Raw genomic sequence first — 41,773 nt, forward strand, 5'->3', positions numbered from 1 at the left:
CCTTGTAACAGTTGGGAGAGATCGGCACTAGAAAATTGATCGCCGTTTTCGAGTCCGGCAGAGCGAATTAGTGCGACTGCCTCTTCCAAGCTGTCCGCCTTCTGGAGTTTCTGCTGCAGAGTCGTATTGCTCAGGGATGATTTGAGTTGGTTTAGCATGATTATGTTTCCTGATACTTAATGGGTTTTCAGCATTAGAGTTTCGATAAGATGAATACAAACACCTACACAAACTCATTACATACAAAGAACTCTATAAGTGCTTAGATTTCAGAAAGTTTTGAGTTCTTATGCTCTTTGCGCCAGCTTTGCCAGAGTGTCTCTAAAATTTCTTCTCGGATAAAGTCCTTAAACTCAATGGGAAACCATTTTTCGATGCGGAAAATTCGATAACCAAATGTGGTTTGAATGGGCGCAATAATCGTTCCCACAGGCTGATTAATAATGGCTTTCTGTACTTCTGACGCTAGCTGAGACAGATAAATTATGCCAAGAAAACCGCCATTAGCATATGTTTGTTTATCTTTAGAATGCTCTAAGGCTAATGTGCAGAAAGATTTTGTGCCTGCTAAGAGCGACTGCTTAATATCTAACGCTGTGTCATAGTCAAAGACTAAGATTTGAGATAAGGCAACTTTTTGGTACTCCTGACGGTGACTTATATAATGGGCATCAACACTAGCACCAAACAAATGCTCTTTTAACTTTTGTTCCAATAGTTTTAGCTTGATTCCCTCTGACCAGTCTGAGAGAGTAATTCGCTGTTCTTTTAGCCATTGAATCGTTGCCGACACTTCCAACAAATTATGTTCCAGACGAAAACGATCGCCGACAACTTGACATTCCTCATCACTAACGTCGATACGATAATGTTGGCACAGTTTAACAACCAAATCTGCTGCTTCTGCTAAAGCGGTTAGCTCACTAAACCTATATGAATACCGTAAATATTCCACCAATTTTTGATCGGTGACAGTAGAGAGTTGGGATAATGTTACCTGGGTATCGGTTTGCTGTTTAATTGTACTGTGAGTCATAACCATAAAATCCAAATTTGGGTCCATAGGGTATACCTTGACCCTATCCAAAGCTCTATTTTTACTTAAGAAAAATGGTTTTCAAATTGAATGAAGCTCAGGAATGGTAAATCAGCCGATGACGGGGAATTTCTTCTTTTTTCAAACGTTGGCGGTGTAAATCGCCATAAAGGTCAAAGTAATCTAGCTCTTCTGGGGTGAGTGGGCCTTTTTCAATACCAGCAATGGCTTCATCAATGTGCTTCCGTTCGGTCCATCCTGCTAGAGCAATATCGACATTATTTTGACTAAGGGAATAGCGATATAAGTCAGGACAGGAGGGAATCCAACAACTCGCAGGTAATACTGGAGGGGCCTCCCAAAGGTAACTACCCATTCCACAGGTTTTAAATGTGACAATGCCAGGTCTTTGAGGATCTTGAGAGTCAAGTTTGGCAAAAACTTTGGTTTGTGCGGTGCGATGGGCCACGTTATGACGCACCATGATCACATCCAATAAGGGACTATTGAGCCATTGGTGTGCAAGGTCGAGACTATGAAAAGATGCACCAATATAGCGAACTATGCCCATTTTCTTCATTCGCTCAGATGTCTCAAACATTCTTTCGATTGTTCGCTGGTAAACGGAATTAGGACCGCGAAGATCGTTGGATGCACTCAGGCAGTTCTTAAAAGCAGCCTCATTTCCTGTGTCAATCCAGCCCCAGAAGAAGACATCAATATAGTCCATCTTTAAATCAATAAACTGATCTAACAAAGATGCCACTATTGCTTCTGGAGATTTTACCATATAGGTAACTGTTGCTAGAACAACTTTTTCTCTAGAGGATGAACCTCGTCCACAGAGTTTGCGTAATGCATCCCCCATCGAGCTATAGAGATGGTGGTGCAAGTCGCTGGAGTAGAAAAAATAGTTGATCCCGCGATCAAATGCATAAAGCGTATCTTCACTGGAGATCCGTTTACCACCCCCTAATCCTAAACAACTAACCATTAAGTCCGTCCGTCCCAATTTTCGATAAAACGAAAAATCTGATGCTGATGGTTGTTTTTTAGGTACATCAACGGTTTGTTCGATCTTGTTGGGGATTAGGGGGTTGAGATCGATCAATTTCATGGTTTTAAGGACATAAGGTTATTTATCGTGATCAACAACTTGGTTGGGTGCAATGAGTTAATGCTGTCATTGCCTTTACTCCAATTCCTCCGGCTATAGAAAGCAGCTCTGCTTCACTCAGTAAGTCTGCTTGCATTTGGAGTAATTGGGAGAGGCTATCGTTAGATAACTGATATCCCTGCGAGATCGCAGCAGTCTTAACCAATGAGATTGCCTCTTCTGGGTTAGCAGCCTGCTGAATTTTTTGGCACAGTTGTTTATCTTGCAAGAGGGTTTTGATTTGATCCTGGACCTCTGGATTGGGAGCATCTTGGGTGACTGAAGTGCCTGGCATCGTGCCTGGGCTCATGGCTGGTGTGGTAACTAATGTCTGAAGTTTGAGTTTCATAATTAATGTGCTCTTCTGCTTTTTAGAGTTTTTCGATGGATTGAAAATCGTTTTATCCAGTTAACTGTTGTTGATTTCGGGTTTTCTAGTCTCAACCCAGATGGATAAAATGGTTGTTTTAGAGCTTGCACTTGGCGATCAAGCGTCAGCCCGCCCTGGACTCAAATTCGCAAGGCTAACTGAATCAAAACCCACTAACGCATTAGCGTTCTCGAAGAGTAGGGATTAAAGCGTCCCTGACATCCTATATTTAGGCCTTACAGCCAACTTGTCCCTTTAGTGGACAGCCCTCAATTAGCGTTGGGTTTTGAACCCAATGTGGGTTTGCGCCTCACCATCGACTTAGCGCAAGATATGAATTAGCAACCACACCAAGTGACTGCTTGGGTAGGACCGCACCCAACTATCGTTGGCCGGCCCCCTGATACGTTTAGCAGTTCTGTTTCACTCAGTTTTATAGGATTCAGCAGACCTTGGAACAGTTGGGAGAGATCGGCACTAGAAAATTGATCGCCGTTTTTAGGTCCAGCAGTTCGGATGAGTGTGACTGATTCTTCCAGGCTGGTTGCCTTCCGAAGTTTCTGCTGTAGGGTTGCATCACTCAGGGAGGTTTTGAGTTGGTTCAACATGGTTGTGTTTTCTTATGAGTAGTTAGTTTTCAAGATCAAAATTTCGACAAGATGGATATGCCCCACTGACGTAAATTAGCAACCACACCAAGTGACTGCTTGAGTAGCACCGCATCCAAGGATCGTTGGTGAGCCTCCTGATATGTTTAGCAGTTCTGTTTCACTCAGTTTTATGGGGTTCAGCAGACCTTGTAACAGTTGGGAAAGATCGGCACTAGAAAATTGATCGCCGTTTTTGGGTCCAGCAGTTCGAATGACTGAGATCGCCTCTTCCAGGCTGGTTGCCTTCTGAAGTTGCTGCTGCAAGATTGCATCGCTTAGGGATGCTTTGAGTTGATTTAACATGATTTTCCTCTTTTAAATGACTGTGCAAAGATAAGGTCTGTTTTTGGCAGTAGATGGGTGGATGAGTAGATGGGTGGATGAGTAGATGGGTGTGGACGATTCAACTGGGGACTGCTACGCGCAGGGGGGTGCCTCCGTAATCGGAGATGGAAACTGCGATGCCCATCCCCCAGCTATTGTCAGCAGGTCTTCCTCGTTTAGCGGTTCAAAACCAGTTTTCACCAGTGTAGATAGACCCTCACTAAAGGCTTGATGTTCTTGTCCAACACCAACTGTTTTAATCAGTGAGATCGCCTCTTCTAGGCTAGCTACTGCCTTAAGCTTTTGGCGCAATTGCCCATTGCCGAGCAACGCCTTGAGTTGATTTAACATGGTTATCTATCCTTAGAAAATAAACAAAGAGGGTAGATGCACGGGAGAAGCAGGAAAGATGACGTTTGTTTCGTCTCTCCTGCCTATGAGACTGCCAACAAAAAAGATTGCTAACAAACCTCAATACTGCAGCCTGAATGGTTGCCAGTGATTTTCGCTAGTCCACTACCCGCAATATCCAGCAGCGCTTTTTCATCAATGGTCTCCATTTTGCGTTGGAGCAATTGAGCCAGACCATCATGGGAAAACTGATACCCCTTTTGGGCTCCAGCAGATTTGATTAGTGCGATCGCATTCTCCAGATTACTAACAGCTTTGAGCTGCTACTGTAGTCGTACATTATTGAGCAACACTTTAAGTCGATTCAACATTCTTTTCTCCTTTTGAGATTCACATTAATAAAATAGGTAAAGAAAATGCAAATAAATAAATAACATTCCTCCTTCTCCTCTTTTCCTTATTTTCCTTGCCTCTCTTCAACAAGTCTTTTTTGTGTCAACACATTATGGAGGGTGCTATGACTGTTCTCATAAGCCATAATTAATTCCTGAGTACGTCGCTTCTTTTGCGACCTCCAGCTCCGGCTATAGAAAGCAATTCTGTTTCTGTCAGTTCTACAGGACTTAGTTGATTTTTAATGAGTTGGGCAAGGGTTCATTTGAGAATTGATATCCTTTTTTATCACTGGCTGTTTTGATAAGTGAAATTGCATTTGCTAGGCTATTGGCTTTCTTGATTTGTTGATGCAGTTTTGTATTAATTAGCAATGCTTGAATTTGGTTTAGCATGATTTTCTCCTTTTGAGATTAAGATCACCGCAATGGGTGAATTACTGTTTTCAGGTTTATGGAAGAACTTGTTTGCTTGCCATAGACCTTAGTTATCACTTTACGAAGCGTTAGACTGATTGTCGTTGCAGGAACTGTCTGAAAATCAATGCTAATGGTCAGGTGATGTCAGATAGTGAGAAAAATACAGAAGTCCATGCAGGCATTGATTAACTTACATAGACTTCTATTAAAGCTAAGTTTAGTCAGAAATTAGTACGTCATGTAGGGCGATAATATACCTTTGTATATTAATTAATAGCATTTGTCTGTGACTCTAGGCTTGTTGCCATCAAATCCTCCAGCTGCAGAGATTAGCTTAGCTTCACTCAAATCTATCGGTTTCAATTGGTTGTCAATTAGCTGATCAAGCTCATTGTTGGGAAATAGCAACCCCTTTTCAGTGCCAGTAGCTTTGAGAAGTGAGATCGCATCTTCTAACGTATTGGCTGCTTTGATCTGTTGATGTAGTTGAGCGTCACTGAGTAACGTTTTGAGTTGATTTAACATGTCTGAATTTCCTTCTTGTGAGAGCTGGATTTGAAATTAAACTTGAACAAGATGGGCGATGCCACCCTGTCAGACTCTTTTTTGACAAGATTTGGACATATTTAGGCTGGAATCTAGAATAGTTAGAGAAAGATTTCAGCAAGTGTAGGGAGAACAGCTAACACGACCTGTAAAAGCCCCATGAGCTCCTCCAGCAACATCAAGTAGGCTTTTTTCGTCGATGGTCTCTACCTGGCTTTGGAGCAATTGAGTCAGACCATCATGGGAAAACTGATACCCCTTTTGGGCTCCAGCAGATTTGATCAGTGCGATCGCATCGTCTAGATTGTCAACGGTTTTTACCTGTCGCCACAATTGTATATTGTTGCTTAAGGCTTTGAGTTGGTTCAACATAAAATACTGTTTTGCATTGAGATAGTTCTTTTCAATGCTATTGAAAATGAGATAAGTTGTCGTTACAGGAAAAGTCTGAGGATAACAAAAAACATGTCAGGTAAAGTCAGAATAATTAGATTTGTCATTAGGGCATCTGTAATATGGTGATATTTATCCTGGCCTATGCTGATGCTTATTCACGCTTGCGGGCAACAATCTCAATGCAAGGGATAGCATTAAAACTGTCTGGCTCCTTTGCTTCTAAAATGAGACGTTCAGGCATCTGATGCCTCTCTTGGGATGTGATCCATCCTAGTTTTTCCGCTTGAGTTGGAAAGTCTGCATGTTTCCATAACTGAGCCATGGCTGCATACATGACTTTCTTGTCTGCAGTGGTTGAAGCATAGGAATAACTAGCGTCTACACTCACAAGGTCAAAACCTACTTGTGATAAGACTGATGGCAATAACCTCCCAATATCAGGGTTACCCGCATTGTGAATCATTGCCCGTCTAAAAATCTCCATCATCTCTTTCAAACTTGAAGTCTCGGAATGATAGAGGCTGGCACTCAAATCGTTTTCTCGAAACCCCACAAGACCACCAGGCTTTAATACTCTTTTTATTTCTGATAAAGTCGAACTTATATCTGCAAACTGCATCAGGATAGTATGCCCGTAGACAGCATCAAATGTTTGGTCTGCCATAGGCAAATCGACCACACTGGCAGTCTCAAATTGGCAGTTTGATAATCCAAGCTTTTGTGCCCGAGATTGCCCTAAGGCAACTTGCGAGGGCTCAATGTCGATACCTATGACTTTGCCCGGGGTAACAATATCAGCCAACCCTACTGTAATAGAACCAGGACCACAGCCAACATCGAGCACATCCATACCTGGAGCAAGATGCTCTCGGAAAAAAGAGGCATTATGCTGCGCGGTACGACTAGCCATAATGGCTACGGAAACCGGATTATAACCGAGTGTATAGGGGTTACTTGCTAAACGCGAAGATTTAGAATTAAGCATCATTGTCTACGCCAACCATTGTTTCGTTATGATTTGGTAAGCCGGGAAAGATGGGGGGTAGGTCAGGATCAGGTGGAAAATTAGGATCAACAGCTGTTCCAGCAAAGATCTTCTCTAACTCTTGTTCCACTAGCTCCATAGTATTTGCTGAGTTTGATGAATGGTCAGCTTGAAGTTGTTCAGAAGACGATTTAGGCGGTGTGGCACTATCCGTTAAACTTTTAACATGTTTGGCTTGCGGCTGAAGTTGTGCGTTGATTGAGAGAGAGTTTGCTTGGTTCAGCATGATTATCTTCTTTTAACACCACATATAATACTTACTAAAGATCGGCATCTGAGCCAATGCCGCCATCTGAGCCAATGCCGCCTGCACCGCCTGCGATCGCGACTAAGTCTTCCACACTAAATGCTATTACTTGAGGCTGTTCAGACTTAGCATGAGGCAGTGTGGCATTATCCGTTAGATTGTCAGCATCAGCGATATGTTGTTCTAGCTGATGTCTATTACTGAGCAAAGCTTTGAATTGATCAAACATGTTTGGACTTTCCTGTAAGACTTTGGTTGTCAGAATGTGTCAGTTTGAATGAGGCAATTATTGAACACCCATGTGTTCACCCCACATTATTAAATGTATAAAAGGTGATGTGATCAGTCATTACAGAAAAAGTCTGGAGTCCTAATACAACCTGTCAGGTAATGTCAGGTCAGCTCAAATGCTTCTATCTTTCGGAAAATTTGAAGAGCTTGCCAGTTGATAGAGTGCTTGCGTTATCTTTGACGGTTCTGACTGTGTCGCAGACGATACTGCCCCTTGCCCTCGATAAATGCGTTGCAGACGTTTGCGATATTCAATCAGGATGCGGTCAAATCGTCCTAGGCATAGCTGCTGGAGATCGACTTGCTTGTCAGCAATATTTTCTAAGACCCATTTATCTCGCTTTACCTCATGGTCAAGCACATATTTCAACACATGCTTTTGCAACAGGTGAAATACTGGCATTCCCCACTGAGGCTTACTCAAGTAATGTAACGACATGCATTGGGTTTCATCACTGTTAATAGGATTAAAGAAAAAGACTGACAGCAAACGCTCCTGGCGAAGCTGACCCGTTTTCTGTTGTTCCCAATAGATCTCATAGGTATGGTACATGGGCGAGAAATGCATGGTCAGATGATTAAAAAAGCGATCGCCACCGCGAATGCCAAACATCTTTTCAAATATCCAGGGCAGTGAACGTTGCGGGACGATGGAGAGCAATTTAATCGTTGTCGGATCGCTAAAATCAAATCTTGGTTCCACATCGGCCACCTGCGATCGCCCATAGCCAAAGAAGGTATGGCTGGTGGGCGCATGCTCCATCTCAGCAAAGATATCGATCACTAGCTCCAGGGGAGCCTGGATACGATGTTCCAGGCTGCAGGCCAAATGGTAGTCGGGGAAATCCAGGTCAGGTAAACTAGTCTCACTCTTGGCCGCTTTTAGCCAGATCCAGCCGTAACGTTCTGCCGTTTCAAATTGTTCGGCGCAGGGTTTCAATCGGGGAGTACTGGGGCTATGTCCCTGGCCGTCACAGCCATAGCGCCAACCATGAAAGGGGCACACGAGTTGTTCTGCCTCAACCCAGCCCAAGCTGAGTCGCATTCGTCGATGGGGACACCTGTCCTTGAGCGCCCCTACCTTACCAGACTGGGTACGAAATAAGACAATCTCTTGTCCACATAGTTCAATACCGATGGGCTTTTGGCGCAGGGCGGCACTTTTTAGAACAGGATGCCAATGGTTTAGTTCATTCATCTGATTATCTCAATAGATGTTCAATATTTTTTTTAGGTGTTGCTGATCCTCGGTACGATTTCATCTGAAAGACATTGGCACATAGCACTTCTGACAGAACGGTTCATCCCTTAAATCAGCAACGGCGTTTTTTAAGCAGATTGATAGAGTTGTTCCACGACCTGGTGAAAGCGTGATTCAATCTCTGTGCGCCGCAGTTTGCCATTGGCTGTGAGTAAGCCATTGGCCAGGCTAAAGGGCTCAGCAGTTCGGTAAAACTTGCGAATTTTTTGATAATGGGGCACTCTTTTGTTAACAATCTGAAGCGCAGCCGTGAGAGCGGACTCATCAGCTGAACCGACCACAATCGCGCTCAAAAAGGGGCGACCATGACCCACCAGTAAGGCTTGATCAATGCCGTCACAGGCCTCGATCAATTGTTGTTCCAGCGGTTCTGGCGAAATATTGTGACCCGATGTGGGCACCAAAATATGTTTAAGGCGACCCATCATGCGCCAGCTGCCCTGCTGATTGATCACGGCCCGATCACCTGTATAAAACCAACCGTCACGAAGTACCTGGGCCGTTGCCTCTGGACGATGCCAATAGCCTTTAAAGAGATTAGGTCCCCGGCAAATGAGTTCGCCCTGGGGAGTCAGTTTGAGCTCACATCCCTCAATTGGTGAGCCTACATGGCCTAACTCTATTCGATCTAACGTTTCTAGGGTGACAATGCCAGTTGTCTCCGTCAGACCATAGCCTTGATAGATAGGAATTCCCAGCATCTCAAACCAGCTTTGGGTTTCTGGACTTAAGGGCGCTGAGCCACAGATAATCAACTGTAGATTCGAAGCAATGTTGTTTTTTAATCGTGAGCAGAGTCCTTGTTGGGCCGCCTTAACAATCAGCTGATCAAACCAGACAGTACGACCATTCTGACACCGTTGGTAAGCTTGATGAGCCATCTTCAGCAACCAGAGCATTCTTTTCCGTTGTAAGTGCTGTTCAATGCCGGATCGGAATCGCTCTAAGACCATGGGGACGGTGAGAAAGTAATTGGGGTTAACTGTCTTGATCTCATTGGCTAAATCCTGGAGACAGGTGGATAAGGTGATGGCATTGGCCCGATAGAGCTGGGTCCATAACACCAGGCGAGCTGGTGCAAAACAAAATGGCAAGAAGTGAAATACCCTGTCGTTGGCAGTTGAGCGCTTGGTAATCTGAGCAAACCGCTGGCTCATTCGGGGAATGACAGCATCATAGTTGGCGCGGGTCAGCATAACTCCCTTGGGATCCCCGCTGGTCCCTGAGGTATAGATAATGGTAACTGTATCTGTTGGGGCAATGGGATAAGGCGCGGACTGGGTTGGTTCAGCTTCAAAAACAGTTTTCATTAAAACTATTGGACAAGGGGTTGCCCAAACGGACGCAATGGTTTCTGCTAACTCATCATCAGTAACAATTAGCAAGCTGGGCTGACAATCAGCGAGCATATTAGCTAGGATCTCAGGACGTTGGCGATGGTATAGGGGAACTGCGATCGCACCAACAGCAATTATTGCCAGGTCTATGGCCACCCAATTGGCTGAATTGGGCGCGAGCAGTGCTACTCGATCTCCTGGGCAAATGCCTTGGGTGGTCAGAAATGTGCGAGCTCGGCAAATTTGTTGATCTAAGGCTTTAGCTGAAATGTCTATTTGTTGTTGATTATGGATTTCATGTAGAATTGGTTGGTCCTGGAGTTGCTGTAAGTTGTTATAGATTTGATTCAGGATAGTCATAATGGTGGTTGGGGTATAGAAGGCAAAGGAAGACTTAAAGTTGATATGAATAAATAGGAAAATAGCTTAGTTGGCTGATGGGGAGTTTAAAGGTGTTGCTTGGGGTCCCTCCGAGTTCCCCAAACCCCCTGGGCAGGGCCGTTACGCCGCCCTACAACCCAACGTACTAGGTTATTCCTAATGGCATTATGTTTGGGGTTACGGCGGGGTCGATTATAGATATTCTGGATTGGCTTCTGCAGAAAATTTCGGGCATAAAGCTTAAATCATATAGACAATTCGAAACAGTTATCTCTAGGCATAATTTTCTAAAAGATGGGTGAGTGTGGGCGATAGCGGTGGGAGGTGGGTCTCCCAAGTGGGAGACCTTTGAGGCTGGGGAAAGTCAGGATATATCCGGCTGACTTCTGCCATGAACGCGATGCCCATGTGACCCATATGCTGCAGTTGATCAGCGACCGTTTGTCCAATCTTATGAGCTACCGTATCTCGATCTTGTTCAAGTCGGTGTAACAGGGGCAGTAGTTTTTCTCCCAGATTAGGATCGTCTACGTCTAGTAACAACTCATGGTGTCCCTGTTCATGCATCAAGTTGCGAATGCGTTCATCCATGGTGACGCCGACGGCAGGCACCTGAGCTGGCATTGTTGTTAAAATGGCATGGAAGCGAGAACTGACCAGCAAGTCACAATTGCGTAGCAGGCTGACCAGACTATACATATTGTGTTGATCGCTGATGAAATAAGGCACGTTTTGATCGAGCGCTGCCGCTAAATCTTTGCAGGCTTGGCGATCGATTTGCTCCATACCTACCACAATGGGAAAGATCTCTCGCTGCTGACAAAATGTATTTACAGCTTGGGCCAGACCCTTAATATAGTTAGAATATTTTTGGTTAGCAACTTGGGATTGGTGGTGAAAGTAAAGAGAACAATAATGTTGCTCTCGATATAACCCAGCCAGGTGATTACCTAGCCATTTTTCCATACTGGGTTTGACCGGCCACCAGAAGGGATTAATCGGACAGATTGCTAAAACTGGACAGCGACCGTCCCAGCCCGCTCGTTTAAGTAATGCAGCGCCATGACCTAAGGGAGCTGGCTCAAAGGTCCAGGCTGTATCGGTGCCGCCAGTGCTACGAATGCCTAATTTTTCACTGAGTAGTCGCTGGGAGGGACGATTACGACAGAGAATCAAAGAATCTCGACAATGGTGTTGAACAAACTGGCTTAACCTGTTGTTCATGGCTCCAGCTTCGGCTCCATAGCCGACACTCAGTTTGTTCTCAGTGGCAGCTAATCCTAGAGACATGGCCATCATGGTAGAGAGGGCATCGGCAAATTTGGATTTGAACATGGAGCCTTCGCAGGCGATTACACCATGGTGCTGGGGACATTCGTTATACAAGAATTGCGGGAATACGTGGGGTAATCGTACCTGTTGGGCTCCTTGAAAATATCCCATTGTCAATTGTGGGTTCAGGGTGGTCACCGTCAGGTCAACCTTGTCTCTTCCGAGTAAATGATGCAGTTGTCGTATAATTTCGGCAACACGGACGTCGGCCCCCGTATTGCGAGCTCCGTTATAGCCTGTGAGTAATAGCTTCAGACGCTGACCGGGCTGCCATTCAGCGCGATCGCATCGATATCGTAAGGCCTGGGTATAGCCGCCCGCGACCCATCGTAGAAGTTGGTCAATATCGAATGGATTGATCATGGTTAAACTCCACTGGCAAGGACTGATGGCACAGGAGTAAGCTGATAGGGAAACTGACAATGGTGCTCCACTAAAAAGCGATACAGGTTAGCACCATAAGCTCGGAATGATGGAGGGCTGTCGCCCAATTCCTGAATAATGCGTTGATTATCAAAAACGGTATTGAATGTCAGATACGGCATAAAGACTTTTAGTGAGGTCGCTAACCGAGAGATTTTCCAAGAGCGGGGTGTGGTGGCTAATCTTTGCACTAGCCACTCGAAGGGTGGTTGTAATATAGGTGAAAACAGTCCGGCTCGGCCCAGACTGGTTAAAATTTCACGGTAGGTGAGAGACTGTTCCCCGGCACTCAGGTGGTAGATCGTATGGGCTAATTGAGACTTTTGATGCAGGGTTGCGATCGCACGTCCTACAAAATCAGCTGAGACAATATCCATACGCCAGTGGGGCTGCAGGGGAATGATGCCTGTCTGTGCTAGTAATACCAGTGCTCGTGCTGTATCAAACTGGGTCGTTTTCCCAAAACGACTATCTCCCAATACCGTACTGGGTCGAAAGATCGTGTAGGAAATATCGGGCAACAAGGTTTGAACCAAATATTCCGTCAGTTTTTTAGTCGCCCCATAGGGATCATAGTCGGGCCGATCCCACTGGATAGCCTCTGCTTCGGTGACAATCTCATCCTGCCGATGGCCAGCGACTGCCACACTAGAGAGTAGGCTGAACCGACGTAATCCATGGTGGGTATTGGCTGCACGAGCCAGTTGAATAACGGCCAATGTGCCCCGTACATTGACATTTACACAAGCCTGATGAGACTTACGATTTAAGATCGCGGCTGCGTGGATAATAGACTCCGTTGAGTCTCGAAGACAGGTCCAGTCTCGGTTTGTGAGACCTAAATTCGGTGCAGTAATATCACCAATGTATAGATCAAGCCGTGGTAGGAGCTGAGAGAATTCATCAGCATCCATATGCAGTTGGAAAGCCTTCCATAACCGTGCTTTTGCCTGATCTAGAGAGTTAGCTCTTACGAGTAAAGCAAAGCGTTCTTCTGTCTGGGCCAACAACTCATAAACAATGTAAGCACCCAGATAACCCGTTGCACCCGTTACAAAAATTGCCATGATATTTTTACCTTGCTCGACGACAATCCTATGCGGCAGCAAACAGCGGTTTTGATGAGACTCTAGGGGGTAAATCAGAGTGAGTCAGAGAACCAGTTTCCCAGAAGTACTCAAAATACGTCCTCAACAAAGAGGCATTAATAGCAGGACACGTAATCCCGCTCTCCGACAAAGCTGTCCGAGTTAATTGACAATCAAATCGAGGTCGTCGAGATTGCTGATACAGTTCAGGCAAGGTCATATTGGCGTCCGCTAGTCGTTTACGAAAAAATGGTCGTAATGGCGATAGGGGATTTCGGTGAGCAGATCGGATACTTCTCAGTTGGTTGACCCAGTTATGGTAGGCAACCCGTTCAATCGGGAACCCAGATGATTGCATCCAATCAATTAGCTGATGCCAGTAGAAAGGTTGGGGATTGTTGAGATGAAACACTTTACCGATAGAGTCAGGCTGCATCGATAGATATGCAATTCCGCGACTAACATAGTCCACTGGCGCAAGGTCTAAGAGAAAATCTAGCTCAGGTGCACGCCCCAACTGTAGACAACCTACTATCAAGCGACAGATTAGATCGTCCATATTGCTGATGCCGGTTTGACTGTGTCCAGAGATAAAGGGAGGTCGATAAATGCAGACAGGGAGCCCACGATCACGCGCCTTGGTAACCAATTGTTCGGCTACCCGTTTACTTTGAGAGTATCCTAAATAAATATCTCTGTCATATATTGGCAAATCTAACTCAGTCAAATGCTTTTGAGCGTATTTTAAGGAATCAAAAACTGCGATGCTAGAGATAAAATGAACAGGTTTAACTTTGGATTGGCTCGCCAATCGTAAGACCTCTTGAGTGCCCGATACATTGACTGCCTTCAGACGCTCATAAGGGTAGAGGTAATTTAACCAAGCGCCACTATGATAGATGCTATCAATTTCTTTTGCCAGGGCCTCAAATGTATCTGCATTCATTCCCAGTAGCGGTTGTGATAAATCCCCAACAATGGGGACAATGCGCTTTTGATAGGATGTTTTCCAGATTCCATAATGTTTCAAATTCTCTTGTAGCCTAGTGATGCCAGTTGATGTATCAACAGTCCGTACTAAACAATAGATTTTTGCCTGAGTCTGTTCCAGCAGTTCTTGTAATAGGAAAGCACCTAGAAATCCAGTTGCTCCCGTTAGAAATAGACATTTATTTTGTGTTAGATATTGTTCCACAGTTCAAAATCCTTTCAGTCACCGGTAGAATTATGGTGATGCTTTTCGGAAAGACTTAGTTTGACTGGCATCTCCCATATCATTACTTTAGAGAGAGGCGTAGGGGATGTCATTACAGAAAAAGTCTGTGATCTTGAAAGGTGGTGTCAGTGGATGTCAGGTTGAAGATCTACTAGATAATCTCTAAGGAAGGATTGGATGTAAACGTTTTTTGCCTAAAATTTGTTGTAGTAAAATGTATAACTGCAACGTAGAAGATTTACCAATAATAATCTCTGCCTGTTCAGAGAGTGATGTTGGTTCGAGTGACCGAGTAGTTGCGGTAAGAAGGCTTAATAGCTCCTCAATGTTTTCTCGGGTCTGGGTGCTGACAGGTAATGGTATGGGAGTATCATGTAAATGAGGATAGGGCCGCACTTGAGTGGGGTCAAAGGGCCAGGCAGGTTTGGCCCCTTGCCATGGGACTAGGGGTGGACTGTATTTTCTCTGGGCATTTGCCTGTTGAGGATAAAGGCAATATTGTTGGGGATTATACTCAGCTCGGCTACCCCAGTACTTAGCGTGGGCCCGTGCCCAGGTGATAACTCGTTGCCGACGGCTATCTTCGCTGAACAGTTCCATATAGAGATCGCGTCCGACCTTGACCCGATTGTCAAAAAGTGCGAAATCACATGACATCGTGTAAATCAAAAGATGATCTGTCTCCGGGTTGGTTTCAGATTTTGCCACCGCAAAACAAAGCTTCATTAGCCCTAGCTTGGTAGTGGCAATGAAAATTTGTCGGGTAATAGCGAAGAATAATCGACCTAAATAGCGATGTTGGGAATCATGGAGTAGCCGATCATGGATTTGATTTTGCTCATTGGCGATCAAAGCAAAGGCCAGGCGTTTGACAGATGGTTCTTTCCACCATTCAGGAAACCAGTGATTATTTTTTGCGGCTTTAAAGAAGACTTTCCAGTGTTCTATGATAAATGGATCTACATTGAATTGAGGATCAGTTGACAATAGATCAAAAAACACATCACTTTGTTCTGGATAGCGTTTAGCCCAGGCATAGGCCACTAATTGAGGAAAGACATCCCTAAAAATTAAGAAGTTGCCTGTTTCTAAGAATGCGAAAAATGCTTGATAGTGAGCTGATGGCAAGCCGGGAATTTTAAGACTGTGGGGCGCACATTGGCAGGCCCTGACCAGGTCTGACATAATCCAACCGGTGTTGCGAGCAACTAAATTAGCCAGGAGTACCCAACTGACTTCAGGATGTTGTTCCCAAAAGTCAAATAGGCAATTGGCTCGGCTGGTGAGATTGACTTCAACCTGACTCCGACGCACAAGAGTGGCTTCTCGGAATTGTTCTTTAAGGGTTTGAGGTTTCATAGTTGAATCTGGGAAAAGAAAAAGGGGAAAGGGGAAGAGGAAGAGGGAAGGGGGAAACTAAGGCTTCACAGTGTGCCTATTTTCAACATAGACCTGTTCTAAAGATGCCTTGAGTCCTCGGACTGCATCATCAGCTAGGTGATTAATAATGATTGAAAGAGAGGATTAAATATCCTTAAAACAGGTGTGAGGGTAACTTCAGCGGCATAACTAATTTGTGTTTGTTCTCCAATGGGGGTAAAGGTTACCTCATCTTGATATTGCATCAGAGGAGTTTTCCCTTCGACTACAAATCACTGGTCGGGCACAAAGGCCTTAATCAGGTAGGGTAGCTTGAAGGGAATACCCCAGAGACTTGTACCTAGAACAAATAGGCTACCCAGTTTGGCTGGACCGGAGTCTATTTTGCGGGCATAGGTTACCTGAGGATCCCAGATTGCATTCCTAAAATCACTGGTGTGGTTGAATGCAGTTTTACGATCATTGGGAACGAGGAGCGTGGTGCGATAATAAGCCATGGAAAAATCCTTTAATAGAAGATATGTAGGGGCGGTGCCTTGTGCCCGCCCTGGTGCCTTGTTCTAGAGTCCTGCAATGTATCTGTAATAGGTTCTTCAAGGGGATTAAAAAAGTGGGGGAAGCAATAGCCCAAGGGTGAGCAACAGGCCCAGGGAAAAATACATGGCCACGGCAACAAACTTGCAGTTGCTGACCTGGTCTGGTTGATCGTGATGGCGATGGACGTGGAAGGACAGTTTGACGGCATAGACTAGACTGAGCAGACTGAGCAGGGTAAATGGGGGGAGCAGGCCCAGGGCCGCAAACAAACAGACTAGACCGTAGATGCTCCCCTGCCACCAGGGCAGTAGCTGAGCTGAACGGGCTGTGCCTAGTCTCACGACAGGGGAGAGTTTGCCTCCGGCTAGATCATCTTCTACCTGGTGAAAGTGGGCACAAAACAAGATCAAGCTAGTGGCTAGTCCGATAATGGTGGATGCAGCCAGGCAGGTTGTTGACCAGGTTTGGGTCTGAGCATAGTAGGCGGTCCCCATCAGTAGGGGCCCATAGGAGATAAAGCAAATGATTTCCCCAATTCCCTGATAACTAAACCGGAAAGGGGGACCCTGGTAGCTGTAGCCCAGGAAACAGCCTAAAAGCATCAAAACTATCAGAGTCATGTCCTGTTGTTGCCAGGCAATGGGAGCCACTACCAAAAGACCGCTGGCTACAAAGGCATTGGCAAGCCAAAAAATCATATTTTTTTGGCCAGTGAGTTGCACAATGGAATGAAACTTATGGGTATCGACACCGGTGTCGGCATCGAAGACATCGTTACTGAGGTTAATCCAGATTTGGATCAAAATGATTGAGAGCAAAAATGTCAAGAAATTCCCAATGTCAATAGTTTTAGTGTCAGCATAAACGGCAGCGGTTGCCACAAAAACGGGAATAAGGGCAACACTGTATAGAGGTAGTTTGATGGCCTGTCGCCATAGCTGAATATACGGTTCGTCAAAGATTTTGATAGTCTCTTTGAGATTCTCGGAGGGTGAATTTGATGAAAGCATGGGATTGGTCTCTTAGTTTAAAGATTGAATTGAGATCAGGCGTGAACTATGATCGAATAGTAGAGGGGGTTAATGTGGGGCTACTGTCATTGACCATGCTGAGAATTTGGTCTGCAATTTGGGGGGCGGTGAGACCCAAGCCAGCCTTTGCTTCATCTATTGTTCCATGGTCTACAAGCGTATCGGGGATACCCATACGGGTAACAGGAACAGTGATGTTGAGATCCAATAAGGCTTCGAGTACTGCTGATCCGAAGCCCCCCATGAGACAACCTTCCTCCAGGGTGACAACCCAGCCAATTTTTTGAGCCAGCGGTGCAATTAGGGCTATATCCAGTGGTTTTACGAAGCGCGCATTGATCACCGTGGCCTGAATGCCATGTTCGCTAAGCAATGCAGCGGCCTGCATGGCAGGATAGACCATCGAGCCATACCCCACTAGCATGACGTCATTACCGTGCTGTAACACCTCACCTTTGCCAATTTTTAGTGACTCCCACTCTGTTGTCATCAGAGGGGTACCATAGCCGGTGCCTCGGGGATAACGGACAGCAATGGGGCCAGCTGTATAATTTAGACCTGTCACTATCATGCGTTGGAGTTCTGCTTCATCCTTGGGGGCCATCAACACCATATTGGGGAAACAACGAAGATAGGCAATGTCGTAGATTCCCTGGTGGGTAGGCCCATCTGCTCCAACAATGCCAGCCCGATCGAGACAGAAAAATACGGGTAATTTTTGCAGACAGATGTCATGAAAAATCTGATCGTATGCCCGCTGTAAAAAGGTTGAGTAAATAGCCACCACTGGACGCATGCCTTCACAGGCTAGACCAGCGGCCAGGGTAACAGCATGTTGTTCTGCAATGCCAACATCAATATACTGTTTAGGTAGTTTCTCTTGCAGTTGATTGAGACCGGTGCCCGTTGCCATGGCAGCGGTGATGCCAATAATGTTGGGATTGGTCTCTGCTAGTTTGACCAGGGTGGTGGCAAACACTTTAGAATAAGATGGTGGCGCGGGCGTTTGGACAGAATTTTTCCGACCTGTGGTCAGATTAAAAGAAGCTTGGGCATGGTAGTTGATCGGGTCCTGTTCTGCGATCGCATATCCCTTGCCTTTGGTTGTCGCGACATGAACCAGCACAGGACCGTTCTGCCGGTGGGCTGCTTTGAAACTATCGATCAATTCTGTTAAATTGTGCCCATTAACCGGTCCCATGTAGGTAAACCCCAATTCCTCAAAGACAGCCCCTACCTTGGGAACCGTTAAACATTTAAGGTTTCTTAGAAACCGCATGGGTGGACTCAACCGCATTTTATTCAAATAGCGAGCAATGGCTCCCACATTGGGAGAGATTGACATCTCGTTATCATTCAGCACCACTAACAGGTTGGTATGGGGCAGATGGCCGACATGGTTAATGGCTTCGAGGGCCATACCTCCAGTCAGGGCACCATCACCAATAACAGCAACCACTTTGTGTTGTTCCCTCTTTAGATCGCGAGCCATTGCCATCCCCAATGCCGCTGAAATACTGGTGGATGCATGACCTGCGCCAAAATGATCAAACTGACTTTCCGATCGTTTCAGGTAACCTGCAATGCCAGCCTTCTGACGCAGGGTGTGAAAATGATGATATCGACCTGTAATTAATTTGTGGGCATAGGCCTGGTGACCCACATCCCAAATCACTTTGTCGCGGTTTAAATCCAGGGTTTGATAAAGGGCAAGGGTGAGCTCGACTACTCCCAGACCAGGTCCTAAATGTCCTCCCGTGGCAGCGACGGTTTGTAGGTGCTTTTGCCTGATCTGGTTAGCTATATGTTCAAGTTGTTGAATGGACAATCCATGCAGCTGGTTAGGATGGATAACGTTACTTAAGTCCATAGTGAAAACCTCTTTTAAGTATTTAGGAATGATGGATAAATAAAGTGCCCGTAGAAAGTGCCCGTAGGCAATGGGCAGGGGCAGCAGCAGAAAGTATTGGAAACGTTGAGTTTCCGGGGGTAAACGGGTTTGGTTGGGTGGCAATGGGATCGCGACCTCACCTACCTATCTGGGGTTAATGTGAGATCGCAACATAATTGGGTTGAGATTTGACTCGATTTAACCAACCATTGATGGCGGGATAATTGCTTAAATCAAAATCTCCTTCATCGGCGACATGGGTATAGGCATACAGGCTAATATCTGCAATGGTGTAATGTTCGCCGACAAAAAAGGTCCTTGTTTGCAGATGCTGCTCCATGACATCCAGTGCGGCATAGCCTGCTGTTTGTTTCATGGCTAGACTGGCTTGATGGTCCGGAGGGTTGCCTAGAAAGCGAACAATGTAGCGTGCGATCGCAACATTGGGTGTATGACTATATTGCTCAAAAAACATCCATTGCAGCACTTGCGCCTGTTGATACAAATCTGTCGGCAGAAAATTCGTACCCTGGCTGAGATAATACAAAATTGCATTAGATTCTGGTAAAGTCTGACCCGGTTGAATTTCCAGGAGAGGCAGTTTCCCCGCCGGATTTTTAGCTAAATACTCGGGAGTATGCTGTTCTCCTGTGAGTAGGTCAACGCTGACCCACTCAAACGGTATTGCTAGCTGATGCAACAACAATTGCACCTTATAACAATTCCCTGACTGGGGATATCCATAGAGTTTATAGACCATGATCTTGTTTCCATTGATTCACAACGCCCTGGAGAGTTTGTTGGTTAAGTTTGCCCTGGGCATTTCTAGGCAGGCTCGCAACGGGAACCCACAGCTTGGGGCACTTAAAGCGAGCAATGGTGTCCTGTAGGACTGTACAAATCTCTTCGGCTACTAGAGCCGGAGCATGGGGCACATAGATCGCTGTAACACATTGTCCCCAGTAGGGATCCGGCATGCCCAGGACCGCCACATCGGTTACCAGACCAGTGGCTCGAATGGCTGACTCAACTTCGGCTGGGAATACATTTTCACCACCGGTAATAATTTTGTTACTGAGGCGGCCTACCAGGGTGAGATAGCCTTGATCATCCAGGTATCCCGCATCATCAGTTTTGAAAACATTGGGTGAGGTGGGACTCCCCGTGGACGGTTGTTTACTCCAATGCCCATCCCACCCGTGGGGATAGTAGCCTAAGGCTAAGGAGTCCGCCATAATCTGAACCTGTCCCAGGGTCCCGGCAGCGACAGGCTGTCCCTGATCATTCGCAATGGTTACCTGGGCATGGGGCAGCACCTGTCCGACACTTTGGTTGCCTGCTAAAAAATTCGTTGGTTTCAGAGTGGTAATTTGGGCCGCAGTTTCTGTTGAGCCATAGCAAGGGGCCAGAGGCAGGCGTTTGGCCCGAGCCTGGGCGAGTAATTGTGGCCAACTGGGGGCACCGCCCAGAAAAATAGTTTTGCATTGGCTTAACCATTGGGCCAGGGCGGGCTGGGTCAGCAATGCTTGCAACTGAGTAGGTACCAGGGAAATACACCAATCCGATGGGTCAATCGGTAATGCCTGTCCTGTTTTGAGGGCCTTAAACGTCATGACCTGTAGCCTGCCTCCAGAGAGGAAAGAACGCATAAACTGCATGAAGCCACTAACGTGATAAAGGGGTAAAACACACAGGGAATTAACGATGGCTATTTGGAAATAGTGTTGTAGCCCATGGGCCGCTGCGGCCAGGGTTTCCCAGCGATGCATAACAAACCGAATGGTGCCTGAGGAGCCCCCCGTTGGAATCATGATCAGGTTTTTATCGTGGCTTGAGGGGGTTGAGGATGGCGGTGTTGCCCCCAGACCAACGTTTTGGCCAGCAATTGGTTGCTTAAAAGCAATTGGTTGCTTAAAAGCAATTGGTTGCTTAAAATAAACACAATTTCCCCAGATCTGGTCTGGCTGGGCAATGGCCAGGGCCTGTTGCCATTCCACCATTCCCCATTGAGAATTGCCGAGAAATACCTGAGGATAAGTGGCCTGGGCCGCCAGGAATCCAGCCAGAAAGCGCATAGGGTCGGGTTCTGCCAACAGAATGGATTGCCCCTGGGTGGTCTGCTTAGCTGTGGCAAACTCTTGGGCAAGCGTCTCAGTCTGGGCCAGAAATGCCTGGGCATCCTGTCCCACGAGCCAGTTATCCTGAGTACGTTGTTTCAATAGCTCTAATACGTTCACCGATTGATACCTGAGAGATGTATACCTTAAGGAAGCCAGGGATAATCACCAAAATCAGGGGCACGCTTTTCTAAGAAGGCATCCTTACCCTCTTTGCCCTCTGCAGTCATGTAGTACAACAGGGTGGCATTGCCTGCTAATTCTTGAATTCCGGCTTGACCGTCACAATCTGCATTAAAAGCGGATTTGAGACAGCGAATGGCCAGGGGACTCTTGGTTAAAATCTCCTTTGCCCATTGAATGCCTGCTGCCTCTAGCTGCTCCACGGGAACAACCTGGTTCACCAGACCCATGTCCAAGGCTTCGCTACTGTTGTACTGGCGACACAGGTACCAAATCTCTCGGGCTTTCTTGTGGCCCACAATGCGGGCCAGGTAACTGGCTCCAAAGCCGCCATCAAAGCTGCCGACCTTGGGACCCGTTTGGCCAAAAATAGCATTGTCTGCTGCGATGGTCAGATCGCAAACCACATGGAGGACATGGCCGCCCCCAATGGCATAGCCAGCCACCAGGGCGATCACCACTTTGGGCATTGACCGAATGAGTCGTTGCAGGTCCAAAACGTTTAATCGGGGTACTCCATCGTCTCCCACATAGCCCCCGTGCCCCCGCACACTGACGTCACCGCCAGCACAAAAGGCATATTTACCATCGCTATGGGGTCCCTGTCCCGTCAATAGGACGACGCCAATGGCGTTATCTTCGCGAGCATCGATAAAGGCATCGTAGAGTTCAAAAACTGTTTGGGGTCGAAATGCATTGCGTTTGTGGGGACGATTAATGGTGATTTTGGCAATACCCTCAGCTTTATGATACAGAATGTCTTCGTAGGATTTGATCGGTTGCCAGGAGAGAGTCATAGGGGTCGAAGTAGTTATGGGTGTGGTTATAGATGTAATCATGGGTGTTCTTCTTTTGGATGATACTTATTGGGCTTTTTTGTTGGTTGAACCTGAAATTTAGACGGGAATAGTAGCAGGTTGTAGTTCCTTTACAATTTGCTGCTGCAAGGTTTGATGTAGAGCCAGATTCTTATGGCGATCGGTGACTACCTCGATAACGGCAGAACATTGATGGTCCAGAGCGGTTGTGTAGACCTGGGTGAAGTCTGCTAGCGTCTGGGGACAATAATAGTCAAGAGTAAACATCTGGCTGGCGGTCTTGAAGGTGAGATCATGGGGGACACCAAAATAGGGTTCAAAGACATCGTCACACTGGGCCACGGGCAAAAAGGAGAATATGCCACCACCGTCGTTGTTAATGACAATAACAATCACGGGCTGGGCCAGGGACTTCAGGACTGCCAGGGAATTTAGGTCGTGTAGTAGAGATAGGTCTCCCACTAATAGGGTGACGGGGGTTTGTTGTCCCATGGCGAATCCGGCGGCGGCGGCGATCGCACCTTCAATCCCACTGGTACCGCGATCGCAACCCACTATCTTGATATTGCCTTCAGGCGCGCCGTACATATCCATATCGCGGATTGGCATACTGTTGGCTAAATAAAGACCATGGCCAGGGGGCAGTTGACGGGATACCAAGCGGGCAATGGCCGGTTCATTGATGGCGGACTGGGATAGGAGCACCTGATCCACTATCGAGTGAATATGTTGAGATGCGTTCACCAGTTCCGTTACCCAGGTTTCAACACCACGGGCATGGAGTTGAGGTAATAAAGGCTCCATCAGATGACCCAGGTCGGCTTCTAGGCGCAGGGATACTGTGTGGGCGGGATCATGGCGCTCAGGATTGTTGGCAATCACAATGTGTTGTTGCGGTGGATGGTGGGTTAACCATTGCAGAAAGCGCTTGGAAATCAGCCGTCCCCCAATCTGTAGCACTGTCTCTACGGACCATTGTTGATAGTTCTCCAACAACCACAGCTGATCAAAATAGGGAACAATAGTTGGCAATGTGCTATTTAGCCGTAGACCTGATTGAATATCGGCAAATACTGGCCAGTTTAATTGTTTAGCCAGGGTCAACACTGCCTGTTGCTCGGCTTTATGGGCCAGTTGTCCCACCACCAGTAGCCCCCGCTGGGTCTGATTTAGGGTCTCGGCCAGGTGGGTAATATCTGGGGCCAGGGGGACTGTGACCGATTGTCCATAGTGACTGTAAGCCGTGGATCGGGCTTGCCAATTCTGTAAGGGCGCTAAATAGTCTCTCTCAAACATTCCATCCATGTCAGCTATGGATGTTTGATCTGTGGGAGCTAAGGGTTCTCGAAATTGGCAGTTGAGATGCACAGGTCCGCCGGGAGCACGGCGGGCGCGATAGACCACCTGGTCAACGGTGGTTAAGGGCATCTGGGGCGCTATTTGGAAATCCGGACAGGGCAACTCAAACTCCCACTGCACATGACGTCCGTACAGGTGCCGTTGCTGAATGGTTTGATTGGCTCCGGTTTGGTGCAGCTCCGGGGGACGGTCGGCGGACAGAATAATCAGGGGAACGGCATCTGTCGCCGCCTCAATCACCGCCGGGTAATAGTTAGCGGCAGCAGTACCTGACGTACACACGAGCACCGCTGGCTGGCCTGTCGCTCGGGCATAGCCCAAGGCATGGAAGGCCGCCGCCCGTTCATCAAAGCATACGGTTGTTTGTGTTTGGGCATGGCGTGCGATCGCAAGCGTCAGGGGGGTGGAACGAGACCCCGGTGAGATCACGAAATAAATAACATTATTTCTAACCAGTTCTTCAATCAGTAGAGAACCCCAAAGACTATTGATGGTGTTAGTATTACTGGCCATGACGGTAAGCTTAAACAATTTTAGATTCAATTTTAGAGTCGATTGGTAATGGTCTACGCTTGTTTTGTCCAGGGTTCAATACCGTGGTAAACGCACGTATCTTATTTTCAATCTCTTGCCATTCATCTCTAGGTTTAGAGCCTGGTACAATACCTGCCCCGGCAAACAGGGAAAGCTGATCGTTGACGACTAACCCTGAGCGAATGGCCACCGCAAATTCAGTGTTATCATGGCCAACCCAGCCCACAGGGGCCGCATACCAACCTCGTTCAAACGGTTCCAGTTGCTCAATGGCTTCTCGTGCCGGTTGTTTGGGATACCCACCGACAGCGGGGGTAGGATGTAGTGACGATAAGATTTTCCCATCATCGACCCCATCGACCAAAATACCATTACACGCCGTGTGTAAATGTTGTACCTGGCTTAATTTCAAAAGTGCGGGGGCTTGATCTAGACCCACCAACTTACAGAGCTGGGAGAGCGACTCTCGCAGGCTATGGACCACAAATTGATGTTCCCGATTATCTTTCTCGGAGGTTAGCAGGTCCTGTCCCAGACTCTGATCGTCAGCCAGGAACTGTCCCCGTGGGCGGGTGCCGGCAATTGCTTCAGTTTGCAATAAGCAGCCTAGTCGATGATAAAGACGTTCGGGCGAGGCCCCTATAAACGCCTTACCTGCCTGAGGTTGAAAGCAAAAGCGAAATAGACGAGTATGGCCTTGCTGTATGGCCATCAATAACGACAACGGCTCAACCTTTTGAGAAAATAGGAAATCAGAACGGCGTGCCAGGACAATTTTTGCCAGAATGTCTTTTTGCAGAGTGTTTAATGCCTTTTTCAGCATCGTTTGCCAGCCCCATTGGCTAGGGAAATCTTGACGGTTGATCACCTTGGGCAGCCTTAGGGATGGTTTCTCTGGCGTAAAGGAAAGCTGATTTAGCTGGTTTAAGAGAGCAGCCAGTTGCTGTGGGTAAGGCAAATCCTCAGATAGTAGAAAATTACAGGCCAGATAAGTTTTTCCTGCGGCAGCGTACACTTCAAACTGAGGTACCACAAAACGATAGGTGCCAAATTCTTGCCATTGCTGTGCCAGCGAAGATCCTGGCTGAAAGCTAAAGCCACCATAGTAACGAACCGAGGCGTTTGCCGGTAATCGCTGCTGCATATGGGAGAACACTGTCGAGAAATCGGGGGTGGATTGGCTATGCAATATATCGGTTGCCCCTACACCTGCCATATCGAATCGACCCTCTCGATCAGACCAATAAGTTTTGATTTCAGCAGTTTGTTGTGACAACCAACCTAGGGGATCTAACCGATCGATGTCCACCTGAATACGGATGATTTTAGCTTTAGCGGCAGGTGGCAGCTGATGAATTTCATGATCAAAGAAGAATTCTAGTTTATGCCGCAATCGCTGGCGTGGCGGCATCTGTACAACACTTGAGATACTGACCATTTTTCGTTTACCTTCCTTCGGATTTTTCTGGTTTGCGGATAGCAATGAGTCGGCCTGCGGCACCTCCTGTATAGGTATTTGTTTGAGTGACCTCGGCATTAAAACTATTGAGTAGACAGGCAAAGTCATTAATCTTCAGTTGGTTAATGATGCTTTCTGCCAGGTAGCGATAGGGGGTAACATCTTCGATAAAAGGGCGTAATAGTTCAGGCATTACGCGGCGCATCCAGAGGGTATAGAGTTGTTGCCACCAGCGAGGAGATTGGGGATAGAAGTGATCCAGGATGAGTAGGTGTCCACCGGGGCATAGGACTCGCAGCATTTCGGTGAGGGCTTGTTCTCGGTCTGGAAAATTGCGAAAGGTGAATGTGGTGATCACCCAGTCATAGCTGGCATCGGGACAATCCAGGCCACAGACGTCACCTTCGAAGTAGGTGCCTTGGGGGTCCAGTCGGCGAGCTTCAGCCAGCATTCCTGGAGAGAGGTCCATGCCCTCGATGTGGGCGGCTGGATATTTCCGGCTCAGGTAACGGGTGGATTCTCCTGTACCACAGCCGATATCGAGCATTCTGTCGCCTGGTTGTGGGGTTAAATCGCTCAGAGCCTGACGGTACCAGAGGCTGGTGTGACCGAGAAAGACGATGGTTCTGAGAAAGTCGTAGCGAGTGGAGATATTATCGAATAGGGTACGGATATAATGGCGTTTACTGTTGCCTGTGAGTTGGATAACTTGCCTCGGTTCAAGGGAAGATTGATGGGGAGCCATAGTTGTTTCAGCAAGATTACTGTTTTCTACGTTATGAAGAAAGTTATGGGTTGTCATTACAGTAAATGTCTGGTGTTTTAGAGAGATAACATTAGCGTAGGGTGCTGTTAATAACGCACCGAATCAAAGGTCTCTGGCTTCACGAATTGTCGTTACAGGAAATGTCTGGTATTTTAGGAGGATTGCCAGACAATGTCAGCATTAGCGTAGGGTGCTGTTAGTAACGCACCGAATTAAAGGTTTCTGGCTTTATGAATTGCCGTTACAGAAAACGTCTAGTGTTTTAAGAGGGATATTAGGTAATGTCAGACTGAATCAAAAACTCAGATCTTGCACCTGGCGAGGAAGCGTCAACCCGCCTTGGACTCAAAGTCGCAAGGCTAACTGGATCAAAACCCACTAAAAGAGGTTCGTAACTTATAGTCGATCCCAAATAGCATGAGTGGTTTTGTCGCTTTAGCAGACAGCACCAATTAGCGCTGGGTTTTGAACCTGGCGTGGGTTTAAGCCTCATAACCAACATTAGTGCAAGATCTGAAAATCAAAACCCACTAAAGGGGTTGAAGATCGCTGAAAGCTCATATTCAGAGCCTTTCAGCTAACTTGTCCCTTTAGTGGACAGCCCTCAATTAGCGCTGGGTTTTGAACCCGGCGTGGGTTTGAGCCTCACAACTGACTTAGCACAAGTCTGATTAAAAGCAATAAGTTCACTACATAACTGAGGGAAGCCACTGGTTTGACCAGTGAGACTAGAAAAGCTTTGAGCGTTCCAGCAGTAAAGTAACTCCCACGGTGGCTTGAATCAGCCGAACCGTAGGAGGAAAAGACAATGACGGAATTGTATCAAAGCTTGTCTCATTCAAAGTGGGACTGCACCTACCATGTTGTGTTTGTGCCGAAATATCGGCGGAAGGTGATGTTTGGAGAAATTCGTAAGTTTCTTGGGCCAATATTTCATGAATTGGCCCGCCAGAAAGAGTGTCGGATCGTTGAGGGGCATCTGATGCCGGATCATGTGCATATGTGTATTGAGATCCCACCAAAGTACTCTGTCGCGTCGGTGATCGGGTTTCTTAAAGGCAAGAGTGCCATCGCGATAGCAAGGCAATTCAAAGGAAAAGCGCGCAATTTCAGTGGAGAAGCGTTTTGGGCAAGGGGGTATGCGGTCTCGACAGTGGGGTTTGAGTTAGAGGTTGTGAAACGTTATATCCGAGACCAGGATATTGCGGATAAGAGCGGTCAATTCTAACCCATCAAGCCGGAGTAACGTCTGGCAGGGATAGAGCACTCCCGGCAAGGACACCCGCCTTTGAGGCGGTCCTATTCATCAAGCCACCGGCTTTGCCGGGGGTGTGCTGACTCTATTAAACCAGGCGTTCCCCAAGCGTTCCCTAATGACGGATAAGATTGTCTCATTATGATTTGCACCACAATTGGAAATGTTAGTACATTCATCTTCTGGCTGATATCGGATTCCAGCTGAGATCGCATTCAAGTTTTTCTCACTAAGCTCAACGGTTTTGTCTGATTGCGCCTGAGAAACAGCTTCAGTATTACTCATCGTTTCATTATGATTATGACCACATTCCCAAGGCAGACAACCTCCATCGCCTCGTGTTCCGCCTGCGATCGCAGCCAAATCCTTTTCAGAGAGATCAACAACTTTGTCTAAGTTAGTTTGAGTAGCAACTACAGTATTGACTAATGTTTCATTATGGTTCTGACCACATTCCCAAGGCATACAGTTGCCGTCGTCGCTTCGAGTTCCGCCCGCGATTATAGCCAACTCTTTTTCAGAAAGATCAACGATTTTTTGTGATTCAGGTTGAGACGCATCTGTTACAGTTTCATTGTGGTTTGAGCCACACATCCAAGGAAGGCAACTACCGTCATCTTGCATTCCGCCTGTGATCGTGGGCAAGTCTTTTTCGGACAGGCAAACGGTGGTTGATGATTCAGGTTGAGACACATCCGCATTCATTACGATTTCATTGTGATTGCCACCACAGGCCCACCGAGGGCACTCACTACCACCCTGAGTACCGGCTGAGATCATCTCTAGATTATTCTCGCTAATTTCAAAAGGCTTCTGGGGCTTGAAGTAAGTAACAGGTACCACCGTTTCATTAGCCAGTAAGGAACTGTATTCTGTATTCTGTATTCTGTGTTCTACCCTTGGGAGAACGTCCTGCTTTGAGTTGATCCCCCTCATCACTTCATTATGATTATGACCACATTCCCAAGGCATAAAGTTTTCATCACTTTGTGAACCTGCTGAGATACTAGTCAGTTCTTCTGTAGAAAGTTCAACCCTTTTGTCTGATTTGGCATTGAAAACAGCTTCAGTATTACTCATCGTTTCATTATGATTATGACCACAGTCCCAGGGGTTACAGCCACCTCCGTCGCCTCGTGTTCCTCCCGCAATCTTAGCTAAATCTTTTGCAGAGAGGTCAACAACTTTATCTAATTTAGTTTGAGTGGCGACTACAGTATCGGTCATCGTTTCATTGTGATTTTGGCCGCAGTCCCAAGGTAGACAGCCTCCGTCGCCTTGTGTTCCGCCTGAGATCGCAGCCAAATCTTTTTCAGAGAGATCAACGATTGTTTGTGATTCAGGTTGAGCCGTATTCGTTACGATTTCATTATGATTTAAGCCACACATCCAAGGAGGGCACCCACCGTCGTCTTGTATTCCACCTATGATCGCTTCCAAATCCTCTTTACTCGTTTCAATAACCTTTGACATTGGCAGTTGAAAGGCTGCTTGAGAATGTGGTTTTAAGGTTTTTGTGGATTCGTATTTTTTGTAAGCTAACATTTTTCTCCGTAGAAGTTGTTCCTGTAAATTGACAATGTTCTAGGCCGTACGATGCTGATTTTGTATTCGTCGAGTACTGGCTACTTGTTGGGCTGCCTCAACAGTGGAGATATTGGTATCTCTAGCACAATTGAAAATCTCTAATAATGTGTCATAAATACCATGAATATGATTATTGACCCTAGCTGTTTGATACCCAATTAATTCATGGTAGACATTGATCAGTCCACCCGCATTAATGACAAAATCAGGGCAATAAAGAATTTCTTGCTGCTTAAGTAATGCTGCATCTCGATCTGTATTTGCTAGCTGGTTGTTTGCACAACCGGCAATAATCGGGGCTTTGATGCTTGGTAATGTAGATTGATTAATTACACCACCTAATGCACAAGGTGAAAAGACATCAACGTCTAGTGCTGTTATTTGGCTGGCGGGAACAACGGTCGCTTGATAGCGCTGTTGTATCCAGGCCGTTTTTTGGCTATCTAAATCACTCACAAAAAGCTGAGCGCCCTGTTCTGATAGATAATGACAGAGGGCCTGGCCCACATTGCCTAAGCCTTGCACTGCGACTTTTAAGCCTTTAAGCGTTGGTGACTGCCACCGAAATTCCACTGCTGCTGTGATGCCCAGTAGAACACCTTGAGCGGTTGCGATCGCAGGCCCTCCTCCTTTTTCGTGTACCCCGACCACATGATTCGTGATCTGATTCATGGTACGCACATCTTGAGCACTCAGGTTAACGTCTTGCCCAGTGACAAATCGACCACCCAGGCTATCGACAAAGCGAGCGTAGGCTTTGAGTAAGGCGTCTGTTTTGGCTTCAGGATGGGTAATAATGACACCCTTAGCCCCCCCGACCGGAATATTGGCACAAGTGGCCTTATCGGTCATGCTTCGACTCAGACGCAAAACGTCTTGCAGGGCATTGGCTTCATCGGTATAGGGCCAGAGACGCGTAGCCCCCATAGCTCGCCCAGGTGTGGTGTCGTGTAAGGCGATGATGGCTTTGAGCCCTGTGGCGCTATCGTGACAGTACAAAACCTGTTCGTGATCTGAACTTTGAATTGTTTGAAAAAGTTCCATGCTTGTGAGTCCTTGATGCAAATGACAGTTAACAATTGCTGAGCTTGTTAAGCGTGGGCACAAATCAGTGAAACCAGTGGCACACCGTTATAGTCAAAGTTGAGGTAGTGATCAGCATGCGTTTGAATAGTGAATATGGACGAGTTGAACAGGTCATCAATGTAGGGGAGTTTCAATGTGTAACCGCTCTGTTTCAGTCGATTAACCCAGGATTGAGCGGTTTCGTGACGTTCAATGCGGGCCGTGTTATCAGCTTTGAGAACATCGACCACTTCGCGACCAAAGAAACAAGTTTTTAAACCAGCTTTGCTTTGCTGATCGATTGCCAGGGCATCGATCATTTTAAAGACATTACTGTAATGACGCCAGCAGTTTTGAAACCGAATGCGGAAGTCTGACTCCAGGTGATCGGTATTGGGCTCCGCCAATACAATGAGTGTTGGATTGAGCTGATGCAATCGCTGTAGCATCACTGTTCGTACATCTTGTCCGGCTTGATCGCGAATATGATGCAAGGCAAACGAAGCGTTGATAATTGGACTATCACATCGATCTCTCAGGTGTTGCCAATCTTGATTATCGAGATTTTCAATACCGTTGCAAAATTCGGTAAAGGTGACCTCTAGCTCTAGCTGCTGGGCGGCTGTTGCGATCGCTTGTTTAGCCAAAGATAAACTTTCTTCTGAGGGTTCTATACCGATAATGTGAATCCGTTGGAGTCTTCTAGCCCGATTGGCTAGCTGGTGAAGCAGTGCAACCATTTGCCTCCCGGTACCAATGCCAATGTCAACCAGGGTGATCTCATCACGTCCATCGCAGGCATCGATGAGTAAGCCTATTGCCAGTTGGCTGATCAATGAGACTAAAGGTACTTGGTTCGCTAGCAGATTAAATAGTTGAATTTGAGGAATTTCATAGGGTTTTAGATAAAGGTTGGCTTTGTCGGCCACCTCATCGGAGAGATGCTCTGCCAGAGCACGGGCAAAAATTAAGTGAGTGATCGCATCGGAGTCAGTGGAGCTATTGATAGTATCCAACAGTTGGTTTAACTGCTGTTGTGCTGTTTGCATTCTTTGTTGCGCAATCAAATCCACAATGTTGAAAAGTTGGGCCTGGTTACAACTTGCTTGAGTATGGCTAGTAATGGGTGTGGGTTCAATCAGAGAATTCTCTAACAGCATCCCCAAACGAACACCGGTAGTCAGTGTTTGTTTCTTACGATTAGGGTCCATCAGTGTACCTCTTTCAATTTGTTTTATGTTTTCTAGTTCAATGGGGATAATAAATATCGTTCTAGATATTTCAACCTATCAGACCTATTATTTTTAGGGTCACAGCAATCCCCACTTGCCCCCTTTAAATCGACAGCGATTCTGAGGAGAGTCACCCCCAGTCTCTCTACACACCAGTTTGCTGCCCAGATTGACTTGAATAAATCCATCAGAGCGAGTTCTTATCTGGCTGAACTGAGCCGGAATAACAGATTTGCCTGTGTTATCAATATAGCCAAACCAGCCATCAACCTCCATCACAGCCAGGCCATTGACAAACGATGGTAGTGGTGTGTTGCGACCTGTCTTGGGTCGAGGAAACTGGGAATAAAAAGCTATATCTCCATTTTTATCAATATAGTATTCCTTGTCACCAGCCCGCACAGCCGCCAGGCCTTCTGAAAAAGGGAGTGCCCAATCAAACTGGGGGGCAATCACTGGGTTCCCAGCGCTGTCAATATAGCCATATTTTCCAGCTTGAAAAACAAGGGCCCGGTTTTCCGAGAAATCACATGTGGACGATAACCGTTTATATCTGTCATAGACGACATCGTACTGGGCCGGGATAACAAGATTGTAGTCACGATCGATGAAGCCCTGTTTGTCACCGATTCTGACGGCAGCTAATTCCTCAGAAAATGGACGAATATCATTAAATTCTAGTGAGAATTCTCCGTCTCGATTCAGGTAACCACATTGGCCATCCACACAGGCGCGAGCCCGTCCGTCCGCAAATGCTTCTACCCGTTCGAAAAGCGTTGAGTTAATCACCTGACCAGAGCGATCAATGCAAAGCCTCCTGCCGCCTAGAGGGGTAGTAGATTTGGTGTAAACCCAGGCTCGACCTTCTGAAAATGGATCAGCCCCCTCAAACTGAGGTTGGATGACGACAGTTCCCTTTTGGTCGATGTAGCCATATTTGGCATTGTCTGCCTGAAAGTAGGCCAGGCCTTCATGAAAGTAGCTAACCCTTCTTGTCAAGCGAATCACCATTTCCCCTGCGGTATTGATAAACCCATATTCAAAGATGCCATCGACACGTCGTTCCACTCTAGCCAGCCCATCCTCAAACGAGTCAGCTCGCCTGAATTGGGGCTCAATAATAAATTCGCCATTGCGATTGATATAGCCGTACTTTTCCCTGGGAGAATCAGGCGTTTTGATGGCGACAACCGCTCTCCCTGATTGAAATGGTTTTGCATCAATAAATTGTGGCTGAATCACCATCTCACCTGTTTTGTCGATATAGCCAATCTTGTCTCTGACTTTTACAGTGGCTAAGCCTTCAGAAAAAGATGTGTGTGGGACGGTGTCTAGAGAGATTTGTAAGGTGCCCTCAAGATCAATGAACCCAGATTTGTCGCTAGAGAAAACCCTGGCCAGACCTTCACTGAAGGTATCAATGCTCGAAAACTCTGGTGAGACTGTTATATGGCTATCGGCATCACTTGCTAAGGGGGGGGCAGGCACAATATAAGTATCCGGTACTGAATAAATCCTCAGCGCGCGGCACAGTAGAGTTGTGAGTTCACCACGGGTAATGGTTTGGTTAGGCCGTAGTTGTCGCACCTGGGGGTAGTTAATGATTAAGCGCTGCTGGGTTGCAGCTGCGATCGCATCCACCGCATAATCAGGAATCTCTGAGACATCATCAAAATATTGCGTTAATAGAGTATCTCCCTGCTCTGGCACCGGGTAGCGTAACCCACTAGCCATTGCGGCAATTACCTGTACCCTGGGCATGGGAGCATCCGGCTTAAATAACTGCTCCGGATAACCCACTAAAAATCCTCTTTGATAGGCAAACTGAATCGCTCCAAATGCCCAATGCTCATCTGGGACATCTTTAAAGCGCATAAAATCGCGAACATTATCCAGATAAGGAAAGATCCTGTTGATCAGGGCCGAAAATTCCGCACGACTTATTGTTCGTTCTGGCCGAAAGCTACCATCGGGATAGCCCTCAACCAGGTTACGTTGGCTGAGCTGGTTGATAGAGGGTTGGGTCCAATGATTTTGGATGTCTGGGAAGTTAGCTGACATGAACAGTTCTCTCTTAAACGTATTATGCTGAATAGGTAGTGACCAGGGTGATGTTGCTATGGGACAGGCTGCTATGCTGTTTCTCTATTTGATTAAAAATGAACTCACTGTAATCTGCGAGATTGTCGAGACCAACCAGATTAAGCACAATCTCAATTGCCAGCCAAATCAAGAGTTTTATAAAAAATGTTTCTAAGTTTATCGACATAGACCTGACCCGCTGTTGTCAATTGCTTTATGCTTAACAATAAAGCTGATGCTGGCAGCTGTCGTTACAGTAAACGTCAGGTCTTTTGACGGTGATAATTGTCTGTTTTTATGTATAGTCTGATAATGTCAGGGGTAGATCTTACTCTGCCGCAGGGACATAACATTGAATCCGCTGGACTAGTGACTCACGGCTAGCGCTCTCTTCAATTGTCTCAGCCACGTCAATCGCTTGGTCAATGTAGCCTGCTCGGGCATAGTCAAGGGCGATAGTTGTCAAAAAGTCACTTCGCAGTGAAAATGTCGTCCATTTTGGCATTTGAGTAGGATCAGACGGGTTGTCAATCGTCTGGGCAGTGTCAAAGGCTAGGGCCAGGGTTTCCAGCAAGCGGGTGCGCTGCCCGGTGCGATTAAAATGTTCGGCCAGCCTATAGATGGCATCAGTTTTCTCCTCTGGAGACGGTATGGCTTGGATAACGTCAGAGGCTACGGCGTAGCGTTTAGCGGGAATGGCCCAACTCAATACTTGTTGCAAATGTCCTAAACGCTTTGGTGTATCAATTGCTTGCACCACCTCAAGGGCTACTTCGTATTGCCCTGCTGTCAGATATTGTATAACCATCCCGCTCAATAACTGGTCCACCATATGTATGCTGTCCGGATCGCTCCCATGCTCTAGAGACGCATCGGTTTGTAGCTGTTGCAATGCTTGTTGGCGCAGATCTGTTGCCTGTTCGGTAAGACCCAGCTGAACAGACTGAATAGACAGCTCCGTCAAGGCTTGAATGTGGGCTCCAGATATGGCAAATGAGGTGCTATGGAATAGGTCCATGGCTTGCTCCAATACGTCCATGGCGGCATCGGTTTGGTCTGCCTCAACATAGGCATTAACCATGGCGGTCAAGGTGCTGATACGGCTACTAGGGTCTGTGATCATGGCAGCTGTATGTAACCCACGGGGAGAGTCACCTGCCTGAATATAGGCTACGGCAATGCGATGTAAGCCAAGATCTTTATCACTGGTCTGATAGGTAGGTATGGCTGCGATCGCACGAAAAGCCACCCCATAGTCGCCTGCTGCAACAGCTTCCTCAATAAAAACATTCAACCGGCTACTGAGCTCATGGGAGTGACCGTGAAATCCTAGGATTGCCTGCAAGGCCAGTCCATAGCGTTGTGCCTTGATATAGTTGTTATAGACCCTGGCTTGCAGGGCATAGTAGTCTTCGGTGTCTAGCGCCTGGACGGTGGCAATTACCTGAGAAAGCACCTGCGCAGCATTTGCAGGCCTCCCAATCTCAACATATTGGGAGGCGATACCGGCCAGTGCTGTAACCTGGGCGTTACTATCCACAATGGTTGATGCAACTGTAAGCGCTGCATCGGGTTGACCGGCCCTGGCATAGGCCAGACTAGTCTGCGCCAGAGCCGAGTCGCGACTCGGCTCATTAGACTCTGTTTGGGCAACGGCAATGGCACGATTGAACAATCTCTCTGCCTGCTCGATTTGATTAGCCTGGGCATAGGCACCTGCCACCGTGGCCAGCATTTTGGCCTGAGAAGTTGGGTGCTCAATGGTCTCTGCCATCTGGAGCGCGAGGCCAGACTGACCGATTTGTAGATAATGTTCTACCAGAATTGAGAGCGCAGTCCCCTGGAATAACACATCTGGAATCTGTTGCGCTGCGTCAAAGGCGCGATCAAGGGCATTCGCCTCAACATAGCCGGTCACAATTGGCACGATCTGAGCCGATGGATTAACGCCGACTACTGAGTTGTCAGAGGGGATTACCTCGGCTGCCTGAAGTGCCTGGGAAAGAACAATGAGTGCCTGATCGCGCTCTTGAAGCATCAGATATTCTTGAGCTATGCGGGGCAACAACAGAGTTTTATATGTGGGTGCGACTAAACCGGTGTTAGCTTTGGATTGGGCCTGATGCAGTATGGCCAAAGCTTGTTCAGGGTGTTGTAATTGGCGGTGGGCTTTGGCAATTTCTGTTAATTCTGCAGCTTGTAAGGCAGCGGCATTTTCCGTTAGAGAATGGGTTACCTGGAGAACCTGAGCAAGTAAATTGTTTACTTTATCTGTCTGTCCATCGGCCATGGCCTGGGTAACAATGGCTGGCAATAGGGGGCGCTTGAACTCTCCCCGGATGATCTCCCCCGCTAAAATATCGCCATAGATGCGTTCAGCGAATATCTGAGCTTTTAGATAATCATCTTCGATAGCGTCTATGGCAAGTAGCAGTTGGCTGAAGGTTTGAATGGACTGTTCGATTCGGTTAGAGCGTCGGGCATAATCAGCCTGTTCCTCAAGATTATAAATCACCCTTTGTAGGTTGAAATTTTGTTCTGCCCTACAGTCAAGCACATGTTCAGAACTGGTGTGGATAGTCTCCTGTGACAGGGTTATCGTACTCAAAGGTCCCAGGAGTAAAAGCAGGCTGAGGGAGCTGGTCAACCGTCGAGATAGTTGAATTAATTGTTTGTTTATAGACCTGTTGATACGGTTAGTTTTAAACATAGATAGGATACTTTTGATTTCGGACGGGTTGAACAGTATGATCTTGCTGTTTGTTATAGTTGGGACAGATGCGATCTCATCGTTAACCCGTAGGTTGGGTTGACATTTCCCTTGCCACTCCACCAAACCCTTTTGCTCTCGAAAACCCAACGTTGACAAAGCCTCTCGCCATCTCAAAAATACCACCCTCAATGGATAACACCATTGGCGACGGGATCGTTTTATGGGCGAAAAATGTTGAAACGTTGGGTTAATGGGAGATTTCGCAGGGAGTGAAAGATATTGGAGGAGGGGTAACCCAACCTACGAGGTTTCATAATTGGTAGGAATAGCGATCGCATCTAATTCAAATGATTGTATCGGATGCGATCGCATAACTTCAGAAGAGATATCGTAGTGGGTTAATCAGTAATAGGCTCATCATCTTCTTTGCCTCGACCACCAGAGATAAGAGCTAGGTCCTCATCAGAGAGTTTTTGGATAGACTCTGTAGGGAGCGTAGTCTGAAACTGTACAGGATTTGTGTTTTTCATGAGTATGTTTTCTTGTGTAATAAACAACTTGGTTTCGAGAATAATGATCGCACCCAGACTAACAGTTGCTTGACTGCGATCGCACTACTTCAACAGAGATATCGTAATGAATTAACCTTCACCTATAGGTTCATCATCTTCTTTGCCTCGGCCACCAGCGATCAGAGCCAGGTCCTCATCAGAGAGTTTTTGGATAGGCTCTGTAGGGAGCGTAGTCTGTTGAGATTGTTTGGTTTGTAGATTTTTCATGGGAGTTATGTCTAATGTAATCAACAATGGGCTAACGATTCGTTAGCTGAGATCAGCAAAAATGTTGTTCTTGCCATCTCATATCACTACTGTAAGCAGCCTGATCTCGATTGTCATTACAGAAAAAGTCTGGTATTTTGTAAAAGCTGTTGGAGAATGTCAGTGGGCAAAATGTTGGATTGTTGAGTTGATGGGAGATTTCGTAGAGAGTGAAAGGTATTGGAGAAGAATTAACCTAACCTACGAGAATCCAAACCTTATCCCCCAACCCACTCCCGCAAAATCGGCATCAAAAACGTAATCGGAGCCCGTTCCTCCACCGTCACCCGTGCCGTCAACGTCGTTCCCAACGTCAACGATTCCTCAGGCCCTAGAGAAGACGACCAACCATAGCCACTCGATGTCTCCCCATCCGTTTCCAGCTCCACCGTCACCGCCAGATGCCCACTCCCTGACGCCATTAGCGTATCCACCATCTCCGGATTACCCACCGTTGCAACTGCCCCCTCACGAGACACCGGCAATGGCGACACCGCTGTTACCACACCCCGAATACTGCCAAACCTTTCACGCTTCACCGTATCCGGCGTTACCATAATCTCCATCCCCGGTTGAATCCGTTTCCCCTGGGCCACCGCAAAATAAATCACCCCAGTGTCTGGTAATGTCTGGTCTGGATCCATCGCCTGCAACCGCCCCAGGGCCATCCCTGGGGTCACTACCTGTCCAGCTGTGGCCGTGGTCTCCACAATACAGCCCGCCTGGGGACTCCTAATTTCACTATTTTCAGTCACCTGTCGCTGCAGCTGAGCAATCTGTTGTTCTCCTGCCTGGATCTCTTGTTCATACTGTTGCACTACTGTCAGATTATCCTGTTCCAGCTGTTTTTCCTGGGTCTCCAGAGCCTGTAAATTTGCCTGCACCTGGGAAATCTGATTCAGATTATCTAAATGCTGTTGCCGGGCCTCCACCATTTGTAAGTCTAATTGCTGTAGCTGAGCCCTCAGATCCCCCAACCGATGTAGATTTTGCCGATGATCTTGCTCCGCCTGTAACACCATATCCGGTGCCACCGCTCCGGCCTTAGCTAAGGCCTGACGACTCTGGAGCCGCTGTTCTAAAACTGGTGTGAGTTCCTGGGTATCCTGTAGCTGCTGTTGTAAATTAGCCCGCTGTTGCTCCAGTGCCAAAATGCCCTGATGGTTTAGTACTGGCGTTAACGATTCTACATTACTTAGCTGTTGCGTCAGCCCCAAACGCTGGGTTGCCATTTCTGCCCGAGCCAACCCTGTTCTCTGGGTGCGCACCAGCTCGGCCTGATAAAACTGCTGTTGCAACTGGGTATGTTTCTTCTGTTGTTGCTCCAGCTGCTGATTCAGGCCCGTTGGGTTAATGGTGGCCAGCAACTCTCCTTTAGTTACACATTGTCCTGCCGTAATTGGCAAAGACTCTAGCTGCCCTGAAATGGGAGACTGCAGGGGGACCACCTGATGAGGGTCCAGTAAAATCCCCTGACCGTTCACCGTCATCGGCATTTTACCCAACAGACTCCAGGCTGCTCCCGCGCCTAGTAGTAGCGTCATCATGCCCAGCGGAAGCCAGTCTTTGGGTTTGACTAGCTGAATCGCCTGATCTAGTTTTTCAGGAGACTGTAGGCGCTCTAGAGATTGTTTGCGGAAGAGGTGGGTGTTTTGTTCAAGCATGGAAGTGTGGGGGAGTAGGGGTGTGGATGGGTGAGAGGGTGGATGGGTGAGAGGGTGGGTGAGGTTTAGAGCGTTTCATCCTTTCGCCTTCCGCCTTCCGCCTTTGCTTCAGGTGAGTTGTCGACTCATAAGGACCTGAAACAATCCTGGCTGCTGCGATAATTCTTCAAAACTGCCCTGCTGTATAATCTGGCCTTTGTCTAACACATAAATACGATCAGCATGGCGGATAGTGCTGAGGCGATGCGCGATCGCAACCCGAGTAATTTTCAACTGTTCTAAATTTTGGCGTACTGTTGCCTGGGTACAATTGTCTAGAGCGCTGGTAGCTTCGTCTAGTAACAAAATTTTAGGTTGCAAAATCAAGGCACGGGCAATCAGTAGCCGCTGTCGCTGTCCGCCTGAGAGATTGGCTCCTGCGGCGGAAACGTGGGTATGTAGCCCCATGGGCATGGCCTCAATATCCTCTGCTAGACCTGCTAGTCGAGCTGCCTGCCAAACATCTTGACGGGTTGCTAGAGAGCCCGCTGCAATATTGTCAAAAATAGACCCGCTATTAATATGGCCGTTTTGTAGCACCACGCCTAACTGTCGTCGCACGGCGGCTACATCCAGGCCAGATAGGGCTTGGTGGTCGTAAAAGACACCGCCCGACTCGGGCCATTCAAACCCCAGCATCAGGCGCAGTAGTGTGGACTTTCCACTGCCGGAGGGACCGACAATGGCAATAAATTCTCCTGGTTTTGCTTCCAGGGTGATTCGGTCTAAGATTAGTGGACCATCGGCACAATAGCGAAAGGTCACACGGTCTAAAAATAAATGCCCGGTCAGTTCACCAGGGTGGGCTTTAGTGTTATTCACCTCAGGTTCAGCCTGCAAAATCGGTTGGGTGCGCTCCCACAGAATACCGGCCTCCAACAGTTGTAACAGGGCTTCACTTAAGTCGGTGGTGCCGCCAATAAACATGCCAAAGGCGGTATTAAAGGCTAGAAATGCTCCTGTAGAGAGGGTATTGGTGGCACCCACTTCTGTTGTCTGTAGGCTAGCCACGGCGATAAAAAATAAGATTAAACTCAGGCTGGGTAAGGTCTGATTAAAGACTCGCAAATAATCTTCTAAACGTTGACTATCGAGGGTGAGTTTTAGCCGTTGTCGATATTGGCTAGCCCAGTAGGCAAAGGCCCGATGTTCCGCCCCGGCTACCCGAATTTTGGCAATGCCTTCCATAATTTGAACCATGGTGCCAAATAGGTCTCCTTCGAGCTGTTTTAAGGCTCGAAATTTGTGACTAATGGGTAAGCGAATCAGGTTTGTAATCACAAACGAGATCAGGGCTAATGCCATGGCTAATAAGGCCAGTCGGGCGTTATAGACAAACAGGATGCCGCCATTTAGCAGGGCAAAGAGACCGGTTAAAAAAGTGGATAGGGTGGCCCCTCCTAATCGATGACGAATTTGGCTGATGGCTAACACCCGATTCTTTAAATCACCGCTGGTATAGTTCCGAAAAAAAGCGGGCTGTAGCTTTAATAGTCGGTCCCATAGGGCAGACTGGGTGGCTGTATCCAGACTATTCTGAAACCGCAGTAGGGCAACTCTTTGCACGCGCTGAAAGACGACAATACCAAGGCTGGCCAGGAGGAGACCAGCACCCAGCTGAAAAAGCAGGTTGCGATCGCTATTGGGAATAGCCTGGTCGATTAATAGACCGGTGGCTACTGGAGTCAACACTCCCAGCAATGCCATAATTAGACCGCTGCCTGCAATGGTGAGGAGCGCAGATTGTTGTCCCCGCAGGGCAAATTTCAACACATCCCAACCGCGCATTACTCGATCTGGAAAGGACCGGTACAAGATATAGGCGATGGGATCAATTTGTTGGGCCTGAGTGGCTGTCAAGGGGATGTGTCTTTGCAGCTGTGGATCGAATATCTGATAACGGCCAGGGCGGATGGGTAACAAGGCCACGGGGTGTTGGTCCATGCTACCCAGCAGTGGTCCTAAATCAGCCTGCCACCAGCCAGGCTCTAACTGGACCTGACGAATATGGATCCGAGAGGCAGTTGCGATCGCGGCTGGCGATGCTATCTGGACTTTAGGTGGATGAATGTCGATGCCCAATGCGTGGCCCACGGCTCCTGCTGCTGCCAGCCAGGGATTATCTACACTGGGTAGTGCAAACCTGACACTGGTATCTGGCTTGACTAGAACCGAGGCGAGATCATTGAGGGCCTGGGTTTGGATATTAAGGTCATAGGGGTCGGTGGAGGGGGGGGCGCATTGAGAGCCCGCAGAATACTGTGGTTTGGGAGACTGTTCTGAAACAGGTAACTGGCACGACTGGGGCATCAGCATACTCAATCCTTCTTCCATCGGCTACAGTTTGATGTTACGGAAGAAGGATGAGGCTCATCCTTCTCCCATCAGCTATAGTTTGATGCTACGGAAGAAGGATGAGGCTGTCGTTACAGCAAATGTCAGCTCTTTGAGTAATGCTGATGTCAGCAAATGTCAGGTGGGTTCAGACAGTGGTGGTATAACTCACCTGTAAATCTCGCTGATTGCGAACAGAGCTGATGTCAGTATGTTCATCACTGTTGGTCATACAGGCTTACATGTTTAGATGGGTTAGACAAAGTCGTTTTTTTCAACTAATCACGCTGATCGAAGCCAGCCAGCCATATAAGATTCTTTCTGCTACGGCACCCGTCCCGGCAAATGCTTCGAAGAATCCAGTGAATGTATGGGTCACATCTTGCCCAGGTGCAGGGCGGTTAGGGGTCGTGAATAAGTAACCGGTATAGATTTGGAGGGTAGAAGGATCGTCAGGTGCAATAATTCTCATAAAGGTAATTTGGCTCTCCTGTAATTCCCGTAGTTGTTACTAGATATAGTGTTTAGGGTGCTGGGAACCACTCATAGCCATTGATATCGAGAGAGAATCGTTGAAAGATGTGGTCTACATTAAAGATGCCATAGCATCGCCGTTTTAGAACTTTGACTCGGTTATTGAACCCTTC

At 47.2% G+C, this 41,773-nt stretch carries 40 protein-coding genes (1 of these 40 running past the window's edge); 2 read left to right on the forward strand and 38 right to left on the reverse strand.

What is annotated here, in order from left to right; translation table 11 throughout:
* From IXB50_RS10190 to IXB50_RS10325, 28 genes are all read right to left on the reverse strand, one after another.
* Positions 1 to 158, reverse strand: the 5' portion of a protein-coding gene (locus IXB50_RS10190; protein WP_215608858.1) for a hypothetical protein. The gene continues 112 nt to the left of window position 1, outside the view; only the first 158 of its 270 coding nucleotides appear in the window; it begins with the start codon at positions 156 to 158; its stop codon lies off the left edge, out of view.
* Positions 159 to 262: 104 nt separating this feature from the next.
* Positions 263 to 1,036 carry a peptidylprolyl isomerase gene (locus IXB50_RS10195; protein ID WP_215608859.1) on the reverse strand — a complete coding sequence of 258 codons (774 nt, stop codon included), beginning with the start codon at positions 1,034 to 1,036 and terminating at the stop codon, positions 263 to 265.
* Between the two features lie 97 nt (positions 1,037 to 1,133).
* On the reverse strand, positions 1,134 to 2,153 hold the full coding sequence (locus IXB50_RS10200; RefSeq protein WP_215608860.1) for an aldo/keto reductase: 1,020 nt from the start codon (positions 2,151 to 2,153) through the stop codon (positions 1,134 to 1,136).
* Positions 2,154 to 2,184: 31 nt separating this feature from the next.
* Positions 2,185 to 2,541: a hypothetical protein gene (locus tag IXB50_RS10205; protein WP_215608861.1), complete on the reverse strand. Its 357-nt coding sequence runs from the start codon at positions 2,539 to 2,541 to the stop codon at positions 2,185 to 2,187.
* Positions 2,542 to 2,900: 359 nt separating this feature from the next.
* Positions 2,901 to 3,170, reverse strand: a complete 270-nt coding sequence (locus tag IXB50_RS10210; protein ID WP_215608862.1) for a hypothetical protein — start codon at positions 3,168 to 3,170, stop codon at positions 2,901 to 2,903.
* A gap of 75 nt (positions 3,171 to 3,245) precedes the next feature.
* Positions 3,246 to 3,515, reverse strand: coding sequence for a hypothetical protein (locus IXB50_RS10215; protein ID WP_215608863.1), 270 nt, complete (start codon positions 3,513 to 3,515; stop codon positions 3,246 to 3,248).
* A gap of 114 nt (positions 3,516 to 3,629) precedes the next feature.
* Positions 3,630 to 3,887 (reverse strand): hypothetical protein, encoded by a 258-nt coding sequence (locus IXB50_RS10220; protein WP_215608864.1) that lies wholly within the window; start codon positions 3,885 to 3,887, stop codon positions 3,630 to 3,632.
* A gap of 623 nt (positions 3,888 to 4,510) precedes the next feature.
* Positions 4,511 to 4,675, reverse strand: coding sequence for a hypothetical protein (locus tag IXB50_RS10225; protein WP_215608865.1), 165 nt, complete (start codon positions 4,673 to 4,675; stop codon positions 4,511 to 4,513).
* Between the two features lie 294 nt (positions 4,676 to 4,969).
* Positions 4,970 to 5,224 carry a hypothetical protein gene (locus IXB50_RS10230; protein ID WP_215608866.1) on the reverse strand — a complete coding sequence of 85 codons (255 nt, stop codon included), beginning with the start codon at positions 5,222 to 5,224 and terminating at the stop codon, positions 4,970 to 4,972.
* A 135-nt stretch (positions 5,225 to 5,359) separates the two neighbouring features.
* The gene (locus tag IXB50_RS10235) at positions 5,360 to 5,617 is read right to left on the reverse strand and encodes a Nif11-like leader peptide family natural product precursor (RefSeq protein ID WP_215608867.1); all 258 of its coding nucleotides are present in this window, start codon (positions 5,615 to 5,617) and stop codon (positions 5,360 to 5,362) included.
* Between the two features lie 175 nt (positions 5,618 to 5,792).
* On the reverse strand, positions 5,793 to 6,629 hold the full coding sequence (locus IXB50_RS10240; RefSeq protein WP_215608868.1) for a methyltransferase domain-containing protein: 837 nt from the start codon (positions 6,627 to 6,629) through the stop codon (positions 5,793 to 5,795).
* Entirely contained in the window at positions 6,619 to 6,912 is a 294-nt protein-coding gene (locus IXB50_RS10245) for a hypothetical protein (RefSeq protein WP_215608869.1), read from the reverse strand. Before IXB50_RS10245 ends, IXB50_RS10240 begins: the two co-directional genes overlap by 11 nt.
* Before the next feature lie 34 nt (positions 6,913 to 6,946).
* The gene (locus IXB50_RS10250) at positions 6,947 to 7,162 is read right to left on the reverse strand and encodes a hypothetical protein (RefSeq protein ID WP_215608870.1); all 216 of its coding nucleotides are present in this window, start codon (positions 7,160 to 7,162) and stop codon (positions 6,947 to 6,949) included.
* Between the two features lie 174 nt (positions 7,163 to 7,336).
* A complete protein-coding gene (locus IXB50_RS10255; protein ID WP_215608871.1) occupies positions 7,337 to 8,422 on the reverse strand; it encodes a Rieske 2Fe-2S domain-containing protein in 1,086 nt (361 codons plus the stop codon).
* A 131-nt stretch (positions 8,423 to 8,553) separates the two neighbouring features.
* Positions 8,554 to 10,182: an AMP-dependent synthetase/ligase gene (locus IXB50_RS10260; protein WP_215608872.1), complete on the reverse strand. Its 1,629-nt coding sequence runs from the start codon at positions 10,180 to 10,182 to the stop codon at positions 8,554 to 8,556.
* Between the two features lie 294 nt (positions 10,183 to 10,476).
* Complete coding sequence (locus IXB50_RS10265) at positions 10,477 to 11,898, reverse strand: polysaccharide pyruvyl transferase family protein (protein ID WP_215608873.1); 1,422 nt, start codon at positions 11,896 to 11,898, stop codon at positions 10,477 to 10,479.
* Between the two features lie 2 nt (positions 11,899 to 11,900).
* Positions 11,901 to 13,025, reverse strand: coding sequence for an SDR family oxidoreductase (locus IXB50_RS10270; RefSeq protein ID WP_215608874.1), 1,125 nt, complete (start codon positions 13,023 to 13,025; stop codon positions 11,901 to 11,903).
* Between the two features lie 28 nt (positions 13,026 to 13,053).
* Positions 13,054 to 14,241 carry a thioester reductase domain-containing protein gene (locus IXB50_RS10275; protein ID WP_215608875.1) on the reverse strand — a complete coding sequence of 396 codons (1,188 nt, stop codon included), beginning with the start codon at positions 14,239 to 14,241 and terminating at the stop codon, positions 13,054 to 13,056.
* A gap of 183 nt (positions 14,242 to 14,424) precedes the next feature.
* Positions 14,425 to 15,621: a DUF2515 family protein gene (locus tag IXB50_RS10280; RefSeq protein WP_215608876.1), complete on the reverse strand. Its 1,197-nt coding sequence runs from the start codon at positions 15,619 to 15,621 to the stop codon at positions 14,425 to 14,427.
* Between the two features lie 293 nt (positions 15,622 to 15,914).
* On the reverse strand, positions 15,915 to 16,139 hold the full coding sequence (locus tag IXB50_RS10285; RefSeq protein ID WP_215608877.1) for an SRPBCC family protein: 225 nt from the start codon (positions 16,137 to 16,139) through the stop codon (positions 15,915 to 15,917).
* A gap of 105 nt (positions 16,140 to 16,244) precedes the next feature.
* Positions 16,245 to 17,189 (reverse strand): 2-carboxy-1,4-naphthoquinone phytyltransferase, encoded by a 945-nt coding sequence (gene menA, locus IXB50_RS10290; protein WP_215608878.1) that lies wholly within the window; start codon positions 17,187 to 17,189, stop codon positions 16,245 to 16,247.
* A gap of 46 nt (positions 17,190 to 17,235) precedes the next feature.
* Complete coding sequence (gene dxs, locus IXB50_RS10295) at positions 17,236 to 19,080, reverse strand: 1-deoxy-D-xylulose-5-phosphate synthase (protein ID WP_215608879.1); 1,845 nt, start codon at positions 19,078 to 19,080, stop codon at positions 17,236 to 17,238.
* Between the two features lie 175 nt (positions 19,081 to 19,255).
* Positions 19,256 to 19,861, reverse strand: a complete 606-nt coding sequence (locus tag IXB50_RS10300; protein WP_215608880.1) for a glutathione S-transferase family protein — start codon at positions 19,859 to 19,861, stop codon at positions 19,256 to 19,258.
* Complete coding sequence (locus tag IXB50_RS10305) at positions 19,851 to 21,338, reverse strand: 2-succinylbenzoate--CoA ligase (RefSeq protein ID WP_215608881.1); 1,488 nt, start codon at positions 21,336 to 21,338, stop codon at positions 19,851 to 19,853. The genes IXB50_RS10300 and IXB50_RS10305 overlap by 11 nt, the downstream gene beginning before the upstream one ends.
* A gap of 26 nt (positions 21,339 to 21,364) precedes the next feature.
* On the reverse strand, positions 21,365 to 22,198 hold the full coding sequence (gene menB / locus IXB50_RS10310; protein ID WP_215608882.1) for a 1,4-dihydroxy-2-naphthoyl-CoA synthase: 834 nt from the start codon (positions 22,196 to 22,198) through the stop codon (positions 21,365 to 21,367).
* A 99-nt stretch (positions 22,199 to 22,297) separates the two neighbouring features.
* Entirely contained in the window at positions 22,298 to 24,091 is a 1,794-nt protein-coding gene (gene menD / locus IXB50_RS10315; RefSeq protein WP_215608883.1) for a 2-succinyl-5-enolpyruvyl-6-hydroxy-3-cyclohexene-1-carboxylic-acid synthase, read from the reverse strand.
* Positions 24,092 to 24,101: 10 nt separating this feature from the next.
* On the reverse strand, positions 24,102 to 25,550 hold the full coding sequence (locus IXB50_RS10320; protein ID WP_215608884.1) for an isochorismate synthase: 1,449 nt from the start codon (positions 25,548 to 25,550) through the stop codon (positions 24,102 to 24,104).
* A gap of 7 nt (positions 25,551 to 25,557) precedes the next feature.
* Complete coding sequence (locus tag IXB50_RS10325) at positions 25,558 to 26,373, reverse strand: class I SAM-dependent methyltransferase (protein ID WP_215608885.1); 816 nt, start codon at positions 26,371 to 26,373, stop codon at positions 25,558 to 25,560.
* Positions 26,374 to 27,145: 772 nt separating this feature from the next.
* Between IXB50_RS10325 and tnpA the strand changes: the two genes are divergently transcribed.
* Positions 27,146 to 27,565, forward strand: a complete 420-nt coding sequence (tnpA, locus tag IXB50_RS10330; protein ID WP_215608886.1) for an IS200/IS605 family transposase — start codon at positions 27,146 to 27,148, stop codon at positions 27,563 to 27,565.
* Positions 27,566 to 27,643: 78 nt separating this feature from the next.
* Here the strand turns inward: tnpA and IXB50_RS10335 are convergent, their stop codons facing one another.
* From IXB50_RS10335 to IXB50_RS10370, 9 genes are all read right to left on the reverse strand, one after another.
* Positions 27,644 to 29,137 carry a hypothetical protein gene (locus IXB50_RS10335; RefSeq protein ID WP_215608887.1) on the reverse strand — a complete coding sequence of 498 codons (1,494 nt, stop codon included), beginning with the start codon at positions 29,135 to 29,137 and terminating at the stop codon, positions 27,644 to 27,646.
* A gap of 39 nt (positions 29,138 to 29,176) precedes the next feature.
* The gene (locus tag IXB50_RS10340; protein WP_215608888.1) at positions 29,177 to 30,223 is read right to left on the reverse strand and encodes a Glu/Leu/Phe/Val dehydrogenase dimerization domain-containing protein; all 1,047 of its coding nucleotides are present in this window, start codon (positions 30,221 to 30,223) and stop codon (positions 29,177 to 29,179) included.
* A gap of 47 nt (positions 30,224 to 30,270) precedes the next feature.
* On the reverse strand, positions 30,271 to 31,455 hold the full coding sequence (locus tag IXB50_RS10345; RefSeq protein WP_215608889.1) for a GRAS family protein: 1,185 nt from the start codon (positions 31,453 to 31,455) through the stop codon (positions 30,271 to 30,273).
* Positions 31,456 to 31,554: 99 nt separating this feature from the next.
* Positions 31,555 to 33,537: a WG repeat-containing protein gene (locus IXB50_RS10350; protein WP_215608890.1), complete on the reverse strand. Its 1,983-nt coding sequence runs from the start codon at positions 33,535 to 33,537 to the stop codon at positions 31,555 to 31,557.
* A gap of 349 nt (positions 33,538 to 33,886) precedes the next feature.
* The gene (locus IXB50_RS10355; protein WP_215608891.1) at positions 33,887 to 36,166 is read right to left on the reverse strand and encodes a tetratricopeptide repeat protein; all 2,280 of its coding nucleotides are present in this window, start codon (positions 36,164 to 36,166) and stop codon (positions 33,887 to 33,889) included.
* A gap of 503 nt (positions 36,167 to 36,669) precedes the next feature.
* Positions 36,670 to 36,801 (reverse strand): hypothetical protein, encoded by a 132-nt coding sequence (locus IXB50_RS22445; RefSeq protein WP_281413265.1) that lies wholly within the window; start codon positions 36,799 to 36,801, stop codon positions 36,670 to 36,672.
* 111 nt (positions 36,802 to 36,912) lie between these two features.
* Positions 36,913 to 37,050, reverse strand: coding sequence for a hypothetical protein (locus tag IXB50_RS10360; protein WP_215608892.1), 138 nt, complete (start codon positions 37,048 to 37,050; stop codon positions 36,913 to 36,915).
* A gap of 257 nt (positions 37,051 to 37,307) precedes the next feature.
* Positions 37,308 to 38,753, reverse strand: coding sequence for an NHLP bacteriocin system secretion protein (locus tag IXB50_RS10365; protein WP_215608893.1), 1,446 nt, complete (start codon positions 38,751 to 38,753; stop codon positions 37,308 to 37,310).
* A 108-nt stretch (positions 38,754 to 38,861) separates the two neighbouring features.
* Positions 38,862 to 41,102, reverse strand: a complete 2,241-nt coding sequence (locus tag IXB50_RS10370) for an NHLP bacteriocin export ABC transporter permease/ATPase subunit (protein WP_215608894.1) — start codon at positions 41,100 to 41,102, stop codon at positions 38,862 to 38,864.
* Between the two features lie 37 nt (positions 41,103 to 41,139).
* Here IXB50_RS10370 and IXB50_RS10375 point away from each other — a divergent pair, with 37 nt between their 5' ends.
* Complete coding sequence (locus IXB50_RS10375) at positions 41,140 to 41,304, forward strand: hypothetical protein (RefSeq protein ID WP_215608895.1); 165 nt, start codon at positions 41,140 to 41,142, stop codon at positions 41,302 to 41,304.
* Positions 41,305 to 41,400: 96 nt separating this feature from the next.
* On the opposite strand, the gene IXB50_RS10380 is transcribed toward IXB50_RS10375, so the two are convergent.
* Entirely contained in the window at positions 41,401 to 41,598 is a 198-nt protein-coding gene (locus IXB50_RS10380) for a hypothetical protein (RefSeq protein ID WP_215608896.1), read from the reverse strand.
* Positions 41,599 to 41,773: the final 175 nt, after the last annotated feature.

Origin of the sequence: Leptothoe spongobia TAU-MAC 1115, from assembly GCF_018739885.1 — a bacterium.
Lineage (GTDB): Bacteria > Cyanobacteriota > Cyanobacteriia > Phormidesmidales > Phormidesmidaceae > Leptothoe > Leptothoe spongobia.

Bases quoted from the DNA above. Each gene is read 5' to 3' on its own strand.
- IXB50_RS10210 (WP_215608862.1), bottom strand. From the start codon at position 3,170: ATGTTGAACCAACTCAAAACCTCCCTGAGTGATGCAACCCTACAGCAG.
- IXB50_RS10360 (WP_215608892.1), bottom strand. From the start codon at position 37,050: ATGAAAAATCTACAAACCAAACAATCTCAACAGACTACGCTCCCTACA.
- menA (WP_215608878.1), bottom strand. From the start codon at position 17,189: ATGCTTTCATCAAATTCACCCTCCGAGAATCTCAAAGAGACTATCAAA.
- IXB50_RS10365 (WP_215608893.1), bottom strand. From the start codon at position 38,753: ATGCTTGAACAAAACACCCACCTCTTCCGCAAACAATCTCTAGAGCGC.
- IXB50_RS10380 (WP_215608896.1), bottom strand. From the start codon at position 41,598: ATGAGAATTATTGCACCTGACGATCCTTCTACCCTCCAAATCTATACC.
- IXB50_RS10340 (WP_215608888.1), bottom strand. From the start codon at position 30,223: ATGGAACTTTTTCAAACAATTCAAAGTTCAGATCACGAACAGGTTTTG.
- IXB50_RS10370 (WP_215608894.1), bottom strand. From the start codon at position 41,102: ATGCCCCAGTCGTGCCAGTTACCTGTTTCAGAACAGTCTCCCAAACCA.
- IXB50_RS10325 (WP_215608885.1), bottom strand. From the start codon at position 26,373: ATGACAACCCATAACTTTCTTCATAACGTAGAAAACAGTAATCTTGCT.
- IXB50_RS10195 (WP_215608859.1), bottom strand. From the start codon at position 1,036: ATGACTCACAGTACAATTAAACAGCAAACCGATACCCAGGTAACATTA.
- IXB50_RS10320 (WP_215608884.1), bottom strand. From the start codon at position 25,550: ATGGTCAGTATCTCAAGTGTTGTACAGATGCCGCCACGCCAGCGATTG.
- IXB50_RS10225 (WP_215608865.1), bottom strand. From the start codon at position 4,675: ATGCTAAACCAAATTCAAGCATTGCTAATTAATACAAAACTGCATCAA.
- IXB50_RS10220 (WP_215608864.1), bottom strand. From the start codon at position 3,887: ATGTTAAATCAACTCAAGGCGTTGCTCGGCAATGGGCAATTGCGCCAA.
- menB (WP_215608882.1), bottom strand. From the start codon at position 22,198: ATGACTCTCTCCTGGCAACCGATCAAATCCTACGAAGACATTCTGTAT.
- IXB50_RS22445 (WP_281413265.1), bottom strand. From the start codon at position 36,801: ATGAAAAACACAAATCCTGTACAGTTTCAGACTACGCTCCCTACAGAG.
- IXB50_RS10230 (WP_215608866.1), bottom strand. From the start codon at position 5,224: ATGTTAAATCAACTCAAAACGTTACTCAGTGACGCTCAACTACATCAA.
- IXB50_RS10215 (WP_215608863.1), bottom strand. From the start codon at position 3,515: ATGTTAAATCAACTCAAAGCATCCCTAAGCGATGCAATCTTGCAGCAG.
- IXB50_RS10285 (WP_215608877.1), bottom strand. From the start codon at position 16,139: ATGGCTTATTATCGCACCACGCTCCTCGTTCCCAATGATCGTAAAACT.
- dxs (WP_215608879.1), bottom strand. From the start codon at position 19,080: ATGGACTTAAGTAACGTTATCCATCCTAACCAGCTGCATGGATTGTCC.
- IXB50_RS10205 (WP_215608861.1), bottom strand. From the start codon at position 2,541: ATGAAACTCAAACTTCAGACATTAGTTACCACACCAGCCATGAGCCCA.
- IXB50_RS10300 (WP_215608880.1), bottom strand. From the start codon at position 19,861: ATGGTCTATAAACTCTATGGATATCCCCAGTCAGGGAATTGTTATAAG.
- IXB50_RS10350 (WP_215608890.1), bottom strand. From the start codon at position 33,537: ATGTCAGCTAACTTCCCAGACATCCAAAATCATTGGACCCAACCCTCT.
- IXB50_RS10345 (WP_215608889.1), bottom strand. From the start codon at position 31,455: ATGGACCCTAATCGTAAGAAACAAACACTGACTACCGGTGTTCGTTTG.
- IXB50_RS10265 (WP_215608873.1), bottom strand. From the start codon at position 11,898: ATGATCAATCCATTCGATATTGACCAACTTCTACGATGGGTCGCGGGC.
- IXB50_RS10245 (WP_215608869.1), bottom strand. From the start codon at position 6,912: ATGCTGAACCAAGCAAACTCTCTCTCAATCAACGCACAACTTCAGCCG.
- IXB50_RS10240 (WP_215608868.1), bottom strand. From the start codon at position 6,629: ATGATGCTTAATTCTAAATCTTCGCGTTTAGCAAGTAACCCCTATACA.
- IXB50_RS10260 (WP_215608872.1), bottom strand. From the start codon at position 10,182: ATGACTATCCTGAATCAAATCTATAACAACTTACAGCAACTCCAGGAC.
- IXB50_RS10250 (WP_215608870.1), bottom strand. From the start codon at position 7,162: ATGTTTGATCAATTCAAAGCTTTGCTCAGTAATAGACATCAGCTAGAA.
- IXB50_RS10200 (WP_215608860.1), bottom strand. From the start codon at position 2,153: ATGAAATTGATCGATCTCAACCCCCTAATCCCCAACAAGATCGAACAA.
- IXB50_RS10280 (WP_215608876.1), bottom strand. From the start codon at position 15,621: ATGAAACCTCAAACCCTTAAAGAACAATTCCGAGAAGCCACTCTTGTG.
- IXB50_RS10235 (WP_215608867.1), bottom strand. From the start codon at position 5,617: ATGTTGAACCAACTCAAAGCCTTAAGCAACAATATACAATTGTGGCGA.
- IXB50_RS10270 (WP_215608874.1), bottom strand. From the start codon at position 13,025: ATGGCAATTTTTGTAACGGGTGCAACGGGTTATCTGGGTGCTTACATT.
- IXB50_RS10255 (WP_215608871.1), bottom strand. From the start codon at position 8,422: ATGAATGAACTAAACCATTGGCATCCTGTTCTAAAAAGTGCCGCCCTG.
- menD (WP_215608883.1), bottom strand. From the start codon at position 24,091: ATGGCCAGTAATACTAACACCATCAATAGTCTTTGGGGTTCTCTACTG.
- tnpA (WP_215608886.1), top strand. From the start codon at position 27,146: ATGACGGAATTGTATCAAAGCTTGTCTCATTCAAAGTGGGACTGCACC.
- IXB50_RS10335 (WP_215608887.1), bottom strand. From the start codon at position 29,137: ATGTTAGCTTACAAAAAATACGAATCCACAAAAACCTTAAAACCACAT.
- IXB50_RS10375 (WP_215608895.1), top strand. From the start codon at position 41,140: ATGTTACGGAAGAAGGATGAGGCTCATCCTTCTCCCATCAGCTATAGT.